Raw genomic sequence first — 57671 nt, forward strand, 5'->3', positions numbered from 1 at the left:
CACAGTCAGGCGTGGAATATCGGCGGTGCCTTTTAACACCAGATCCAACCGGTCTTCATAGGGGAAGCGTGAAGAATCTTCTTTGACTAAAAACAGATGCAACCAGTCGCACTGTGCCGCAGCTTGTTGAATCAGATAACGGTGACCATTCGTGAAGGGATTGGCGTTCATCACAATGCAGCCAATCTTGTTCCCTGGATGACGAAATTTTTTCAGCGATTCGGCATAGCGTTTCAGTCGCGTGGCGCTGTTTTCCATCAGCACCATCACGCCGGGTACGCTGGTCAGCGTGGAAAAACCGCACTGGCGGAACAGCGCCTCGTATTCGGTTTTGGTATAAATAAACAGATGCGTGCTGTGCCGCTCATAGGCGAGGTTTATCAGTTCAGTGGCTAATGTCAGCGCCAGTCCTTCACCGCGAACGGATTCACTGATCGCAACGCATTTAATAATATTTCCGGCAATTCCACCGCACGCGATAAGCTTTTCATCGCGGGTTACGGTAATAAATACTTCGACTGTGGTGTCAACGCTCAAATCATTTTCATGCAGGAATTGGGCGATTTCCGCCATTTTTTTATTTTCTGAACGTTTTACGCGGGTGAAAATATCATTGCCGAACATAATAAATAGTATCCTGAAGGTGCATGTTGTTATCGATTTGCAACGAATGTTGTTCAATGTTGCAAACTGATAACCTTTTATTTTCACTTGGGAGAAAGGGGGGTGATCGAGGTATATCTTTTTCTCCTTTCGCTATACATCCTAAGGAGTATTTCTGCGTGAAATTTTGATTTATTTCACATAGAGTTAGTGGTTTTTTATTTATTTAATGGTTTTAAGTTTTTTAATTAATGTAATTACGAAATGACCTGCAGGTTTAAGTGATTTAATTGATTTAATGAATAAAATTTGCCACGATCATAATTAATATCTATGTATTTTGATTCAACATTTTAATTACATCCGTCAAAGAGGCTCGGGACAACCCGCAAGGAAAACAATGTTGCAGCTTAACGAGAATAAACAGTTTGCATTTTTCCAAAGACTGGCATTTCCGCTGCGTATCTTTTTGCTGATTCTGGTGTTCTCAATATTTGTCATTGCAGCCCTGGCGCAATATTTTACGGCCAGTTTTGAGGACTATTTAACGCTTCATGTACGCGACATGGCAATGAATCAGGCGAAAATTATTGCCTCCAATGACAGTGTCATCTCTGCGGTGAAAACGCGTGACTACAAACGGCTGGCGACCATCGCTAACAAATTACAAAGAGATACCGATTTTGATTATGTGGTGATTGGGGACCGGCACTCGATCCGCCTTTACCATCCTAATCCGGAGAAAATTGGTTATCCTATGCAGTTCACCAAACAGGGCGCGCTGGAGAAAGGGGAGAGCTACTTCATTACCGGGAAAGGGTCAATGGGGATGGCGATGCGCGCCAAAACGCCAATCTTTGATGACGATGGAAAAGTCATCGGCGTGGTGTCGATTGGCTACCTGGTGAGTAAAATCGATAGCTGGCGGGCTGAGTTTTTATTACCGATGGCAGGCGTGTTTGTCGTGCTGTTAGGGATTCTGATGTTGCTGTCGTGGTTCCTGGCAGCGCATATCCGTCGGCAAATGATGGGCATGGAGCCAAAGCAAATCGCACGCGTGGTCCGTCAGCAAGAGGCGCTGTTTAGTTCGGTTTATGAAGGGCTGATTGCGGTGGATCCGCATGGTTACATTACCGCCATCAATCGTAACGCAAGAAAGATGCTGGGGCTGAGCTCTCCCGGACGGCAATGGTTGGGTAAACCCATTGCTGAAGTGGTCAGGCCCGCCGATTTCTTTACCGAACAGATTGATGAAAAACGTCAGGATGTGGTGGCTAACTTTAACGGTCTGAGCGTTATTGCCAATCGGGAAGCTATTCGTTCAGGTGATGATTTGCTGGGGGCCATTATCAGCTTTCGTAGTAAAGACGAAATTTCCACCCTCAATGCGCAACTGACGCAAATAAAACAATACGTCGAGAGCCTTCGTACATTGCGACACGAGCATCTCAATTGGATGTCGACGCTCAATGGTCTGTTGCAGATGAAAGAGTATGATCGCGTGCTGGCGATGGTGCAGGGGGAGTCTCAGGCCCAGCAACAGCTTATTGACAGCCTGCGTGAGGCGTTTGCCGATCGCCAGGTGGCGGGGCTGCTTTTTGGTAAAGTGCAGCGCGCCCGGGAACTGGGGCTAAAAATGATCATTGTCCCCGGTAGCCAGCTTTCGCAACTGCCGCCAGGACTGGATAGCACCGAGTTTGCAGCCATTGTGGGCAATTTACTTGATAACGCCTTCGAAGCCAGCCTGCGTAGCGATGAAGGAAACAAGATCGTTGAATTATTCCTCAGCGATGAAGGCGATGATGTGGTGATTGAAGTCGCCGATCAGGGCTGCGGCGTTCCAGAGTCTCTACGAGACAAAATATTTGAGCAGGGGGTCAGTACGCGTGCTGACGAGCCCGGTGAACATGGCATTGGGTTGTACTTGATTGCCAGCTACGTAACGCGCTGCGGTGGTGTTATCACTCTCGAAGATAATGATCCCTGCGGTACCTTGTTTTCAATCTATATTCCGAAAGTGAAACCTAATGACAGCTCCATTAACCCTATTGATCGTTGAGGACGAAACGCCGCTGGCAGAGATGCATGCGGAATATATTCGTCACATTCCCGGATTCAGTCAGATATTACTGGCGGGAAACCTGGCGCAGGCCCGAATGATGATCGAGCGTTTTAAGCCGGGGCTAATCTTGCTCGATAACTATCTTCCTGACGGCAGAGGGATTAATTTATTGCATGAACTGGTGCAGGCGCATTATCCCGGCGACGTGGTGTTTACCACTGCAGCCAGCGATATGGAAACGGTGTCTGAAGCCGTACGTTGTGGTGTATTTGATTATCTCATTAAGCCCATTGCCTATGAACGGCTGGGGCAAACGCTAACCCGTTTCCGCCAGCGTAAACATATGCTGGAAAGTATTGATAGCGCCAGCCAGAAGCAAATTGATGAGATGTTTAATGCCTATGCTCGCGGTGAACCTAAAGACGAACTGCCGACCGGCATTGATCCCTTGACGCTAAACGCGGTGCGAAAACTGTTTAAAGAGCCTGGTGTGCAACATACGGCAGAAACGGTGGCGCAGGCACTGACCATCAGTCGCACCACTGCCAGGCGTTATCTTGAATATTGCGCCAGCCGCCATCTGATTATTGCTGAAATTGTTCACGGCAAAGTTGGCAGACCGCAACGCATATACCACAGTGGGTGACATGATAAAGCCGGAGGAAACTTGCCTCCGGCATTACTATTTACTTGCCTGTGACCGCTGCTGCCGTTCCTGGCACCATCAGCTCTGTAGCAACGATAACAATCACCAAACCAACAAGCACCGGTACCGAGGTGCGTTTTACGACTTCAAACGGCGAGATCTTCGCCATCCCGGCAACCGCAACGACTACGCCAGAAACGGGCGAAAGGGTACGGCCCAGGTTTGACGCCTGCAGCATCGGGATAGTCAAATACGCCGGGTTAATGCCGGAAGAGTGCGCCAGTTTCGGGATCATCTCAACAAACGCATAAAACGGCGCATTGCCTGAACCGGTCGTGACTGCCGCCAGCATGGTCAGAATCACCAATACCAGCATCAGGATGATACTCGCCGAACCAAACGAGGTAGCGATAGAAATCAGACTTTGAATAAAGCCGATGGTGCTAAGCCCCTGAGCGAATACCCCAGCGGCAACCAGCAGCATCACCACGTTAGCAAACGCATCTGCCATTCCGCGATAAGCCACTTCCAGACCAGAGAAAACTTTCTGGGTATTAAAGCTGCGGAGGAACTCCAGAATGGAGGCAATCAGCATACAAATCACCAGAATAGTGATGATGTGTAATTGCGGACCCCATTTACCGTCAAAAATCAGTACACCGATGATCGGCGTGAACGGCAAAATGGCATAAAACGCAGGAGCAGTGGTGGTGATTTCACTGACATCTAACATTTCATGAGAGATGTGCTCTTTTTTATCCAGATAACGTTGCCAGAAGAAGTGGGCGATCGCCATGCCGATAATTGCAGCAATTGAGATAGGCAGCGTCGTTTTGAAGGCGAAGTCAATCAGCGACATTTCGGAAGCTTGCGCCGCCAGCACCACATCCCCTGAAGTCGGTGCGAGAATAATCGCCGCCGGGGAGGCACAAATGGCAGCAGCTGCGCGACGACTGATACCAACGTTTACCATCACCGGAAATAGGGTTGCCATCAGCAAAACACCCAGACCGGTTGCGGAAGAGACGGCCAGAGACATCAGACAGGCGACAAAATAGGCGGCAATCATCAGCAGGTAAGGGGAGTTAATATACTGCAATGGTTTTGACGCCAGCTTGACCACCATATCATTCGCGCCGATATGGGTCATGTAAGCGGCAAATCCACACAGCATCATAATCATCATGCCGAGGTCGCCGCCGCGGCTCATTAGTAATATTTTAACGTATTCAACGATATCCGTGGCGCTGTAGCCTGTTGAAGCCTGGCTGGACGGTAACACTTTGTGCCCCATAATGGCACTGATAATCAGCAATAACAGGCCACCGACAAATAACACACCAGTGGCGGAATACCCTTTAATGATGTAGCGAGCTACACCCACAATAACCACAACCCCAATAAGGAGTTCAATGAATGTCAGCATAATTTTTCCTGTCTCCAGGCCCCAAAGTAAATAATAAAAAATTCCTAAAGCTTAAGGAAAAAATATGCCCAATAAATTGTCGATGAATGCTGATTAAAATCAAGAAAAACTGCCATTAAGACATTGAACTTGCTGTTTTTATACATAGATAACAAAACGCATATTTAGCGGTTGGCAATTATCACATAATAATGTGTGCAAATTGATGGTGGATTGATGCAAATTTGTTAATTGCAATGGTGTTAGCTGCGGCTGTGCGCTCAAAAAATAATCTAATATGAGCACAGGTTGACGATATATATTATATACTTCGTTAAGATGATTGTTGTATCTCGTTAAAAAATAAAATAATTTTTCCTTGATTGCATTTTGTCATCAAAAAAGACTTGGTTTTTCTTTTTTGACTATTCCCATCGCAGAAAACGACGCATCATCTTTAATCGATGCGCGGAAATATTTAACTTGAACAAGCGGAAATAAATAGAGCAGCTATTCAGATTATTCTTTATGTTGGGTCTATTAAGGTTATGTTAATTGTAGCTTTGCTATGCTAGTAGTAGATTTTTGATAAATGTTTTATGGTCACAAATGAACGTGAGTAAATATGTCGCTATCTTTTCCTTTGTTTTTATTCAGTTAATCAGCGTTGGTAAAGTTTTTGCTAACGCAGATGAGTGGATGACAACGTTTAGAGAAAATATTGCACAAACCTGGCAACAGCCTGAACATTATGATTTATATATTCCTGCCATCACCTGGCATGCACGTTTCGCTTACGACAAAGAAAAAACCGATCGCTATAACGAGCGACCGTGGGGTGGCGGTTTTGGCCTGTCGCGTTGGGATGAAAAAGGAAACTGGCATGGCCTGTATGCCATGGCATTTAAGGACTCGTGGAACAAATGGGAACCGATTGCCGGATACGGATGGGAAAGTACCTGGCGACCGCTGGCGGATGAAAATTTTCATTTAGGTCTGGGATTCACCGCTGGCGTAACGGCACGCGATAACTGGAATTACATCCCTCTCCCGGTTCTACTGCCATTGGCCTCCGTGGGTTATGGCCCAGTGACTTTTCAGATGACCTACATTCCGGGTACCTACAACAATGGCAATGTGTACTTTGCCTGGATGCGCTTTCAGTTTTGAGACAAATGAAGTTTTAGTAACTTCTTTAAAATCAATAGCTAAAATAAGTAACATCAAAAATAACGCGACTTTTATCACTTTTTAGTAAAGTTGCACTGGACAAAGCGTACCACAATTGGTGTACTGGTAACCGACACAGCATTTGTGTCTATTTTTCATGTAAAGGTAATTTTGATGTCTAAGATTAAAGGTAACGTTAAGTGGTTTAATGAGTCCAAAGGATTCGGTTTCATTACTCCGGAAGACGGCAGCAAAGACGTGTTCGTACACTTCTCTGCAATCCAGACTAATGGTTTTAAAACTCTTGCTGAAGGTCAGCGCGTAGAGTTCGAAATCACTAACGGTGCCAAAGGCCCTTCTGCTGCAAACGTAATCGCTCTGTAAGATACGTCAGCAAGAATTCAAAACCCGCTTAATCAGCGGGTTTTTTTTGGTCTTTAGTGTGCGGTTGAGGCCGAAAACAGCCAGAAAGCCAGTGCTGTCATGGCAAAAGACCCCAGAAGGTTGACGAAAACGTTCAGTAATGCCCAGCCAAAGCGACCCTCTTGTAACAAAAATACCACTTCTGCCGAAAATGTTGAGAAGGTTGTTAGACCGCCACAAAATCCGGTGGTGATTAATACTTTCCACACTGGATCAATGTTCGTCATCCTGCTGAACCATGCGAATCCCATTCCTATGATGAATGCCCCAATCAGGTTTGCTGCCAGCGTCCCCAACGGAATCGCCTGATGCAGCGGGTTAAATCGCATACTTAACAGCCATCTCGCCACGCTTCCCGTACCACCGCCAATAAAAACTGCTAAAAGAAGTTGTAACACTGCAAAATCCTGCTATTTGATTTGTATGAGTGATAAGTGTAACGCCGAATAATCGTCGTTGGCGAATTTTACGACTCTGACAGGAGGTGGCAATGCTGGTTGCCGCAGGACAGTTTGCTGTTACATCTGTGTGGGAAAAGAACGCTGAGATTTGTGCCTCGTTGATGGCGCAGGCGGCGGAAAACGACGTATCGCTGTTCGTCCTGCCGGAAGCATTGCTGGCGCGCGATGATCATGATGCAGATCTATCGGTTAAATCAGCACAGCTGCTGGAAGGCGAATTCCTCGGACGTTTACGGCGAGAAAGTAAACGTAACATGATGACGACAATTCTGACGATTCATGTTCCTTCAACGCCGGGGCGCGCATGGAATATGCTGGTGGCGCTACAGGCAGGAAACATCGTCGCCCGTTATGCCAAATTGCATCTCTATGATGCATTTGCCATTCAGGAATCACGCCGTGTTGATGCTGGTAATGAAATCGCTCCGTTACTCGAGGTGGAGGGGATGAAGGTCGGTCTGATGACCTGTTATGACTTACGCTTTCCAGAGCTGGCGCTGGCACAGGCATTACAGGGAGCTGAAATCCTGGTACTTCCTGCCGCCTGGGTTCGCGGGCCGCTCAAAGAGCATCATTGGTCAACGTTGCTTGCCGCTCGTGCGCTGGATACCACCTGTTATATGGTGGCGGCGGGGGAGTGCGGGAACAAAAATATCGGTCAAAGCCGGATTATAGATCCCTTTGGCGTCACCATTGCGGCAGCGTCAGAAATGCCTGCACTCATTATGGCGGAAGTGACGCCCGAACGTGTGCGTCAGGTGCGCGCGCAACTGCCCGTCTTAAACAACCGTCGCTTTGCGCCGCCGCAATTATTATGATGTTTTTTTACTCGGCGCTTGATTCACCTTGTTACAGATTGCTATTGTGTGCGCGCGTCGAATGACCGTTAATATTCTCTGGTTTTTAAGGCGCGTTCTGTTGCCGGTTATATGTCAAGAAGGTATCTATGGGTGAGATTAGTATTACCAAACTGCTAGTAGTTGCGGCGCTGGTCGTTCTGCTGTTTGGGACTAAGAAGTTACGTACGCTGGGCGGAGACCTTGGAGCGGCCATTAAAGGGTTCAAGAAGGCGATGAATGATGACGATGCTGCGGCGAAAAAAGGCGCAGACGTTGATCTTCAGGCTGAAAAGCTCTCTCATAAAGAGTGACGTGGCGAGCAGGACGCTCCCTCAATATCTTGTTCGATACAAAAAACCCGCTTCAAAAAGCGGGTTTTTTATCAGACAGATGTAAGTAATTATTACAGGATTACTTAACTTCCATCCCTTTCGCCTGCAAATCGGCGTGGTAAGAAGAGCGGACAAACGGACCGCATGCAGCATGGGTAAAGCCCATCGCCAGCGCTTCGGCTTTCATTTCGTCGAACTCATCCGGGCTAACGTAACGTTGAACCGGCAGGTGATGGCGGCTTGGCTGCAAATATTGCCCCAGCGTTAACATCGTCACACCATGACGGCGCAGGTCGCGCATTACCTCAATAATTTCTTCATTGGTTTCACCCAGTCCCACCATCAGACCAGACTTGGTCGGGATTTCCGGATGCGCTTCTTTAAAGCGTTCCAGCAGCTTCAGCGACCAGTTGTAATCTGCACCAGGCCGTACCTGACGGTAAATACGCGGTACGTTTTCCAGGTTATGGTTGAACACATCTGGTGGCGTTGCAGTCAGAATATCCAGAGCACGATCCATACGACCACGGAAATCCGGCACCAGAGTTTCAATTTTGATTTGCGGGCTTTTTTCCCGAATGGCAGTAATGCAATCCGCAAAGTGCTGGGCACCGCCATCGCGCAGGTCATCACGGTCAACGGAGGTGATAACCACATAACGCAGCGCCATATCGGCAATGGTCTGCGCCAGTTTCACTGGTTCATTGGCATCAGGAGCTACCGGGCGACCGTGGGCAACATCACAGAACGGACAACGGCGGGTACAAATAGCGCCGAGGATCATAAACGTTGCTGTGCCGTGGTTGAAGCATTCCGCCAGGTTAGGGCAGGAGGCTTCCTCGCAGACAGAATGCAGGCCATTTTTGCGCATTGCGGCTTTGATGCCCTGGATACGTGTAGAGTCCGCTGGAAGCTTGATTTTCATCCATTCCGGCTTGCGCAGCAGGGCTTCGCGCTCTGTTGCCACGTTTTTAACCGGGATAAGGGCCATCTTATCGGCATCGCGGTATTTAACACCGCGTTCCATCACAATGGGTTTACTCATAGCGTGCGTGTTCCAGTTGCGAATTACGAAGGAAAGCGTTTCAATTCAATAGATTGTTGTAATTATCAACTATTTTTGAATTAACGACTGGCAGTATATCATTGAAACGGACCTGAAAGCAGCCAAAGCGGTCGCGAAAATGTAAAATTGTTGTTGGATTGTGCCATTTTATCGTTCTGCGCTGTGATCTGGCTGTAACAATACTTTTTCAAAATGCATTACGGATAACATCTATTACTCCGTGCAGGATGGGATCACGCAGGCTGAATTTGTTGTAGTGGATAGAGAAATCTATTTGCTCCTCATTTAAGGACGGAAAAGGCAGTTTTTCCAGCGGCCAGCAGCGGCTAAACAGGTTATAAAAACGGCTGGGAATAATCGCTAACATGTCACTGTTGGCAACCAGTGCAGCGATTGTCAAAATGTTGTAGCTGGTGAAATTGATTTGCCGGTCCGGAAACATTTCTTGAACTCTCTGCCGCAGACCGCTGAAATTTTGCTCTTCCGGTAACAGAAGTACATGCGCAGCGTTGTCGATAGTCTCTCTGTCATCTTCTAAAGAGAGTAGTGGATTTCCCTCGCGGCAAATTAACACCATATTGTCGGTGAACAGAACATGATGTTGCACCGTACGATTGGTGCAAAACATGTTATCGATGATGAGATCGGTTTGAAACTGACTGAGTTGGTTTTCCGCGTCGCTGATGGGCGGGTTGCGCAGTAAAAGCTGCGGATAGTGAGTTTTAATCGCCCGATAGATGACAGGAAGGACCAGGGCTCCGACCGAGGGAGTGGTCGCAATAGTTATCGTTCGTTGCTTATCATAGCTTCCTTCGATATCCAGCGCGCCAAGAATGGACTCAAGGCCCTGACTGATATACTCATGTAGATGCATCGCAAATGCGGTAGGAGTGACACCCTGGCCTTTGCGAATAAACAATGGGTCAGGGAATATAACGCGCAGTTTCTGAATAGACTGACTGATTGCCGAGGGGGTCAGATTAAGCACTTTCGCTGCATTAACGATCCCTTTATGTACATATACAGCTTCAAAAATAGTCAGAAGGTTAAGATCAATATTTCGTAAGGTTGTAAATATTTGTGGTTTACCTTCTGACGACTTTCTGCTTAAACAGGGTTCAATTTGATTATTACTATCCACGCACTTACTCCAATTTTATTCATGGAAAAATAATATTTAAAAAATTACAATAATCTTATGTCTAATTGGAACGGAACGCTTTTGCTCACCATAATCAACTATTTCAATAGGTTAATCAATGGGGTGAGTTGCGGAGCAAGGCGTGGCACCGCATTTCTGCAAGTGATAAAGAAAATATACAAACGCGAAGGAGATGTAAAGCATTAGCAGGTATTATGAGTAATGACCCAGTGTAAATTGGGCCATTGATGTATGGAATTAAGCGGTAATATATTCGAAGTCCGGATTGTTTAGTAGCGCTAAAATATTTTCCAGTAAACGTGGAGCAATATTATTAGTCGTCGCTTCGGGTTTCCATTGTGATATTTTAGCCATTTCCATTCCGGCATACCCACAAGGATTAATACGTAAAAATGGTGAAAGATCCATATTGACGTTTAATGCCAGACCGTGGAATGAACAACCGCGTCGAATTCGTAAACCCAGTGAGCAAATTTTCTTTTCCCCGACATAGACACCAGGCGCGTCAGCCCGAGGATGCGCTTCTATACCCAGTTCAGCCAGGGTATTCACCACTGTTTGCTCAAGCAAGGTCACCAGTTCACGCACACCGAGTTTACGGCGTTTCAGGTTAAGCAACACATACATCACCTGTTGTCCCGGCCCGTGATAAGTCACCTGCCCACCGCGATCGCTCTGGATCACCGGAATATCACCCGGCATTAAAATGTGCTCCGCTTTTCCTGCCTGACCTTGGGTGAATACCGGATAGTGCTCGACCAGCCAGATTTCATCAAGGGTACTATCATCGCGGGTATCGGTGAATTCATGCATAGCCTGGGAGATTGGCTCGTAAGGCTGAAGACCGAGCTGGCGGACAAGAATTTTATCCTGATACAAAACGGCATCTCCGTGGAGAATGAGTAAAAGTGGGGGAAAAGTATATCACAGCGAGGAGAGGGGAGTTACCCGACCAGGAGCCGGGTAACGGAGAAGCGAGTTACAGAACCATGCGGACAATATCGATTTTGCCCAGTTCTTCATACAGTGTTTCAACCTGCTCGATATGAGTGGCGTTGATAGTGATAGATACCGAGTGGTAGTTGCCTTTGCTGCTTGGTTTTACCGTTGGGGTGTAGTCACCTGGCGCATGGCGCTGTACCACTTCAACCACCTGATCAACCAGCTCAGGTAACGCCTGCCCCATAACTTTGTAAGTAAAAGGAGTAGGGAATTCAAGCAGTTCGTTAAGTTTGGTTTTCATGTCAGCTCCGGCGTAACGTAATTAAATAGCAACTCCCGCCAGAAGGCGGGAGTTTTTTTACTGATGCTTAGTATATGGGGACGGAAATTACACTTTCAAGTGTTCAATTTTTAACCAAACCAGTGATGGAACATTAATTTAATGTAATCAATGATTTTGCCGAAGAAGTTACCTTCCGGGATTTCTTGCAACACAACCAGCGGGCGTTGCTCGATCGTTTTGCCATCAAGCTGGAAGTTGATAGTTCCGACGACCTGATTCTTTTGCAGCGGCGCATGCAATTCACTGCTGTTCAGCACATAGCTGGCTTTCAGATCTTTCATGCGACCACGTGGAATGGTCAGGTACACGTCTTTATCAACCCCTAACGAAGCGCGATCAGAATCACCAAACCAAACCGGTTCAGAGGCGAACTCTTTACCTACTTTCAGTGGGTTAACGGTTTCGAAGAAACGGAAGCCCCAGGTTAGCAGTTTTTTACTTTCGGCTTCACGGCCTTTAAAAGTACGTCCGCCCATCACCGCAGAAATCAAGCGCATCTGGCCTTCAGTCGCAGAAGCAACAAGGTTGTAACCTGCTTTGTCAGTGTGTCCGGTTTTGATGCCGTCGACATTCAGGCTGTTATCCCATAACAGGCCGTTACGGTTCAGCTGGCGAATACCGTTAAACGTAAATTCTTTTTCTTTATAGATCGAGTATTCATTCGGTACGTCACGGATCAATGCCTGGCCGATCAGCGCCATATCTCGCGCGGAGCTGTACTGACCATCAGCATCCAGACCATGTACCGTCTGGAAGTGGGTGTTTTTCAGGCCCAGGGCGTTAACGTAGCTGTTCATCAAGCCAACAAAAGCGTCCTGGCTACCAGCGGCAAAATCGGCCATGGCGACGCAAGCATCGTTACCCGATTGCAGGTTAATACCGCGGATCAGCTGAGAAACCGGAACCTGCATGCCCGGTTTGAGGAACATCAGCGAAGAACCTTTAAACACCGGGTTACCGGTGGCCCATGCGTCGTTGCCGATAGTGACTAAATCAGTTTCTTTAAATTTACCGGCTTTCATTGCCTGGCCGATAACGTAACTGGTCATCATTTTGGTCAGGCTGGCAGGATCGCGGCGGACATCTGCGTTCTGTTCGGCGAGCACTTTGCCGGAGTTATAGTCAATCAGGATGTAGGACTCCGCATCGATCTGCGGTACACCCGGGATCATAGTTTTGATATTCAGGTCATCGGCATGTGCAGCAGAGATAAAGGCTGTGCAAAGAGCTGTGGTGAGCGCCAGGCGCTTCATGATACGAGCGGAAAAAATGGTATTCATGGTCTGAACTACGACATCCGTGATGGAATTAAAAAAAGTGCCCTACTATAGCAAATGCACTACCGGCAGGCATCTGACTTTCCGCGTGACTTTGTTAACGTCATTTACAGAAATTGACACATCAGATGCCTGCTTTACGCTACTGCGCGGTGGTAATAAATGACTGTAATTGGGCTTCGGTTTGCAAACGTTGCTGCAAGGTACTGGCTTCGGCTTTACTGGCGAATGGGCCAAGCTGGATACGCCAGACCGCGCCATTTTGAGTTACGCGACCGGGGACGCCGAACTTCTGTCCCAGTTGCTGTTGGTACTGTTGCGCACGAGCCTGATCGCTAACGGCCCCGACTTGCACCATAAAGTTGCCGCTGGCGCTTTGCGAGGCGGCTTGCGGTGTCACCATTGCAGGCGAGGTTGCAGGCGTTGTCGACGGAGCTGTAACAACGGGCTGTGGTGCAGGTGTCGGTTCGCTGCTTTCCAGTACACCAGGCGCTAAGGTCGTTGGAGCGCCGAGGAAACCGCTACTGGTTACCGGCGCGCCGGTCGGATCTTCGCTTTTTAGCGTCGAGTTACTGACCGGAAGAATGTCACCCTGCGGGCCAGACACTGAACTTGCCCCCGCGCCACCGCTTAAATCGGGAGGTGCAGGCAGGGCGTAAGTCTGTTTGGCGACTGTGGTACAAGCCATACCAGGACCAGAAAGCGAACCATCCTGGGCGACAATAATCGGATCGATACGAACTTTGGTGTTGTTTGACGTGTTAAGACGGTCAGCTGCTGCGCGAGAAAGCGAAATTACGCGGTCGTTGCCGTAGGGGCCGCGATCATTAATGCGCACCACGATCATTCGCCCGTTAGCCAGGTTAGTGATTCTGGCGTAGCTGGGGATCGGAAGCGTTGGATGGGCCGCCGTCAACTGTGTCGGATCGAAAGCTTCGCCAGAGGCCGTCAGGTTACTGCCTGGTTCGGCATCATAGATTGCCGCCAGTCCCGCCTGGCTAAATCGAGACGGATCCTGCACGATTTTGTAGCTTTTACCGTCGCGCTGGTAATCCTGATTTGCCGTCGCGTTCAGTGGTTCGAAACGCGGGTCCGCCCCGCTAATTTCAACTATGGGGCCGTTACATACCGCAGGCTGCGGTACACTTACCGTCTGTTGCTGACCATCATCGCTTGTACATGCCGCGAGCATTCCTGCCGCGATGCAGATCCCGAGCCACTGCTTACGCATTGCGCACCTCTTACACGCTTTTCGACAACATTTTCCTGTGGGTGTGGATTGACATTACAATCCCGAACCCAGCCATCAGCACAATTAGCGCTGATCCTCCATAACTGACCAGTGGGAGCGGAACCCCTACAACCGGCAGAATACCGCTTACCATACCAATATTTACGAAGACATAAACGAATAATATCAGCATTAAGCCGCCAGCCATGACGCGACCAAAGGTGGTTTGCGCTCTGGCGGCTATCCACAGCCCGCGCATGATCAGCAGAATGTAGAGAGCGAGCAGAATCAGAATGCCCACTAATCCCAGCTCTTCCGCCAGTACCGCGAAGATAAAGTCGGTATGGCGTTCGGGTAGAAATTCAAGTTGTGACTGAGTGCCATGCAGCCAGCCTTTGCCGCGTAATCCGCCGGAGCCAATAGCAATTTTAGACTGAATAATGTGATAGCCCGCGCCGAGTGGGTCTGATTCCGGGTCCAGGAGCATCATTACGCGCTGGCGCTGGTAATCATGCATCAGGAAGAACCACAGAATAGGAATGAACGCCGCCACCAGCACTACTGCGACGCCAATCAGACGCCAGCTAAGGCCAGAGAGGAACAGTACAAACAGACCGGAAAGCGCAACGAGGATTGATGTTCCCAGGTCAGGCTGTGCAGCCACCAGCAGCGTGGGCATAAATATCAGCACCAGCGCGATGCCAGTGTTCTTCAACGATGGCGGGCAAACGTCGCGGTTGATAAAGCGCGCAACCATCAGTGGTACGGCTATTTTGGCAATTTCCGACGGCTGAAAACGAACAATACCGAGGTCCAGCCAGCGTTGAGCGCCTTTAGAGATGGCACCGAAAGCATCTACCGCCACCAGCAAAATAATACAGATGATATAGAGATAGGGGGCCCAGCCTTCATAAACGCGTGGAGGAATTTGCGCCATCACCACCATGATGACCAGACCCATCGCGATTTGGCCGATTTTACGCTCCATCATGCCAATATCCTGACCGCTGGCGCTCCAGATAACCAGGGCGCTGTAAACCAGCAATGCCAGTAAGATCAGCAGCATTGTGGGATCGAGATGGACTTTATCCCAGAATGTTTTTTTATTCGGATTATCCGTCATGATTAATGGTCCTCCGCTGCGGCAACCGCTGGATTTTCCGCAGGCAGATCGGTGTTGTTATCACCCAGCATAATGTGGTCGAGGATCTGGCGCATCAGTGTCCCAACCGCCGGACCCGCACCACCGTTCTCCAGAATCATGGCGACAGCCACTTGCGGATTGTTGTATGGCGCAAAGGCGGTCATCAGTTTGTGGTCACGTAAACGCTCGGCAATTTTGTGCGCATTATAGGTTTCGTTCGCTTTCAGACCGAAGACCTGAGCGGTACCGGATTTCGCCGCAATTTTGTACGGTGCGCTGGCAAAGTATTTATGCGCCGTACCGTTAGGGCGGTTAGCAACACCGTACATACCGTCTTTCGCCAGCTCCCAGTAACCGGAATGAATATCGCCGACGGGCGGTTCATGCGGCTGTACCCATGGCACCTGTTTGCCGTCTTCGGCGGTGCTCATCAGCAAATGAGGAACCTTCACGATACCGTCATTAATCAGGATCATCAGTGCCTTACTCATCTGGATTGGGGTCGCTGTCCAGTAACCCTGACCGATACCAACCGGAATGGTGTCACCCTGATACCACGGTTTTTTAAAGCGTTTCTGTTTCCATTCGCGGGTAGGCATGTTGCCGGAACGTTCTTCCGCCAGGTCGATACCGGTGTAATGACCATAACCGAATTTACCCATCCATTCGGAGAGGCGATCGATCCCCATATCGTAGGCCACCTGATAGAAGAAGGTATCCGCAGATTCTTCCAGCGATCTTGTGACATTCAGACGCCCGTGGCCCCATTTTTTCCAGTCACGATAACGTTTTTCCGAACCTGGCAGTTGCCACCAGCCTGGGTCAAACAGCGTCGTATTGCGCGTGATCACCCCGGCGCTCAATGCCGAAACCGCCACATAGGGTTTAACTGTAGACGCGGGAGGATAAACCCCCTGTGTGGCGCGGTTCACCAGCGGTGTATTCGGGTCGTTCAACAAGGCGGAATAATCTTTGCTGGAGATACCGTCAACAAACAGGTTTGGGTCATAACTAGGCGTGGAAACCAGCGCCAGCACCCCACCTGTACGCGGATCGGTGACAACCACAGCTGCGCGGCTACCCGCCAGCAGCGTTTCAATATATTGCTGGAGTTTGAGATCCAGCGTCAGGTAAATATCGTGTCCGGCTTGCGGTGGTACTTCTTTTAACTGGCGGATAACACGCCCACGGTTGTTAACTTCAACCTCTTCATAACCGGTCTGACCGTGCAGCACGTCTTCATAGTAACGCTCAATGCCCAGCTTACCGATATCATGCGTTGCCGCATAGTTGGCCAGTTTGCCGTCATTATTCAGGCGTTCGACGTCTTTATCGTTGATTTTCGACACATAGCCGATGACGTGGGTCAACGCCGAACCGTAAGGATAGTAACGACGTTTATAGCCTTTAACTTCGACACCCGGAAAACGGTACTGATTGACGGCAAAGCGAGCTACTTGTACTTCGGTCAGGTTAGTTTTCACCGGAATAGAGGTGAAACGGTGTGAACGTGCGCGCTCTTTTCGGAATGCAGCAATATCGTCATCGGTCAGATCAACCACGCTGCGCAAAGCGTCCAGCGTTTGCTGCACGTTATCGACTTTCTCTGGCATCATTTCTATCTGGTAGATAGTGCGGTTGAGGGCCAGAGGGATACCATTACGGTCGTAGATAATGCCGCGGCTGGGCGCGATAGGCACCAGCTTAATGCGGTTTTCATTAGAGCGAGTCTGGTAGTCGGTAAAGCGAACAATTTGCAGATTATACAGGTTGGCGATAAGCACGCCGGTCAGCAGCAAAATCCCCAAAAAGGCGACCAGCGCCCGGCGCACAAACAGCGCGGACTCTGCCGTATAGTCGCGAAAAGAGTTCTGTAGTTTCATCCGCTGCGTTTTCTACTCAAAGCTCCCTTATCACTCACGGTGATAAGGATGGTTGGTGGTGATGCTCCACGCCCGGTACAGACTCTCTGCGACCAGCACGCGAACCAGCGGATGGGGGAGGGTAAGCGTCGACAGCGACCAGCTCTGCTCCGCCGCCGCTTTACAGGCAGGCGACAACCCTTCAGGCCCGCCAATCAGTAGACTGACGTCGCGACCATCCAGCTTCCAGCGTTCCAGCTCAGCGGCTAACTGCGGCGTATCCCAGGGCTTGCCTGGAATATCGAGGGTGACAATGCGGTTTTTGCCTGCGGCCGCCAACATCTGCTCACCCTCTTTGTCGAGTATGCGCTTGATGTCCGCATTCTTGCCGCGTTTTCCGGCCGGAATTTCAATCAGCTCGAAGGGCATATCTTTCGGAAAACGACGCAGGTACTCGGTAAAACCGGTTTGTACCCAGTCCGGCATTTTCGTTCCCACGGCGACAAGTTGCAGCTTCACGCATTAACTCCAGAGTTTTTCCAGTTCATACAGGCGACGGCTCTCTTCCTGCATGACATGGACAATCACATCGCCCAAATCCACGACAATCCAGTCGGCGCTGTTTTCACCTTCTACGCCGAGCGGTAACAGGCCCGCTGCGCGAGACTCCTGCACAACGTGGTCAGCAATGGACATAACATGACGGCTGGACGTACCCGTACAGATGATCATGCAGTCGGTGATGCTGGATTTGCCTTGAACGTCTAAGGCGATGATGTCCTGACCTTTGAGGTCATCAATTTTGTCGATAACAAAATCCTGGAGTGCTTTACCCTGCAAGTTTTCCCCCTGGGTGAATCAAATAGATAAAAATGGTCTGTCAGTATACCTGAACCAGAGGCGATTTCGGGACAATTGTCGCCGAATCGGCTTTCGAAAGTGGGCTATCATCCCACCCCGCGCCGCAGATTGCATCGCCATTTTTGTAAAACAATTTCTACAAAGTCGTGTCTGGCGAAAAAAGTCTGGCTGCGGAGAATATCAGCCTGCCCGGGTCTGTCAATGGTCGTTGCGGCTTACCCGTAAAAAAACAGAAAAGTCATGCATTCTCGACCCCGATGGCACGGCTATTGAGGACGCGTAGCGTCGCGAATTTTTGGTTGATATCAATGGTGCTCCAACACCCCTGGTCAACGCGAAAATGCCACATAGCCTCGGCAGGCATGCCAATTAAACGGGCGATTAACAGACTCAGTACACCCTGATGGCTGACGACTAAAATATTCTGATAGTGCTGAAATTCACTAAGCCTTGCGATAAAGCGTTCCACACGTTGCGAAAATGCCTGAAATCCTTCACCGTTCGTGGGGATTGCATGCTGCCAGTCATTGCACCACGCGCTATAGTTTTCGGCATCTTCTTGCATGAGGTCGCGATGATGTCGCATCTCCCAGTCGCCAAAAAACATTTCGTTGAGTTCAGGGATGATTTGCACGGGGAGCTGGCGGTCACTGAGAACCAGTCGCGCGGTATGCTGTGCCCGTTCCAGTTCACTGCATAAAACCAGATCAAAGGAAACACCATGTAGCAGCGTATGCAGATTTTGCGCTTGCTCAATACCGCGTGCGGTCAGGGGTGTGGGCGCATGACCGCTGTACAGACCATCGACATTCGCTTGCGTTTCGCCATGACGAATTAACCACAGTCGCATCATGCCCTCCGTAACGACAGGTATCAGCGATACAAGCCTTGTTGGTTAATGTAAGTCAGTACCGGTTCCGGCAATAAATCCTCACACGATTCACCGTTTTGCAAACGTTCGCGGATGATGGTCGCCGAGATGTTAAACCACGGCGTTTCAGCCAGATAAATTTTACCGGCAGGCTGAAGGTGAAGATCTTCCGGGTTATGTGTCAAATGATCTTCCAGCCATTGCTGGTATTGCGGTTGCGCCATTTCAAGTGGGTAACCTGGACGCCGACAGACGATCAAATGTGCATTGTCGAGTATCGTTTCGTATTCGTACCAGGTCGGAAAGGTCAGCAATGAATCCTGACCAATAATAAACGCCAGCGGCACGTCCGGCCCTTGTTCCTGCCGCCACTCTTTCAGTGTTTGCGCAGTGTAAGAGGGGGCATTGCGCTTTAGCTCGCGTTCATCAAGAGTAAATAATGGCTTGTCGGCAATCGCCAGTTCAAGCATGTGTTTACGCTGCACGCTGTTCGCTTCCGGCTGGGGACGATGCGGAGGAACATTATTAGGGATGATTGTGACCCGCGTCAGACCAATCAAATTCGCCAGCGTTTCCACGGGTTTAAGATGACCATAGTGCACCGGATCAAAGGTGCCGCCAAACAGAGCCTGTAAAGATTTCATATCAACCGTCGATAAATACGTCCGCCAGGGGTTTATGGCACAACAGAAGAGATAACCCTTCCAGCTCTGCCCACACTGACTGACCGTAATCTTGTTTGAGGGTGAGTTCCGTTCGTGTCAGGAGTTGCACGGCCTGACGTAACTGCGGCTGGCTTAAGCGATTTAACGCCTCGCCCATCATGCCCCGGCGGTTCTGCCATACCCGATGCTTATCAAACAACGCACGCAGTGGCGTATGGGCAGACTGGCGTTTCAGGTTAACCAGTAACAACAGTTCACGTTGTAATGTGCGCAACAAAATAACCGGCTCGCTGCCTTCCAGACGCAGTTGCTGAAGAATATGCAACGCGCGCTTACTTTTTCCCATCAACAAAGCATCAACCCAATGAAAAGGGGTGAAATGCGCGGCATCATTCACCGCCTGTTCAACGCGCGGTAATGTCAATTTGCCGTCTGGCCAGAGCAGCGATAAACGCTCCAGTGCCTGAGCCAGCGCCAGCAGGTTACCTTCATAACAGTAGCAGAGCACCTGATTTGCAGCGTCATCCAGTTCTAAGTTGAGCTGTTTTGCGCGCGCAGCAACCCAGCGGGGAAGCTGAGCCTGCTCCGGTGTCTGACAGGTCACCTGCACGCTGCGATTCGCAAGAGCAGTAAACCAGGCGGCATTTTCTTGCGCTTTGCTTAATTTATTACCGCGGACGATCAACAGCAGGTCGTCATGCAGAAGTCCGGTGAGTGTGAGAAGTTGTTCATTGATCGCCGCATTCGGTCCGTTTTCTGGTAACAACAGCAATAGCGTTTGTCGACTGGCAAACAGACTCATAGCCTGGCATAACGAAAAGATCGCATTCCAGTCAGTGTTGGGATCAATGGAAAAAGTGTGGTGTTCTTCGAATCCTTGTGCCGCAGCTACCTGACGAACAGCGTCCTGGCTTTCCTGCAATAACAGAGGATCGTTACCAAGTAAAAGATACGCCGCGCGCAGCCCTTCATTGAGCTGCGCGCGGAGTTGTTCCGGGTACAACCGAATCATCAGTTACCCAGCGTGGTGGAGACGCGTGCAGGCGTTGCCGGAGTATCCGTTGTGGTCGACGTCTGTTCTTCGTCGGAACGAATATCCGCAGCACGGATGCTTGGCAGCTTACGAATCAGCTGTTCGGCAGCACGGTCGTACATCTCTTTTACGATCATGTCTTGTTCGTTATCTTTCGCTAACGCCATTTGCGGGTTATCAAAGAACGAACGGAAGACTTTGGCACTAATCGGGTAGATATCACGGCCGGGGATCAACACGGTCGCATTCACCGTCATGATCATCTGATACTCTGCTGTTTGACCGTTACGGAATACCGATGCGGTATCTTTCGCGATGCTCACTTTACCCAAACGCAGGGATGGAACGTCCTTACGCGTGGTTTCTTTATCAAGCAACTCGACACCATTCAGACGTAACTGGTTACGCACCGCACGGCTTAATGGCCCGTTCGGATCGCCTGAGTCCAGGATCATGACCTTCATAGTGGAAGGAACCTGCGTGGTATCACGCAGATGCCAGCCACACCCGGCGGTGATTAACACCGCCAGAGATAACAACAATGTTGCCAGATATCGCACGCTTCCTCCCGCGCTTAGCCAACGACCAGATTGAGGAGTTTACCTGGTACGTAAATCACTTTACGCACGGTAACGCCATCAAGATATTTTGCTACCAGATGTTCCTGGCCAGCACGTTCGCGAACCTGTTCTTCCGTTGCGTCCACCGGAACGGTGATTTTGGCACGGACTTTACCGTTAACCTGCACCACGACCAGCGTGGAGTCTTCCACCATCGCTTTTTCGTCAGCAACCGGCCACGGCGCGTTGTCGATATCGCCTTCGCCTTTCAGTTCCTGCCACAGCGTGAAGCAGATGTGCGGGGTGAACGGGTTAAGCATACGGACAACGGCCAGCAGCGCTTCCTGCATCAGAGCGCGATCCTGCTCGCCATCGGTTGGTGCTTTCGCCAGTTTGTTCATCAGCTCCATAATCGCCGCAATTGCGGTGTTGAAGGTCTGACGACGGCCGATATCATCGGTCACTTTAGCGATCGTTTTATGCACATCGCGACGCAGCGCTTTCTGATCTTCAGTCAGCGCATCAACGTTCAGTGCCGCAACATCACCTTTTGCTGTGTGCTCGTAAACCAGTTTCCAGACACGTTTCAGGAAGCGGTTAGCCCCTTCCACACCGGATTCCTGCCATTCGAGAGTCATATCAGCCGGAGAAGCAAACATCATAAACAGACGAACGGTGTCCGCGCCGTAACGTTCAACCATCACCTGCGGGTCGATACCGTTGTTCTTCGACTTGGACATTTTGCTCATGCCGGTATAAACCAGTTCATGGCCTGCCGCATCTTTCGCTTTCACGATACGGCCTTTCTCGTCACGTTCAACGATAGCATCAACCGGGGAAACCCAGTTACGTTCGCCGTTTTCGCCAACATAGTAGAAGGCATCTGCCAGCACCATACCCTGACACAGCAACTGTTTCGCTGGTTCGTCAGAGTTCACCATGCCTGCATCACGCATCAGTTTGTGGAAGAAGCGGAAGTAGAGCAGGTGCATAATGGCGTGTTCAATACCACCAATGTAGATATCCACCGGCAGCCAGTAGTTAGCCGCTTCGGAATCCAGCATACCTTCTTTGTACTGCGGGCAAGTGTAGCGCGCATAGTACCAGGAGGACTCCATAAAGGTGTCGAAAGTGTCGGTTTCACGCAGTGCTGGCATACCGTTAACGGTAGTTTTCGCCCACTCCGGATCTGCTTTAATCGGGCTGGTAATGCCGTCCATCACCACATCTTCCGGCAGGATCACCGGCAGCTGGTCGTCCGGGGTCGGCATTACGGTACCGTCTTCCAGCGTCACCATCGGAATCGGCGCGCCCCAGTAACGCTGACGAGAAACACCCCAGTCGCGCAGGCGGTAGTTCACTTTACGCTCGCCAACGCCCATCGCAGTCAGTTTATCGGCGATGGCGTTGAAGGCCGCTTCATGGTCAAGACCGTTGAATTCGCCAGAGTTGAACAGCACGCCTTTTTCAGTCAGGGCTTGCTGAGAAAGATCTGGCTCAGAGCCGTCAGCAGCCAGGATAACTGGTTTGATGTTCAGGCCGTATTTAGAGGCAAACTCGTAGTCGCGCTGGTCGTGACCCGGAACCGCCATAACTGCGCCCGTGCCGTACTCCATCAATACGAAGTTTGCTGCCCAAACGGGAATTTCTTCGCCCGTTAATGGGTGAACAGCTTTAAAGCCAGTATCGACGCCTTTTTTCTCCATCGTCGCCATTTCAGCTTCGGCAACTTTGGTGTTACGGCATTCGTCAATAAAGGCCGCCAGTTCAGGATTATTTTCCGCCGCTTTCTGCGCCAGCGGATGACCCGCAGCTACCGCCAGGTAGGTACAACCCATAAAGGTGTCCGGGCGGGTAGTGTAAACGGTCAGCGTGTTGTCATAGTCGTTAACGTTGAAGGTGATCTCCACGCCTTCGGAACGACCGATCCAGTTACGCTGCATGGTTTTAACGGTGTCTGGCCAGTGATCCAGTTTATCCAGATCGTTAAGCAGCTCGTCAGCGTAAGCAGTGATTTTGATAAACCACTGCGGGATCTCTTTACGTTCAACTTTGGTATCGCAGCGCCAGCAGCAGCCGTCGATAACTTGTTCGTTCGCCAGTACGGTCTGGTCGTTCGGGCACCAGTTGACCGCAGAAGTCTTCTTATATACCAGGCCTTTTTTATACAGCTCGGTGAAGAATTTCTGTTCCCAACGGTAGTATTCCGGCGTACAGGTTGCCAGCTCGCGGCTCCAGTCATAACCAAAGCCCAGCATTTTGAGCTGGTTTTTCATATACGCGATGTTGTCGTACGTCCACGGTGCCGGAGCGGTGTTGTTTTTCACCGCCGCGCCTTCCGCAGGCAGACCAAACGCGTCCCAGCCGATCGGCTGCAGGACGTTTTTGCCCAGCATACGCTGGTAGCGGGCGATCACGTCACCGATGGTGTAGTTACGTACGTGGCCCATGTGTAGTCGACCAGAAGGATAGGGAAGCATAGACAGGCAGTAATACTTCTCTTTGCTCTCGTCTTCGGTTACTTCAAATGTGCGCTTCTCATCCCAATGAAGCTGTACTTTGGATTCTATCTCTTCCGGGCGGTATTGCTCTTGCATGGCAGCCAGTGGTCCTGTTTTCAATACGGCTACAAATGTAGCGTTGAGGTGGTTTTTCAGATCCGCATAGCATAGCCCAAACGTCCGCGTCAAAACAGCCTTTCGCGCACTCGACGTTGAAATGATGCCCGGATTATTCATACATTAATTTACAGAGTTTGTGGGCGTATTAGCAAAGCAAGGAACAAAGAACGTCTATTATTATAGTCAGTTAACGACCCGGGAGATGAAACGATGAACAAGGTTGCTCAATATTACCGTGAACTGGTTGCGTCACTGAGCGAACGCCTGCGCAATGGCGAACGTGATATCGACGCACTGGTGGAACAGGCGCGCGAGCGCGTAATAAAAACAGGGGAGTTAACGCGAACCGAGGTCGATGAGCTGACGCGAGCTGTCAGACGTGACCTGGAAGAGTTCGCCATGAGCTATGAAGAGAGCCTGAAAGAAGAATCTGACAGCGTCTTTATGCGGGTGATTAAAGAAAGCTTGTGGCAGGAGCTGGCAGACATCACCGATAAAACGCAGCTTGAATGGCGCGAAGTTTTCCAGGACCTCAATCATCATGGGGTTTATCACAGCGGAGAAGTGGTCGGGCTGGGAAATCTGGTCTGCGAGAAATGTCACTTCCATCTCCCGATCTACACACCGGAAGTGCTGACGCTATGCCCGAAATGTGGTCATGACCAGTTCCAGAGACGCCCGTTTGAGCCGTAATAGTCTGATTTCGCACAGCAATAAAGAGAATATGGGCCGAATGAAATTCCCCGGCCCTTGTTTTTATCTCTACAGTAAATCTTCAATCTCACGAATTTCTTGACTGACATCTCTGGTTCCGGATGACTGAACTTTACGATACAGGTCGAGAGCCTGTCGGAGATCGACAGGTTTTCCTTCTCCGTAGTGATACATAATGGCCAGGTTATACCAGGCAGTGGCGTCATTGCATTCAGCGGCTTTCGTAAACCATTCAAAGGCAGCCTGATAATCTTTCTCAACGCCTTGTCCGTGTTTATACATATAACCGATGTTGACGTAAGCGCCGACGCTCCCCTGAGCGGCAGCCTTCAGATACCAGTACATCGCTTGCTTATAGTCCTGGTCCACCCCTTCGCCAGCGTTATAATCCCATGCAATTTGAAACTGAGCATGCCGATTACCCTGCTGTGCGCTTTTCAAATACCAGAATGCGGCGAGTGTCTCGTTTTGAGCAACGCCTTTTCCGTCTTCATAAAGATCGGCCAGATTGTTTTGCGCGTCACTATGGCCTTGTAATGCAGCTTGTTTGTACCAGAAAAATGCCAGCGCATAGTCTTTTGCGACTCCGTTGCCATTTCTGTACATCCACCCAAGATTATTTTGCGCATAAGACATTCCGCTCTCCGCGGCTATCTGATACCAGACAACCGCTTCTTTATAATTGGGGTCTTCTCCACGATCCAGTATCCAGCCAAGGGCGTTGGAAGCGAAAGTATGGCCTTGTAGGGCAGCTTTTTTCAGCCAAAAGATGGCATGCTCATTATCTTTATGACGGCTTTTATCCTCAGTATACTTTTGTCCTAAGGAATATTGTGCTTCACAATGACCTTGCTCGGCGGCCAGCTTCAGCCAGTAAAAGGCTTTTTCGTCGTCCGGAGAATCAATTGCGCTATCGCGATTATAATAAAACCCAACAATATATTGAGCCTCGCAATCGCCTTTTTCAGCACGTTCGATAATCTCATCTATTGATAAATTATCGCAGCAACTTGACGTGAAAATCATTATCATTTCCTTATGGTTGCAGATAAAACATATTATATTTTTATGTGTTCCATTTTTGCGTAAGCCTTATTTTATGCGTATTATGTCGCGTCAGAAAAGTATAAATAAACGAGCCTCGCAATGCGGCTAATATTCATTTAATGAATATTTAAGGATAAATTATATGGACATGGAGTCGCAAAAAATATTGTTTGCACTTTCCACTCCGATGGAAATACGCAATGAATGCTGTTTACCTTCGCATTCATCACCCAAAATGTATTTAGGTACATGCTTTTTTGACCTTTCTTCCTCCTGGGGAATTGATGCCCGTGATGACCTGCTGCGCACAATTCACCGAATAATCGATAACGGTCATGCCGCTCGGTTGGCAGGGTTTTATCACCGCTGGTTTCGTTATTCGCCATGTGAATGGCGTGACTATCTTGCTGAACTAAATGAGCAAGGTCAGGCTTATGCGCAATTTGTCGCCAGCACCGCCGAATGCTGTGGTGAGGGAGGAATTAAAGCCTGGGATTATGTCCGGATGGGTTTTTTAAGCCGAATGGGCGTACTTAATAACTGGTTGAGCGAAGAAGAAAGTCTATGGATCCAGTCGCGCATTCATCTACGGGCTCTACGTTATTATCGTAACTGGCGGCAATACTTTGCCGGTTATACCTTTGGTCGGCAATATTGGCAGTCTCCCGAGGATGATAATCTGCAGTTATTACGTGAATTCTTAGCGCGTAAAGAATACGACGATTCCGGCAATGATATGTTTTATCAATTATTTGCCAGTGATGATGCGTATTACCCTACCTTGTCCTGGCAACCACTGGCTGACTACCCCACATGCCCGGAAACGCTTAAGGATATGAGCGACCTATGAAAAATTGCTGGAAGATTCTCGAAATAGAGGAAACGACTGACGTCGATATTATCCGCCGCGCTTATCTGGCGCTGTTACCGTCCTTTCATCCAGAAACCGATCCGCAGGGTTTTAAACAACTTCGTCAGGCGTATGAGAAGGCGCTACGGATTGCGCAGTCGCCTGCTAAATCTGTTTGGCAACCAGAAGAATATGAGGTAGCAGAACATGAAATTCTGCTCGCCTTTCGTGCGTTACTTGCCTCTGATAGCGAACGTTTTCTGCCCTCTGCCTGGCAGCGATTCATTCAGCAATTAAATTATTGCTCGATGGAAGATATTGATGAATTACGCTGGTCGCTGTGCACAATAGCCATGAACACTGCCCATTTATCCTTCGAGTGCGTGGTGTTATTAGCAGAAAGATTGCGGTGGTTGCAGGAGGAAAACGTCGGGGAAATAGACGAAGAAGAACTGGAATCCTTTTTATATGCCATTGCGAAGGGGAATGTTTTTAACTTCCAGACCATTCTGCATCTGCCCGTTGCCGTGCAAAATGACACCATCGATTTTTACCAAATGTTCGCTCGGATTTGGTCATCGCATCCAGAATGGCTGACATTGTATTTAGCGCAACATCGCGCAGTGATCATCCCCGATGATGCAAAACTGCACAGAAATTTACTCCGCTGGTATAGCGCAGGTCGCCTGGGTATCCCCGAACTTCTGGATTACGCCCGGTCGTGGCGGGAAGCTGAACCTGATAATGAAGATGCGCGTTATTATGAATACGCGCAACGCGTCTATTGTGGAGAAGGCGAAAGCTTGCTGGCAGAACTTTGTGACTACTGGCGCGAGTATCCCTCCACCCAGGCGGATGCTTTAATATTGCAATGGTGCCGTCAGCATCGGGTCGATTATTACCCGTTAGTGGTGATGATGATTGAAGCTCGTGAACTGGTTAACGATCAGGGTAAACAGCTACTTTATGTCCCCGGCGACAGCGCCCGTACGCGTTTTCATTTATACGAAATACTCAGCGATGAAAAACTCTCTGCGCTGGGGCGTTCACTGGTCGAGATGGTTTTGCACAAAGGACGTAAGCCGCGGATCTCACTCACGCGTGATACAGAACATCCCTTATGGCCATTATATTTAGTTGCCAAACAATTAGTGCAGGCTAGCCAACCGACAGAAGAATCATTAATGCCGATTGTGAGCCGCCTTGATGCGGAAGATCGTTGTCCACTGGAAGCATTAATTATTCGTCGATTATTAATTCAGGCGGCGAATTTTACCGAGAAGCAAACTGTTGAACCGGAGCCGCAACCGCAGCCAATGCCCGTTGACGATGGTGGGCCAGGCTGTCTGGGCATCATTAAAATTATTTTCTATATTTTTATCTTTGCTGGTTTGATAGGGAAAATACTCCATCTGTTCGGGTGACAGTCGACGTTAATGTGCGGGAAGCCCGGCAAGTAATCTTTCCGCATTTTTGTAATGTTGTTTGGCGGCCAGTTTTAACCATTTTTGAGATTCATAATGGTTAACATTAATACCTGAGCCATTTCTGTAGATCAAACCTAAAGTATATTGAGCATGAGCATACCCTTGTTCAGCTGCTTCCTTATACCAGAGAATTGCTTTACGGGTGTCGGGTTTGACCCCCAGACCTTTGAGGTAGATCCACCCCAGTTTACTTTGCGCGCGTGGATTTTCCTGTTCCGCTGATTGCTCATACCAGTATCTCGCCTGTGTATAATCCAGTGGTTTACCGTCGCTACCATGAAGATAAAATTCTCCAAGGCGATATTGCGACGTTGAGTGACCATGAATCGCGGAAAGCTCCGTGGCTGCCGTGGTGAATGGAAGACTGCCCGGTGATCTTAAATAATCAAAGGCATAATTCACCATGGCTTTATCACGCAACGTCGTTTTCTTGGGTTGGCTAATACAGGTAATTGCTGCAACTATAAAAATTGCGAATATATACATTAATTTTTTATTCATGTGTGAATGCTTCGATTTTCTTTTTATTTTGAAAGCGTCAAGTTTATACTCATCAATAATAAAAAAGTAGTCAGTTAATGCACTTAAGGGATTATTAACAAATGAATAAGGAAGAACAATATCTTCTTTTTGCGCTTTCTGCGCCCATGGAAATACTTAATCAGGGTTGCAAACCCGCGCATGACTCGCCAAAAATGTATACCGGGATAAAAGAATTCGATCTCTCATCATCCTGGGGAATAAATAATCGTGATGATTTAATTCAGACTATTTATCAGATGACTGATGATGGTCATGCCAATGATTTAGCTGGCTTATATCTGACATGGCATCGCTCTTCCCCTGAAGAGTGGAAAGCATTAATTGCTGGTGGCTCGGAGAGAGGGTTGATTTATACCCAATTCGTTGCCCAAACCGCTATGTGCTGTGGAGAAGGGGGAATCAAAGCCTGGGATTATGTTCGAATGGGGTTTCTGTCACGGGTCGGTGTGCTCAACAACTGGCTGACGGAAGAAGAGAGTTTATGGCTGCAATCGCGCGTCTATGTACGAGCTCACCATTACTATCACAGCTGGATGCACTATTTTTCCGCCTATTCGTTAGGACGTCTCTACTGGCAATCTTCTCAGTGCGAAGACAACACTTCGCTACGCGAGGCGCTAACCCTGTACAAATACGATAGCGCCGGGAGTCGGATGTTCGAAGAGCTGGCAGCGGGAAGCGATCGTTTCTATGCCACGCTTCCCTGGCAGCCATTAACTGTCCAGCCTGAATGCCCGGTAACGCTTAAGGATGTGAGCGACCTATGAAAACATGTTGGCAAATCCTCGAAATTGAAAGCACGACGCAAATAGACATTATCCGCCAGGCTTATCTTGCTCGCTTACCGTTATGTCATCCCGAAACCGATCCGCAGGGGTTTAAAGCATTACGCCAGGCCTATGAAGAGGCGCTGCGACTGGCGGTAAATCCTGTCGAGGAAGCAGATGATGAAGAAAAAGATGCCGCCGCTGAACATGAAATACTGCGTGCATTCAGGACATTACTGGATTCAGAAAGTGATCGTTTTCAGCCCTCCGCCTGGCAGAAATTTATTCAGCAATTAAATACCTGGAACATGGAGGATGTCGATCAATTACGCTGGCCGCTGTGTGCAATCGCTATAGAAGCGCGATATCTTTCATTAAATTGTGCTTCTTTGCTGGCAGAGCGTTTGAACTGGCATTCGTTTAATGACAGCGAAGGAATGGATGAGGAAGAAAGGGAGGCTTTTCTTGAGGCCATTCAGGCTGGTGATTGTTTCGATTTCCTTAGCCTTCTGGAATATCCCGTTGCGTTGCAGAACCAGACGGTTGAGTATTACTTCGCGCTGGAACGTTGCTGCCGTTACCATCCTGACTATGTCACTGCGTTTTTGGCGATGGAAGGTCCGTGGTTCATTCCTGATGATGCAAAGTTACATCGCAAACTGTTGCGCTGGTACAGCTCGGTGCAAACAGGTATGGCGGAACTCATTCCTGTAGCCAAACAGTGGCAAGCGGAAGAACCAGAAAGCGAAGATGCCCGGTATTACCAGTGTGCACAACGTTTGTACTGCGGCGAGGGGGAAAGCCTGCTTGCCGATCTCGGCGCGTACTGGGAAAGTTACCCATCTACACAAGCTGATAATTTGTTGTTGCAGTGGAGCAAGCGTCATTGCCCGGATTATTTCGCGTTATTAGTGATGGTTATCGAAGCGCAGAGCATGGTTGATGCGCAAGGTCAACCGCTGAAATATGTTCCTGGTGAGAGCGCCCGGACGCGGCTGTTATGGGCGGAAATTTTACATAGCGGAAAATTATCGCCGTTAGGTCAATCGTTTATTGAGTCGCTATTCTTCAAACGCAAAGCATGGGCGTGGTGGAAATCGAGAGTCGGTAGCGAGACAGAAGAAGATTCACCGTTACTGGATTTGTATCGGGTAGCGGAACAGGTAGTACTTGAAGCGTTTCCGAAACAAGAGATGCTGGCCCGTCTTAATACAAGGCTGGAAGGCGGAGATGCTCATCCATTAGAGGCCATTGTCACCCGGATGCTGTTGACGAAAGTGAAACTCGAGCCGGAGGATGAAGATGTCGATGAGCCAACACCTGAAAACCATGAAGAAAAAAATGATGAGGATGAAAAACCACAGAGCATTACCAGCATTATCAAAATCAGCTTAACGGTGCTGGTGATAGGTTATGCTCTCGGCAAAATCGCGATGTTGTTTAGCTGAGGATGTGTTTTTTGCGCCGATGCCGGATGCAGCGTTTATGCCGCATCCGGCAGCCGTGTTTAAGGGATCTCAATAGCCAAATAATCGCTCGCCCGTCGACGAACTTCATCGACGCGGGCCATATCGTTTGACTGCAACGCCGCATCAAAATCGGTGATCACCCGGCCGATCTCTTCTCGCTCGTCACCCAGCGCCCGCGCCCACAACTCTTCCAGTTTGGCTTTAAAGGTGCGATTGATGAGCATATCGCGCGGATAAATTTTCAATGCGGATAACCGCGTCCGACTCTCTTCAATCTGCTGCGCGCTCAATGTTACCGGGCTGTGGTTAATCACTCTGGACTTAATGCTGCCATCTTCCAGAAGCACGTCAACTTCAAGCAAGCCGTTGATATCATAACTAAAGCGAATATCAATCGACTGATAAGCCCCGGTTTTCTTCAACGGCACATCGAAGGATTCAACCAGAATGTTATTTTTAACTTTGTGGTTTTCTCCCTGATAGACGTTAACCGTAATTGAATCCTGCTCCGGGTGCATGGTCGAGTAAGTTTCTACACGCGACACCGGTACTGTGGTGTTTCGTTCAATAATCGGCGAGAAAATGCCGGAAATGCCCTGGCGGTTAACTTCAACGCCCAACGAGTAAGGGCAAATATCAGTGAGGATTACCTCTTCAATATCTTCACTGCGTAAGCGGCAGGCGGCCTGGATTGCTGCGCCCAGCGCGACAATGGTGCTCGGGTCGTAACTTTGATACGGTAATTTGCCAAACAGACGCACGGCGATTCGCTGCACCAGCGGCATTTGTGACGCGCCGCCAACCAGCACCAGACTGTCGATTTGACTCGGCTTCAGACGCGCATCGCGCAACGCCTGTTCAATCGGCACTCGCAAGCGATTGAGCAGCGGCAACCACAAATCTTCCAGTTTGTTCTCGTAAAATTCGCATTCCCGCGTTTCATCCTGGTACTGCCAGCGAATGTGCATTGGCGATTGATTGCTACATTTTGCCGCTTCCACACAGGCGTACAAGGCTGCCAGTTCACTCTCGTTAAGCGTGGTCCTGGTGACATCCGCGCGCTTTAAAACCTCATCGACCAACATATGGGTAAAATCTTCGCCACCGAGGAAGTTATCGCCAGCGGAGGCGTGAACTTCAATCACCGGCGTGGCGTACTCAAGCACCGTGACGTCAAACGTGCCGCCACCGAGATCAAACACCAGCGAACGGGTATTTTGTTGGGTATGCAGGCCATACGCCATCGCAGCTGCTGTGGGTTCATTAATTAAGCGTACCGCATTTAACCCGGCTAACTCCGCTGCTAAACGGGTATGCTTGCGTTGTTCATCGCTGAAATAAGCCGGAACGGAGATCACCACATCTTTAATCGGACGTTGCAGAAATTCTTCGGCATCTTCTTTTAATGAGCGTAATACCAAAGAGGACAGTTCTGGCGCGTTAAATGTGTCGCTGCCTAACCGCCAGTTGGTATTACTGCCCATTGCACGTTTAAATAACGCTGCCGTTTTATCCGGATGCGAAGTACGCCGTGATACAGCCGGTTTTCCGACTAAAATATGATTATTTTCATCCATGCTAATTATGGATGGTGTTAAATATTCACCGAACTTATTTGGAATTAATTGCGCGGCACCGTCTTTCCAGACGGCAATTAAACTATTGGTAGTACCGAGATCGATACCAATGGCGAGTTCTGCATTATCCATTGCATTTATATCTTGAAAGAAAAAGAGATAAACAGATTAAGACCACCCAGGTAACGCGTGGTGATCTTAATCAATGACGTGTGTTAAGCGTAAAATTTCAGACGATCAGCCAGTAAATCAACAAAGCCCTGACGATCAACATCGACCATTACGGTGGCATTCGGTTTATTGCCAGTCAGATAATAATAATCAACAACCGTCATACCCTGAGTATATTTCCCCTGTGTTTCCACGCCAACCCAGCGCTCAACAGTGGTAAACAACTCCGGTTTCAACAGCCAGGCGATGGTGCATGGGTCATGCAGCGGTGCGCCGACAAAGCCCCATTTTTCGTCTTTATGATATTCGAGGAAGAAATCCAGCAGTTCGGCAACAATGGTTGAAACAGGGTTGCCAATCGCGCGGAAACGCTCAGTGTCTTCAACGTGGATTTGTGCTTTGTGAGTAACATCCAGACCAGCCATCACCACCGGGATCCCTGACTGGAAGACAATTTCTGCCGCTTCCGGGTCAACGTAAATATTAAATTCAGCCGCAGGCGTCCAGTTACCAAGCCCCATTGCGCCGCCCATAATCACGATACGGGCAATTTTGCTATGCAGTTCCGGATGGCTATTGAGCAGCAAGGCAACGTTAGTTTGCGGTCCGGTAGACACAATCGTGACAGGTTCCGCACTTTCACGCAGCGTTTTCGCCATTAGCTCTACCGCCGTACAGTTTTGCGGTGCGAACGCCGGTTCCGGTAATGCCGGGCCGTCGAGACCGCTTTCGCCGTGCACATTGTCCGCGATAATCAACTCACGCATTAACGGTTTTACCGCGCCGCCTGCTACCGGAATATCGGTGCGATTGAGCAAGGTCAGCATACGAAGAACATTGCGTAAGGTTTTTTCTGGTGTCTGGTTTCCGGCGGAAGACGTAATTGCTTTGACATCAAGCTCTGGTGAGGCGAGGGCGAGAACTATTGCGATAGCGTCGTCATGACCTGGGTCGCAATCTAACAGAATTGGCAGTGCCATTGTTGCTCCTTGTTGTGTGCTTCTTTGCGACAAGGGTAACGCCAGGATGTAACAGATACGAGGGGCGAAACGATAAAGCGTGAGATGGCGCGCACTTGGGTATGCGCGCCAGAGTGATTAATGCAGGATTTTCGCGAGGAAGTCTTTTGCGCGGTCCGATTTCGGATCATCGAAGAAAGCGTCTTTCGGCGAGTCTTCGACAATTTTACCCTCATCCATAAAGATCACCCGATTCGCCACTTTGCGGGCAAAGCCCATTTCGTGGGTCACCACCATCATGGTCATTCCTTCGTTCGCCAGTTCCACCATCACGTCCAGCACTTCGTTGATCATCTCCGGATCCAGCGCCGACGTCGGTTCGTCGAACAGCATCGCAATAGGATCCATACACAATGCGCGAGCGATCGCCACACGCTGCTGCTGACCGCCGGAAAGCTGCGCCGGAAATTTATTGGCATGTGCGGAAAGTCCCACGCGCTCCAGCAATTTCAATGCTTTTTCACGAGCCGGCGCTTTATCGCGTTTAAGCACTTTCACCTGCGCCAGGGTCAGGTTTTCGATAATCGACAGATGAGGGAACAGCTCGAAATGCTGGAATACCATCCCGACGCGGGAACGCAGCTTTGCCAGATCGGTTTTCTTGTCATTAACCACGATACCATCGACGGTGATTTCACCTTGCTGCACTGGTTCGAGGCCGTTGACGGTTTTAATCAGCGTTGATTTGCCGGAACCAGACGGGCCGCAAACCACCACCACTTCGCCTTTTTTCACTTCGGTTGAGCAGTCGGTCAGCACCTGAAAGTGACCATACCATTTTGAAACATTTTTCAGGGTAATCATTATGCTGTCCTTCTTTTCAAGTAGCTGACCAACAACGACGCGCTAAGACTAATAACGAAATAAACAAATCCGGCAAACAGGATCATCTCAACCTGCGTACCATCACGCTCACCAATGGTTGAGGCGGTACGGAAGAAATCGGCCAGAGATAACACATACACCAGTGAGGTATCCTGGAACAGTACGATGCCCTGAGTGAGCAGAAGCGGCACCATCGCGCGGAACGCCTGCGGCAGAATAATCAGTTTCATCGACTGCCAGTGAGTCATTCCCAACGCCAGCGCGGCGCTCGACTGACCACGAGAAATACTTTGAATACCAGCACGGATAATCTCTGAATAGTAGGCCGCTTCAAACATCGAAAACGCCACCATCGCCGAAATTAAACGGATATCATTTTTTGGTGATAATCCCAGCACGTTTTGCAGAAAACCCGGCACAATCAGGTAAAACCACAGCAAAACCATAACTAAAGGAATCGAGCGGAATACGTTAACGTAGGCTTTGGCAAACCACGCTACAGGCGCAAAGCTGGACAAGCGCATCACCGCCAGCATGGTGCCCCACAAAATACCGATCACGACTGCCGTGACGGTGATTTTCAGGGTGATCACCAGCCCGTCGAGCAGATATGGCAGGGAAGGGACAATGGAACTCCAGTCAAACTCGTACATTATTTACCCCCCATGTTGCCAGGCAGGCGAACTTTACGTTCAACCAGCGTCATCACCAGCATGATAAAAGCGTTAATCAATACATACGCCAGCGTGATGGCGGTAAACGACTCCCAGGCGTGGGCTGAGTAATCAAGCAATTTACCCGCCTGCGCCGCCATATCCACCAGACCAATAGTCGAGGCGATGGCGGAGTTTTTCACCAGGTTCATCATCTCTGAGGTCATCGGCGGGACGATAACGCGATAAGCATTAGGCAGCAGTACGTATCGATAAGCCTGCGGTAGCGTCAGGCCCATCGCCAGCGCGGCATTCTTTTGCCCACGCGGCAGCGACTGAATAGCGGCGCGTACCTGTTCGCAAACACGGGCGGCGGTAAACAGCCCCAGGCAGAGCATGGATGAAAGGAAAAACTGAATATTGGGATCCAGCTCGGCCTTAAACCACATGCCGATTTTCTCCGGCAGCAGCTCCGGGATCACCAGATACCAGGTAAAGAATTGCACAATCAACGGCACGTTGCGGAACAGTTCGACATACAACGTACCCAGACCGGAGAGAAAACGGTTTGGAACGGTACGTAAAATGCCGAAAAATGAACCGACGAGGAAAGCGATAATCCAGGCGCAGATCGACAAAGCGATCGTCACCTGAAAACCACTCCAGATCCAACCAAGATAGGTGGTGTTGCCGAACGGGGCTTGTTGTAAAAAAATACCCCAGTTCCAGTCTATAGACATAAATCTACTCCAGAAAAAAGAGGGTAGCAGCGTTAACTGCTACCCTCGAAGATTGTTACCCAGCGTATTGCGGTTTTCAGGCCCGATGGGGAACGACCATCAGGCGTATAGTCTGTCCGTGCTACGTAACAATCGAGAGGGCTGGAATTTCCGCCCCTGGTTCTTGTAATTAGTTCAGTGCCTTGTCATTCGGTTCTTTGAACAGTGCTTTCATTTCGTCTGACAGTTCGAAATTCATGTTCAGGTTTTTCGGCGGAATTGGATTTTTGAACCATTTATCAAACCATTTTTCCGCTTCACCGGAGGTCTGCACCTGAGCGATAGTGTCATCCATCAGCTTTTTGAACTGCGGATCGTCTTTACGCAACATGCAACCGTAGGCTTCCTGAGACTGCGGCTTGCCGACGATATCCCAGTTGTCTGGTTTCTTCGCTTTCGCACGTTCACCGGCCAGCAGAGCGTCATCCATCATAAAGGCAACGGCACGACCGCTTTCCAGGGTGCGGAAAGAGTCACCGTGATCTTTGGCGCTGATGATGCGCATATTCATTTTTTGCTCTTCATTCAGTTTGTTGAGCAAAACTTCAGAGGTAGTGCCGGAAGTGACGACTACGGCTTTGTCTTTCAGGTCGGCAAAATCTTTGATATCGCCACCCTTTTTGGTCAGCAGGCGCGTACCGACCACGAAAATAGTGTCAGAGAAAGCCGCCTGTTTTTGGCGTTCGACGTTGTTAGTGGTAGAACCACATTCAAAATCGAAAGTGCCGTTTTGCAGCAGTGGAATACGGTTTTGTGAGGTAATCGGAATCAGTTTCACCTGCAAGTCCGGTTTGTTGAGTTTCTTTTTCACTGCTTCAACAATGGCGTTGGAGTAATCCTGCGAGTAACCCACCACTTTTTGCTGATTGTCGTAATAAGAGAAAGGTACTGAAGATTCACGGTGACCGACGACAATCACACCGTTTTTGGCGATTTTGTCCAGCGTACTGCCTGCTGCCGGGGCGGCGTCATCTGCCTGTGCCAGTCCTGCGGAAAGCGCCAGGGCGAGGATTGCTGTGGCAGGTTTACGTAATTGCATATCCAACTCCTTTATCTTCTGCGTTAAGAACGCATGGATACCCGTTGTGAGTGTTTGTGTTGTTATCGTCTGCAACTTTATTGTGCAGTGTTGTGCCTGTTAGGTAACATTTAGTTTGGCTAAATGTAAAGATATTGCTGTTTTATTGTTTGTTTTTGCGAGATGCGCCGCACCATTCCGAAGCAAAATTCTTAAACCGCACCTTTTTGGTGCTACCGCTGATTTGTGGTGGTGCAACCTGGTTGCGTCGCGGCTGATTTCATCGCTTACACAGTAAATAAAGCAACTTACATGCCAAAAAATACTTAGGGGTGAATTAATTACGATTGTAATTTTAGGCTGAAAAAGTCATATTTCGGACAGAGTTATCTTTTCGGCTTGGGACGTTTGCCGGGATGATAACTGCACACGGGAAAAATGCTTTTTACCTGTCTATTCAAGGAAGAATCACCTTATGTCTGCATCTTCGGTTAAGCCGTTAAATGTTCAATTACCCGCAATAACCCTTATCCTTTTTGCGCTCTGTGTTGGGATATTTTGTTACTTCGCACAATGGATGAGTTATGAAGAAGTCGATCAATCCGCACTCATCCATCTCGGTGCTAACGTTGCTTCTCTCACGTTGTCGGGTGAATCCTGGCGCTTATTGAGCAGTGTCTTTCTGCACAGCAGTGTTTCTCATTTGCTGATGAATATGTTTGCACTCCTGGTGGTGGGGGGAGTGGTGGAACGTATTCTGGGGAAATGGCGACTCCTGATTGTCTGGCTATTCTCTGGCGTCTTTGGTGGGCTAATCAGCGCCTGTTATGCGTTACGCGAAAGTGAGCAGATAGTCATCAGCGTTGGGGCGTCCGGGGCAATTATGGGAATAGCTGGCGCTGCGATAGCAACACAGCTTGCTTCAGGTGCGGGCACACACCATAAAAACCAGCGGCGAGTATTTCCTCTGTTGGGTATGGTGGCGCTGACACTGTTGTACGGTGCCCGGCAAACAGGAATAGATAACGCTTGCCACATTGGCGGCCTGATTGCGGGTGGCGCGTTGGGTTGGCTGAGCGCGTGTTTATCTGGGCAAAACCGACTCGTTACGGAAGGCGGGATTATTGTTGCGGGCAGTCTTCTTCTGACCGGGGCTATCTGGCTTGCGCAGCAGCAGATGGATGAGTCAGTTTTACAGGTCAGGCAAAGCCTGCGTGAAGCGTTTTATCCGCAGGAGATTGAACAAGAGCGACGACAAAAAAAACAACAGTTAGCGGAGGAACGCAACGCCCTCAGGGAAACATTATCCGCTCCGGTAAGTCGTGAACAGGCCAGTGGTGATTTACTCGCTGAGATTGCCGATATCCATGATATGGCGATCAGTCGGGATGGTAATACGTTGTATGCCGCAATTGAAAACACCAACAGCATTGTTGTTTTCGACCTCGGACAAAAGAAAATCCTGCATACCTTTACAGCGCCCATAGCGAAAGAAAAGTCAGTCAAACATTGTGGTGGCTGTAAAGATCAGGGCGTCAGATCGCTGGCATTAAGCCCGGATGAAAAGTTGATTTATGCGACTTCATTTGAAGCGAATGCGTTATCGGTCATTAACGTGGCGACAGGGGAGATTATTCAGTCGATTACCACCGGTGCACATCCTGACAGCCTTATCCTCTCGCGTGATGGCACAAAAGCCTGGGTGATGAATCGCACCAGTAATAGTGTGTCAGCGATTGATCTGGTGACTTATCAGCATGTGGCGGATATCCCGCTGGAGAAATACGACGGGACGGGGACGAGTAATAAACCTGGTGCCTGGGTTATGGCTCTTTCCCCGGATGAAAAAATATTGTTGATACCCGGTATGGTCAGAGGTGACATTGTACGCATCAATACCATCACGCATCAGAAAGAAAGCTATCCGGCTAGTGATGCGCGAGGAACGATATCGGCGATGCGTTTTCGACCTGAAAACGGGGATGTAATTTTTGCCGACAGCCAGGGGATTACACGTATAAGCGTAGGGGATCAACAAGCCAGCATTATGACGCAATGGTGTAGCAGGAGCGTTTATTCCGTTGAGGGTATTAGCCCGGACGGTCAGTATTTAGCGTTGGTGTCATATGGCCTGCAAGGTTATGTCATCCTGCTCAATATTAATGCCGGGCAGATTATTGGCGTTTATCCTGCCAGCTACGTTAATCACCTTCGTTTTTCAGCGGATGGTAGAAAAATATTTGTTATGGCGAAGAACGGGTTGATCCAACTGGACAGGACGCGCTCGCTTGATCCGCAGGCAATTATTCGTCATCCCCAATATGGCAATGTGGCTTGTATCCCTGAACCGTAAGAAAAAGGGGCATGATAACCATGCCCCAAAGCTCAATGAGAAAGTACGTTTTGCTCATGCAGGATACATCAGGCACATCAACGTTTACGTGCTCGCAGACTCATCAGCACAGCGGCAAAACCAAACAGTGCCGTCAGCACCCACAGCGGCCAGTTGCCGGTACGTGCGTATGGTGTGAGTCCGGTGGTCGGCGTCACGTTAGTGGTTAACACCTCGCGGGTGAACTGCGGGATCATCGCCTGAACCTCCCCCTGCGGGCCAATCACCGCCGTAATGCCGTTGTTGGTGCTGCGCAACAGTGGGCGCGCCAGCTCCAGCGCACGCATTCGCGCCATCTGGAAGTGCTGCCATGGACCAATAGACTTACCAAACCACGCATCGTTGGAGATAGTCAGCAGATAGTCGGTATCCGGGCGGAAGTTATCGCGCACTTGCTCGCCGAGAATGATCTCGTAGCAAATAGCCGCAGTAAGCTCAATACCATTTACCGACAGCGGCGGCTGGATATATGGCCCACGGCTGAACGACGACATCGGCAGATCAAAGAACGGTGCTAACGGACGCAGAATCGACTCCAGCGGGACAAACTCGCCAAACGGCACCAGATGGTTTTTGTTATAGCGATCGGCTGATTCGTAGCTGTACGGTGCACCTTTACCCAGTGTGATGATGGTGTTGTAGGTATCGTAGCGGTTCTGCTTATTGAGACGCGCGTCGACAATCCCGGTTACCAGCGAGCTACCTTTATCGCGCAACTCACCGTCCAGTGCTTTGAGGAACGGTTGCTGATTAATTTCCAGATCGGTTATCGCCGACTCCGGCCAGATAATCAACGATGATTTGCCCATCAGCGGAGCCGTTGCGTTGTAGTAAATCTTCAGCGTATTAAGAAGCTGATCTCCATCCCATTTCAGTGATTGCGGAATATCGCCCTGAACCATCGAAACCTGAATGGTTTTCTCCGGTTGTGGGGTAAACCATTGGATGTAACGCAGCGGGAAGGGTAGGGCAAACAGCACGACGGCCACCACCAGCGGACGCCAGTTGCGTTTGACCAACGCCAGTGCCAGCAGGCCACTAACCATCATCAGCAGGAAGTTAATGGCTTCCACGCCCATTATCGGTGCCAGCCCTTTTAACGGGCCATCAATCTGGCTATAGCCGAACTGTAACCACGGGAAGCCTGTCAGTACCCAACCGCGCAGAAACTCGGTCACTTGCCAGAGAGAAGGGGCGGCAATCGCCACGCGCAGCCAGGTGGTTTTCGGCCACAGACGCGACAGCACGCCAGCAAACAGTCCGGTATACAGCGACAAATACGCCGCCAGCAGCACCACCAGGAAGATGTTAACCGGGCCAGGCATCCCGCCAAAGGTCGCGATGCTGACATAGACCCAGTTAATACCGCTGCCAAAGAGGCCAAATCCCCAGCAAAAGCCAATAGCGGCAGACTGGAGTGGGCGACGGTTAAAGGTCAACGCCTGAAGCCCCATCAGCGAAATAATCGCCGCAGGCCAGACATCGTAAGGAGAGAAGGCCAGCGTTCCGCAGGCACCGAATAATAACGCCAGCAGCAGGCGAATGCGCTGGCGTTCAATTAATGAGGCAAAAGCCATGTAGTTATCTATCCAGTTTCGGTTTTATTCATCCAGCTTCGGCTGGGGTGAGTCATCCGGGATTTTGACATGAACCTGAATAATACGCCGACTGTCGGCCATCGCCACTTTGAACTGGTAACCGTCGATGTCGATAGTTTCGCCACGCGCCGGAAGATGCCCAAATGCCTGCATCACCAGACCACCGATAGTGTCAACCTCTTCATCGCTAAAGTGGGTGCCGAACGCTTCGTTGAAGTCTTCAATGGAAGCCAGTGCGCGCACGGTCCAGGTATGACGACTCAGCTGACGGAAGTCGATATCATCTTCTTCGTCATACTCGTCTTCAATCTCACCAACAATTAGTTCCAGGATGTCTTCAATGGTCACCAGACCGGAAACCCCACCGAATTCGTCAATAACGATCGCCATGTGGTAACGCTGAGAGCGAAACTCTTTCAGCATCCGGTCTACGCGCTTACTTTCAGGAACGACAACCGCCTGACGTAACACTTTGTCCATGCTGAAGGCTTCAGCATCGCTGCGCATAAACGGCAGCAAGTCTTTCGCCATCAGAATCCCTTCAATGTGATCTTTGTCTTCGCTAATCACCGGGAAACGTGAGTGGGCGGACTCGATGATGACATCAAGGCATTCGTCCAGCGTCTGGTTGCGTTTCAGGGTAATCATCTGGGAGCGGGGGATCATGATGTCGCGAACGCGTTGGTCTGCGATGTCCATCACCCCTTCGAGCATATCGCGCGTATCTTCGTCGATAAGGTCGTTCTGCCCGGAATCACGGATCAGCGCCAGCAGTTCGTCACGGTTTTTCGGTTCACCGTGGAAAAGTTGGCTGAGTAACAGGGAGAAAAATCCCTTCTTGTTGCTTATCGTGTCACTACTGTGTGAATTGTCGTCGCTCATGGCGTCGTATGGGTTCTCATGTTAGTTAATCAAAACGCCGTCGTTAATCACCAACGGCGGGGACGTCTGCCAGTCAAATGCCTGGCAAATTATTCTTTCTCGGCAATGTACGGATCCTCATAGCCCAGAGCAAGCATAATCTCTGTTTCGAGGGCTTCCATTTCTTCTGCTTCGTCATCTTCGATGTGATCGTAACCTAACAAATGCAGACTGCCGTGCACCACCATATGCGCCCAGTGCGCCTCCAGTGGTTTGCCTTGCTCCTGAGCTTCCTTCTCAACCACCTGACGGCAGATAACCAGATCGCCCAGTAGCGACATTTCCATGCCAGGCGGCACTTCAAACGGGAAGGAGAGCACGTTGGTCGGCTTATCCTTACCGCGATAGGTCAGATTCAGACTGTGGCTTTCGGCGGTATCGACCACGCGAATAGTCACTTCCGATTCTTCCTGAAACTGCGGGATCACCGCATTCAGCCATGTTTGAAACTGGCTCTCTTCCGGTAACCCGGAATTATCTTCACATGCCAGTTGTAAATCGAGGATCACCTGACTCATTTTTGTTCCTGTTCTTCGCGCTTGCGTTCTGCCGCCAGCGCCGCTTTTCGTTTTTGTTCGGCTTCTTCCCAGGCTTCATAGGCGTTAACGATACGTGCCACCACAGGGTGACGAACCACGTCTTCGCTGTGGAAGAAGTTAAAGCTGATCTCTTCGACATCGGCCAGCACTTCGATGGCGTGACGTAAGCCTGATTTAGTATTACGCGGCAGGTCGATCTGTGTGACGTCGCCGGTGATAACCGCTTTTGAGTTAAAACCGATACGGGTCAGGAACATCTTCATCTGTTCGATGGTGGTGTTCTGGCTCTCATCGAGAATGATAAACGCGTCGTTCAGCGTACGACCACGCATATAGGCCAGCGGCGCGACTTCAATAACGTTGCGCTCAATCAGTTTCTCAACTTTCTCAAAGCCCAGCATTTCAAACAGCGCGTCGTACAGCGGGCGCAGATACGGGTCTACTTTCTGGCTTAAATCGCCAGGCAGGAAGCCCAGTTTCTCACCGGCTTCGACCGCCGGACGAGTCAGCAGAATACGGCGAATCTCCTGACGCTCCAGGGCATCAACTGCCGCAGCCACTGCCAGGTAGGTTTTACCCGTACCCGCCGGGCCAACGCCGAAGGTAATGTCATGGTCGAGAATATTGGCGATGTACTGCGCCTGGTTTGGCGTGCGCGGCTTAATTACGCCGCGTTTGGTTTTGATATTGACCGCTTTGCCGTACTCCGGCACGCTCTCCGCACTTTGCTCTAGTACTCGCGCTTCTTTAATCGCAAGGTGGATCTGTTCCGGTTCGATATCCTGAATCTGACCGCGCATCGGGGCTGTATCGACATACAGGCTACGCAGAATGTCTGCCGCAGCGGTGACGCAAATCGGACGGCCGGTCAGTTTAAAGTGGTTATCGCGGCGATTGATCTCGATGCCGAGACGGCGTTCGAGCTGCTTGATGTTGTCATCAAACGGGCCGCACAGGCTCAACAGACGCGCGTTGTCTGCTGGCTCCAGGGTGATTTCGCGAGTGTCTATGTTCAAACCGTTCCTCTTATCTGTATGCCGCCGGAAGCTGAACATTCACCGGCCTATAAGGAAATTATTCACGCCACAGGAAAAAGGCGCAAGCATTGCGATAAAGATGGGGATAAAGAGAGAAAAAACAAGGCCCACCGGAACGGCAGGCCTGAGAATTACGGCTGATAATAACCCACGCCAAGGTCGTTTTCTTTGCGGGTGCGGGCAATCACCGACTCCGGTGTTTCTGCCATGCGCAGACCCATTTCATCTTCAGTTCGCACCACTTTACCGCGCAGAGAGTTCGGGTAGACGTCGGTAATTTCTACATCGACGAATTTACCGATCATATCCGGCGTGCCTTCGAAGTTGACCACGCGGTTATTTTCCGTACGCCCGGAAAGCTCCATGATGCTCTTACGCGATGTACCTTCTACCAGAATACGCTGGGTGGTGCCGAGCATCCGGCGGCTCCACGCCATCGCTTGCTGATTAATGCGCTCTTGCAGAATATACAGACGCTGCTTCTTCTCTTCTTCCGGAACATCATCCACCATATCGGCGGCGGGCGTCCCCGGACGTGCAGAGAAGATAAAGCTGTAGCTCATGTCGAAATTGACGTCGGCAATCAGCTTCATCGTTTTCTCGAAGTCTTCGGTGGTTTCGCCAGGGAAGCCAACAATGAAGTCAGAACTGATCTGAATATCCGGACGCGCCGCACGCAGTTTACGGATGATCGCTTTGTACTCCAGCGCCGTGTGAGTACGGCCCATCAGGTTCAGAATGCGATCGGAACCGCTTTGTACCGGCAGATGCAGGAAGCTCACCAGCTCAGGCGTGTCGCGGTACACTTCGATGATATCGTCGGTGAATTCGATCGGATGGCTGGTGGTAAAGCGAATACGATCGATCCCGTCGATCGCAGCAACCAGACGCAGCAGATCGGCAAACGATCCGGTGGTGCCGTCGTAGTTTTCACCACGCCAGGCGTTCACGTTCTGACCGAGCAGGTTGACTTCACGCACGCCCTGAGCAGCAAGCTGGGCAATCTCAAACAGAATATCGTCAGACGGACGGCTTACCTCTTCACCACGGGTGTAAGGCACCACGCAGTAGGTACAATATTTATTGCAGCCTTCCATGATGGAGACAAACGCGGTCGGCCCTTCGGCGCGCGGTTCCGGTAGACGGTCAAACTTCTCGATTTCCGGGAAGCTGATATCTACAACCGGGCTGCGGTAGCCGCGCACGGAGTTGATCATCTCCGGCAGACGGTGCAGCGTTTGCGGCCCAAAAATAATATCGACATAGTGGGCGCGCTGGCGAATGTGCTCGCCTTCTTGCGATGCCACGCAGCCACCGACGCCGATAATCAGGTCTGGATTCTTCTCTTTTAACAGTTTCCAGCGACCCAACTGATGGAAGACTTTTTCCTGAGCCTTCTCGCGGATTGAGCAGGTGTTCAGCAGCAGCACATCCGCTTCTTCCGCCACGTCGGTCAGTTGATAGCCGTGGGTGGCATCCAGCAGATCGGCCATCTTCGATGAATCGTACTCGTTCATCTGACAGCCCCAGGTTTTAATATGGAGTTTTTTGGTCATCGACTTGCTCTTGCGAAATAGTAGCCAGGAATGCAGGGCGCATAGTGTAATGCTTTGCTGCCGTTGTGACCAGTATGAGCGTTATCAGCCCTTGGGGGTAAAAATCCTGTAAACTTAAAGCATATTGCTAACAGGATGATTGACCATGACAAATCAACCAACGGAAATTGCCATTGTCGGCGGAGGAATGGTCGGCGGCGCACTGGCGCTGGGGCTGGCACAGCACGGATTTTCGGTAACGGTGATCGAGCACGCAGAACCTGCACCGTTTGTCGCTGATAGCCAACCGGACGTGCGGATCTCGGCGATCAGCGCCGCATCGGTATCATTGCTTAAAGGGTTAGGGGTCTGGGATGCAGTACAGGCTATGCGTTGCCATCCTTACCGCAGACTGGAAACGTGGGAGTGGGAAACGGCGCATGTGATGTTTGACGCCGCTGAACTTAAGCTGCCGCTGCTTGGCTATATGGTGGAAAACACCGTCCTGCAACAGGCATTGTGGCAGGCGCTGGAAGCTCATCCGAAAGTAACGTTACGTGTGCCAGGCTCGCTGATTGCATTACATCGAGATAATGATCTTCAGGAGCTGGAACTGAAGGGCGGTGAAGTGATTCGCGCGAAGCTGGTGATTGGTGCTGACGGCGCAAATTCGCAGGTGCGGCAGATGGCGGGAATTGGCGTTCATGCCTGGCAGTATGCGCAGTCGTGTATGTTGATTAGCGTACAGTGTGAGAACGATCCCGGCGACAGCACCTGGCAGCAATTTACCCCGGACGGACCGCGTGCGTTTCTGCCGTTGTTTGATAACTGGGCATCGCTGGTGTGGTATGACTCTCCGGTACGTATTCGCCAGTTGCAGAATATGAATATGGCGCAACTCCAGGCGGAAATCGCGAAGCATTTCCCGTCGCGTCTGGGTTACGTTACACCGCTTGCCGCTGGTGCGTTTCCGCTGACGCGCCGACATGCGTTGCAGTATGTGCAGCCGGGGCTTGCGCTGGTGGGCGATGCCGCGCATACCATCCATCCGCTGGCGGGGCAGGGGGTGAATCTTGGTTATCGTGATGTCGATGCCCTGATTGATGTTCTGGTGAATGCCCGCAGCTACGGTGAAGCGTGGGCCAGTTATCCTGTCCTCAAGCGTTACCAGATGCGGCGCATGGCGGATAACTTCATTATGCAAAGTGGTATGGATCTGTTTTATGCCGGATTCAGTAATAATCTGCCGCCGCTGCGTTTTGTGCGTAATCTCGGGTTAATGGCGGCAGAGCGTGCTGGCGTGTTGAAACGTCAGGCGCTGAAATATGCGTTAGGGTTGTAGCCTTACAACATTGCCGGATGCGTGCCAACCGTAGGTCGGATAAGACGCGGCAGCGTCGCATCCGACATTGAAGGATAAGACGTGTCAACATCGCATTCGACATTGAATGAACGCAGAAAAGCAAAAAGCTCGCCGAAGCGAGCTTTTTTAATGTGGCTGGGGTACGAGGATTCGAACCTCGGAATGCCGGAATCAGAATCCGGTGCCTTACCGCTTGGCGATACCCCAACTGGGCGCACTTACGATGTAAGCGTCTTGAATAAATTGGCTGGGGTACGAGGATTCGAACCTCGGAATGCCGGAATCAGAATCCGGTGCCTTACCGCTTGGCGATACCCCAACAAATTGGTTTTTGAATTTGCCGAACGTATTCGACACATTCAGAATTTGGTGGCTACGACGGGATTCGAACCTGTGACCCCATCATTATGAGTGATGTGCTCTAACCAACTGAGCTACGTAGCCAGATTGTTTCTTCGATGGCTGGGGTACCTGGATTCGAACCAGGGAATGCCGGTATCAAAAACCGGTGCCTTACCGCTTGGCGATACCCCAATAACCGGGCGGTGAACCGCTTACTCGAAGAAGATGGCTGGGGTACCTGGATTCGAACCAGGGAATGCCGGTATCAAAAACCGGTGCCTTACCGCTTGGCGATACCCCATCCGTACAACGCTTTCTGGTGAATGGTGCGGGAGGCGAGACTTGAACTCGCACACCTTGCGGCGCCAGAACCTAAATCTGGTGCGTCTACCAATTTCGCCACTCCCGCAAAAAAGATGGTGGCTACGACGGGATTCGAACCTGTGACCCCATCATTATGAGTGATGTGCTCTAACCAACTGAGCTACGTAGCCATCTTTTTTTTCGCGATACCTTATCGGCGTTGCGGGGCGCATTATGCGTATAGAGCCTTGCAGCGTCAACCTCTTTTTCAAGGAAAATTGCTCGAAAGTGACTGTTTGGTTAGGTTGCGAACAGCGTGGCGCTATATTCGTCAATTATTGTTTACTTTGTGTTTTTTCCCCACCCTACAGCCATTCTTTTGTCGTACAGGATGAAATTCGGAATTCAACAATAGTGGTGGGAAATTAATCTATGAAATACTGGCCTACAGTGATGAGTTGTCAAACAGTGATGTGGCAAACCCGGAACATTTCCTTACTGCATATCAGAATTAACAAGCACCTCAATAACTGAAACAGCCCCGGATTTCACCGGGGCTGTTTCGCATTTCTTACTTATACGCCGACTGGTGAACGCCAACCGCACGACCAGACGGATCGTCCATTTTCTTGAACGCCTCATCCCACTCAATCGCTTTAGCGGAAGAACACGCGACGGAAGGACCGCCAGGCACGCACTCAGCGGCGCTCGGAAGCGGGAACAGTTCTTCAAAGATCTCCCGGTACAGATACGCTTCTTTTGAGGTTGGCGTGTTGTACGGGAAGCGGAAGCGGGCAGTTTCCAGTTGCTGATCAGAAACCTGCTGCGCCGCCACTTCTTTCAGGGTGTCGATCCAACTGTAACCGACGCCATCGGAGAACTGCTCTTTCTGCCGCCAGGCCACGCTTGCGGGCAGGTATGACTCAAAACATTCACGCAGGATGTGTTTTTCCATTTTGCCGTTACCGCACATTTTATCCTGCGGGTTAATGCGCATCGCCACATCAAGGAATTTTTTGTCGAGGAACGGAACGCGTGCTTCCACGCCCCAGGCTGACATCGCTTTGTTGGCGCGCGCGCAGTCATACATATGCAGGGCCAGCAGTTTACGCACCGTCTCTTCATGCAGTTCTTTGGCATTCGGTGCTTTGTGGAAGTAAAGATAACCGCCAAACACTTCATCAGAACCTTCACCGGACAGCACCATTTTAATGCCCATTGCCTTGATCTTACGCGACATTAAATACATCGGTGTTGAAGCGCGAATAGTTGTCACATCATAGGTTTCGATGTGGTAAATCACGTCGCGGATGGCATCCAGACCTTCCTGTACAGTGAAGTGAATTTCGTGATGCACCGTGCCCAGATGGTTTGCCACTTCCTGGGCTGCTTTCAGATCCGGTGAACCCGGCAGACCTACAGCAAAGGAGTGTAATTGCGGCCACCAGGCTTCAGAGCGTTCCTGATCTTCCACGCGACGGGCGGCGTATTTCTTGGTGATCGCGGAAATAATTGAGGAATCCAGACCACCCGAGAGCAGCACACCGTAAGGAACGTCAGACATCAGATGGCTTTTAACGGAATCTTCCAGTGCCTGACGCAGCTCGTTTTTGTCGGTCACGTTATCTTTCACTGCATCAAAGTCGAACCAGTCGCGATGATAATAAGAACGGATTTCGCCGTCCTGACTCCACAAATAGCTCCCCGCCGGGAACTCTTTAATCGTGCGGCAAACTGGCACCAGGGCTTTCATTTCTGAGGCCACATACAGCTGACCGTGCTCGTCATAGCCCATATACAGTGGGATGATCCCCAGATGGTCGCGACCAATCAGATATGCATCTTTTTCGCTGTCGTACAGGGCAAAGGCAAACATGCCCTGCAAGTCGTCGAGAAATTCCGGCCCTTTTTCCTGATACAGCGCGAGGATCACTTCGCAGTCAGATCCGGTCTGGAACTGATAACGATCGCCATATTCGGCGCGCAGTGCCTGGTGGTTGTAGATTTCACCGTTTACCGCCAGCACATGAGTTTTTTGTTGGTTGTAGAGAGGTTGCGCCCCCGCGTTAACGTCAACAATTGACAGACGTTCGTGGGCGAGAATGGCGTTATCGCTGGCATAAATACCGGACCAGTCCGGGCCACGATGACGCATCAGGCGTGACAGCTCGAGTGCTTTCTTACGCAGCTCAACTGCGTCTGTTTTGATATCGAATACGCCAAAAATTGAACACATAACCTTCTCCGTTAACCTGGTATTTGTTGCTTGTTGTGTTTGCTTGTTTAAAAAAATGCCGCAAAGCAGCACTGTGCGCAAGCGATTTGGCGGTGAAAAAATAAAAAACGTAATGGTGATTGTCGATTGGTGAAAAAAGGTCTGGTGTGAGGATATATTTATTGATGAATCGATAATTTTTGACGGGTTTTATTGAATGGGATGATTTTAATGATGGGTAAAAATAAGAAACCACGTCCGCAGACGTGGTTGCTATTCAGATAACGTCGATTTCAGCGACTGACGGGTAAATCCAGCTTGGGCGGAACGGCATACTGTCGATATCGTCGAGCGATGAAACACCAGAAAGCACCAGAATCGTTTCCAGACCTGCCTGGAAGCCCGCCAGAATGTCGGTGCGCAAGTTATCGCCGACAATCACCGTTTCTTCCGAATGCGCCTGCATTTTGTTTAATGCTGCGCGGATGATCCACGGGCTGGGCTTACCAACATAGAACGGTTTGCGCCCGGAGATTTTCTCAATCCCTGCACACAACGCGCCACAAGCGGGATAAAAACCGCGCCCGTGGGTGTCCGGATTGGTGGCGATAAAACGTGCACCGTTAGCGACGAAATAGGCTGCTTTATGCATCATGTCCCAGTTGTAGGAACGCGTTTCGCCAACAATCACGAAATCAGGGTTCACATCGGTAATAGTGAAACCGGCTTTGTACAGTTCATGAATCAGTGCGCCTTCGCCCACCACATATGCTTTCTTGCCTTCCTGGCGACGCAGGAAATCGGCAGTCGCCATCGCAGAGGTATAAAACACGCTGTCAGGTACATCGACACCTGCGGTGGCAAAGCGGTTCGCCAGATCTTGCCCAGTCTGCGAAGGATAGTTGGTCAGCAACACCAGCGGCAGGCCTTTATCCATAATCCCGTGCAAAAATTCCGCTGCACCCGGTACGGCGACGTTATCGTGCATCAGCACGCCGTCGATATCGCAAATTACATTTTTAATGGTCATGGACTACCCAGAATATTGACAACAATAAGCGCCACTATAAAAGCACATTAATTTTCCAGCAAATGCTGGAGCAAAATACCGTTGAGCATGGCGCGTTTTACCAGCGCAAAAGCGCCGATTGCCGAGCGGTGATCCAGCTCAGAACGTACCACCGGCAGATTAGTGCGAAACGCCTTCAGCGCCTGGGTATTAATGCAGCTTTCAATAGCAGGGAGCAGCACTTTATCGGCTTCGGTGATTTCACCGGCAATAACAATTTTTTGCGGATTAAATAAGTTGATAGCAATGGCGATGGTTTTACCCAGATGACGACCGACATACTCAATTACTTCCGACGCCAGACTATCGCCTTTGTTCGCGGCTTTGCAGATAGTTTTGATGGTGCAGTCGTCCAGCGGCACGCGGCTCTGGTAGCCCTGCTTTAACAGATTCAACACCCGTTGTTCAATGGCAGCGTTGGCGGCGATAGTTTCCAGGCAGCCAAAGTTGCCGCAGTGGCAGCGTTCACCCAGCGGTTCGACCTGAATATGGCCAATTTCACCGACGTTGCCGTTGCGGCCAATAAAAATGCGCCCGTTAGAGATGATTCCGGCCCCGGTTCCGCGATGGACACGCACTAAAATGGAGTCTTCGCAATCCTGACTTGCACCGAAGTAGTGCTCCGCCAGCGCCAGACTACGGATATCGTGACCAACGAAACAGGTCACTTTAAAACGTTCTTCCAGAGCTTCTACCAGCCCCCAGTTTTCTACCTGAATATGCGGCATGTAATGAATTTTGCCGCTGTCCGGGTCAACAAGCCCTGGCAGGATCACCGAAATCGCGATCAGCTCGCGCAGTTTGCGCTGGTAGCTATCAATAAACTGAGCAATGGCATTCAACAGGGCATGTTCCAGCGTTTGCTGGGTACGTTCCGGCAGCGGGTAATGTTCTTCTGCCAGCACTTTGCTGCTGAGATCAAACAGGGTGATGGTGGCGTCGTGACGACCAAGCCGTACGCCGATTGCGTGGAAATTGCGGGTTTCGGTGACGATGGAGATAGCGCGGCGGCCCCCGGTGGAGGCCTGCTGATCAACTTCTTTGATCAGCCCGCGTTCGATAAGCTGACGCGTAATTTTGGTTACGCTGGCGGGGGCAAGCTGGCTTTGCTCGGCAATCTGAATCCGCGAGATTGGCCCGTACTGGTCAATCAGGCGATAAACCGCCGCGCTGTTAAGCTGTTTTACGAGATCAACATTACCTATCTGAGCTTGTCCGCCTGGTGTCATACTTTCTCTTATTGAGTTACGACCTCGTTACCGTTAACGATGGTCTTGGTGATTTTAAAATCAGGTGTGAATGCGGTCAGGTTGGCTACTTTACCTGCGGCGAGTGTGCCGAGACGTTTCTCAACGCCAATCGCACGCGCCGGATAGAGCGTCGCCATACGCAGCACTTCATCCAGTGCGATACCGCAATGTTCGACCAGATTACGCACGCCTTCAATCATGGTTAAGGATGAACCGCTTAACGTACCGTTCTCATCCACACAAAGTCCGTTACGGTAGTATATTGTTTTACCCGCAAAAATGAACTGTTCAATGTTGGCACCTGCTGGCGCGGTGGCGTCGGTAACCAGACACAGTTTGTCGCCTTTAAGGCGTTTAGCGTTACGAATGTTGGCGTAATCAACATGCAGGCCATCAGCGATAATACCGCAATAAATGTCAGCTTCGTCGAGGATCGCGCCCGCCAGGCCCGGTTCACGACCGGTAATATACGGCATCGCGTTGTACAGATGGGTGGCAAAGGTAATCCCCGCGCGGAAACCGGCTTTTGCTTCTTTCAACGTCGCGTTGGAGTGACCGGCAGAAACCACAATCCCGGCATTTGCCAGTTTGCTGATGACTTCCGCAGGAACCATTTCCGGTGCCAGGGTCACTTTGGTAATGACGTCGGCGTTTTCACACAGGAAATCGACCAGCGCGGCATCAGGCTTACGCACAAAATTCGGATTATGGGTGCCTTTTTTTACCAGATTCAGCCACGGACCTTCCAGATGCAGACCTAACGCCTGATTCGGATGTTTTGCCAGGTACTCGCGCATAACGCGCACGCCCTGTTTCATCAGCTCATCGCTGGTGGTGATAAGCGTCGGCAGATAGTTAGTACAGCCTGATTTCTCATTGGCTTTCTGCATGATTTCCAGCGTTTCCACGCTGACCGCTTCAGCGGTGTCGTTAAACTGTACGCCGCCGCAGCCGTTTAACTGCACATCGATAAAACCGGGGGAGAGAATGGCCCCTTTCAGTGAACGTTGTTCGATCTCTGGCGGCAGTTCCGCTACCGGACAGACGCTTTTAATCAGGCCATCAGCGATAACAACCGCGTGGTCATCAAGAAATTCGTGGCCGGTAAAGATCCGGCCCTGGGTTAATGCATACATTCTGACCCCCGATTTTAAAAATATTGCCCTGAGCAAGGAGCCAGGGCAGGGATAACAATTACAGACCTTTGATATTTTCTGCTTCTAATTCATTGAAATATCTTAAAGTCTTAACTTTCAGCTCCATGGTGGAAGGTTCATCGCACACCATGATCGCTTTTGGATGCAGTTGCAGACAGCTGATGGTCCACATGTGGTTCACGCAACCTTCAACTGCAGCCTGCAGTGCCAGTGCTTTCTGGCTACCCAGCACCAGAATCATCACTTCTTCGGCATCCAGCAATGTACCAACACCGACAGTCAGGGCATATTTTGGCACCTGATTGACATCGTTATCAAAGAAACGAGAGTTCGCGACGCGAGTGTCATGAGTCAAGGTTTTGATACGAGTACGAGAAGCCAGTGAAGACGCCGGTTCGTTAAATGCAATATGACCGTCGTTACCTACACCGCCCATAAACAGATGAATTTTTCCGTAAGAACGGATTTTTTCTTCATACTGGCGGCATTCGGCGTCGATATCCGGGGCGTTGCCGTTGAGAAGGTTGATGTTTTCTGCTGGAATATCAACGTGATCGAAGAAATTACGGTGCATAAAGCTGTAGTAGCTTTCCGGATGCTCTTTCGGCAGACCGACATATTCGTCCATGTTGAAGGTGACAACGTGCTTAAAGCTGACCTGGCCTGCTTTATGCATTTCGACTAACGCTTTATAGGTGGTCATCGGCGTGCCGCCAGTCGGCAGGCCCAGAACAAACGGACGATCGGCAGTCGGTTTGAACGCATTGATACGATTGACGATATGGCGAGCAGCCCATTTGCCGACCTGTTCAGCGGTAGTCAGGGGGATCAGTCTCATTATTCACCTCAATAAGTAAAATGTAAGCCGTTGGCGGATTAGGCATCTTTAAGCGTAACCTGGATTTGCGCAGACAGGCGTCAATCCGACCTGATTTTTTGAATGATAAAATAAGTTTTCTGCTTTAGCCAGTAAAAGGGAGTGATGATAACGATATTTGGTGACAAAACTCACAAAAGACACGCGTTTAATTTGCGATACGAATTAAATTTTCACACACTCTGTAGCAGATGATCTAACAATCTGATTACAGAACATCGGCAGTACAATTTGCAGCAAAATAAAAATACGGCTTTAAACGAGCCAAATAGGGTTCTCGTAGGGGGAATAAGATGAATATTTTAGGTTTTTTCCAGCGACTCGGTAGGGCGTTACAGCTCCCTATCGCGGTGCTGCCGGTGGCGGCACTGTTGCTGCGATTCGGTCAGCCAGATTTACTTAACGTTGCGTTTATTGCCCAGGCGGGCGGTGCGATTTTTGATAACCTCGCATTAATCTTCGCCATCGGTGTGGCATCCAGCTGGTCGAAAGACAGCGCAGGTGCGGCGGCGCTGGCGGGTGCGGTAGGTTACTTTGTGTTAACCAAAGCGATGGTGACCATCAACCCAGAAATTAACATGGGTGTACTGGCGGGTATCATTACCGGTCTGGTTGGTGGCGCAGCCTATAACCGTTGGTCCGATATTAAACTGCCGGACTTCCTGAGTTTCTTCGGCGGCAAACGCTTTGTGCCGATTGCCACCGGCTTCTTCTGCCTGGTGCTGGCGGCCATTTTTGGTTACGTCTGGCCGCCGGTACAGCACGCTATCCATGCAGGAGGCGAGTGGATCGTTTCTGCGGGCGCGCTGGGTTCCGGTATCTTTGGTTTCATCAACCGTCTGCTGATCCCAACCGGTCTGCATCAGGTGCTGAACACCATCGCCTGGTTCCAGATTGGTGAATTCACCAACGCGGCGGGTACGGTTTTCCACGGTGATATCAACCGCTTCTATGCCGGTGACGGCACCGCGGGGATGTTCATGTCCGGCTTCTTCCCGATTATGATGTTCGGTCTGCCGGGTGCGGCGCTGGCGATGTACTTCGCAGCACCGAAAGAGCGTCGTCCGATGGTTGGCGGGATGCTGCTTTCTGTTGCTGTTACTGCGTTCCTGACCGGTGTGACTGAGCCGCTGGAATTCCTGTTCATGTTCCTTGCACCGCTGCTGTACCTCCTGCACGCACTGCTGACCGGTATCAGCCTGTTTGTGGCAACACTGCTGGGTATCCATGCTGGCTTCTCTTTCTCTGCGGGGGCTATCGACTACGCGTTGATGTATAACCTGCCGGCCGCCAGCCAGAACGTCTGGATGCTGCTGGTTATGGGTGTTGTCTTCTTCGCTATCTACTTCGTGGTGTTCAGTTTGGTTATCCGCATGTTCAACCTGAAAACGCCGGGTCGTGAAGATAAAGAAGACGAGATCGTTACTGAAGAAGCCAACAGCAACACTGAAGAAGGCCTCAATCAACTGGCGACCAACTATATTGCTGCGGTTGGCGGCACTGACAACCTGAAAGCAATTGACGCCTGTATCACCCGTCTGCGCCTGACCGTGGCTGACTCTGCCCGCGTCAACGATACGATGTGTAAACGTCTGGGTGCTTCTGGTGTAGTGAAACTGAACAAACAGACTATTCAGGTGATTGTTGGCGCGAAAGCAGAATCCATCGGCGATGCGATGAAGAAAGTCGTTGCCCGTGGTCCGGTAGCCGCTGCGTCAGCTGAAGCAACTCCGGCAACTGCCGCGCCTGTAGCAAAACCGCAGGCTGTACCAAACGCGGTATCTATCGCGGAGCTGGTATCGCCGATTACCGGTGATGTCGTGGCACTGGATCAGGTTCCTGACGAAGCATTCGCCAGCAAAGCGGTGGGTGACGGTGTGGCGGTGAAACCGACAGATAAAATCGTCGTATCACCAGCCGCAGGGACAATCGTGAAAATCTTCAACACCAACCACGCGTTCTGCCTGGAAACCGAAAAAGGCGCGGAGATCGTCGTCCATATGGGTATCGACACCGTAGCGCTGGAAGGTAAAGGCTTTAAACGTCTGGTGGAAGAGGGTGCGCAGGTAAGCGCAGGGCAACCGATTCTGGAAATGGATCTGGATTACCTGAACGCTAACGCCCGCTCGATGATTAGCCCGGTGGTTTGCAGCAATATCGACGATTTCAGTGGCTTGATCATTAAAGCTCAGGGCCATGTTGTGGCGGGTCAAACACCGCTGTATGAAATCAAAAAGTAATCTGCTTTATGCCTGATGCGACGCTTGAGCGTCGCATCCAACAATGACAAGCGGTGGAGATCTTCTTTGCCGCTTTTTTTTTCATCAATCATCCCCATAATCCTTGTTAGATTATCAATTTTAAAAAACTAACAGTTGTCAGCCTGTCCCGCTTATAAGATCATACGCCGTTATACGTTGTTTACGCTTTGAGGAATCCACGATGAGTGAGGCAGAAGCCCGCCCGACTAACTTTATCCGTCAGATCATCGATGAAGATCTGGCCAGTGGTAAGCACACCACAGTACACACCCGTTTCCCGCCGGAGCCGAATGGCTATCTGCATATTGGCCATGCGAAATCTATCTGCCTGAACTTCGGGATCGCCCAGGACTATAAAGGCCAGTGCAACCTGCGTTTCGACGACACTAACCCGGTAAAAGAAGATATCGAGTATGTTGAGTCGATCAAAAACGACGTAGAGTGGTTAGGTTTTCACTGGTCTGGTAACGTCCGTTACTCCTCCGATTATTTTGATCAGCTCCACGCCTATGCGATCGAACTGATCAATAAAGGCCTGGCGTACGTTGATGAACTGACGCCGGAACAGATCCGCGAATACCGCGGCACCCTGACGCAACCGGGTAAAAACAGCCCGTACCGCGACCGCAGCGTTGAAGAGAACCTGGCGCTGTTCGAAAAAATGCGTGCCGGTGATTTTGAAGAAGGTAAAGCCTGCCTGCGTGCGAAAATCGACATGGCTTCACCGTTTATCGTGATGCGCGATCCGGTGCTGTACCGTATTAAATTTGCTGAACACCACCAGACTGGCAACAAGTGGTGCATCTACCCGATGTACGACTTCACCCACTGCATCAGCGATGCCCTGGAAGGTATTACGCACTCTCTGTGTACGCTTGAGTTCCAGGACAACCGTCGCCTGTACGACTGGGTGCTGGACAACATCACCATTCCTGTTCACCCGCGCCAGTACGAATTCTCGCGCCTGAATCTGGAATACACTGTGATGTCCAAGCGTAAGCTGAACCTGCTGGTGGCCGACAAGCACGTTGAAGGCTGGGATGACCCGCGTATGCCGACCATTTCCGGTCTGCGTCGTCGTGGTTACACTGCTGCTTCTATTCGTGAGTTCTGCAAACGCATCGGCGTGACCAAGCAGGACAACACCATTGAGATGGCATCGCTGGAATCCTGCATCCGTGAAGATCTCAACGAAAATGCGCCGCGCGCAATGGCGGTTATCGATCCGGTGAAACTGGTTATCGAAAACTATCAGGGCGAAGGCGAAATGGTTACCATGCCGAACCATCCGAACAAACCGGAAATGGGTAGCCGCCAGGTGCCGTTTAGCGGTGAGATTTGGATCGATCGCGCCGATTTCCGCGAAGAAGCTAACAAGCAGTACAAACGTCTGGTGCTGGGTAAAGAAGTGCGTCTGCGTAATGCTTACGTCATTAAGGCAGAACGCGTGGAGAAAGATGCCGAAGGCAATATCACCACCATCTTCTGTACTTATGACGCCGACACCTTAAGCAAAGATCCGGCAGATGGTCGTAAAGTCAAAGGTGTTATTCACTGGGTGAGCGCGGCACATGCGCTGCCGGTTGAAATCCGTCTGTACGACCGTCTGTTCAGCGTGCCGAACCCTGGTGCTGCGGATGATTTCCTGTCGGTGATTAACCCGGAATCGCTGGTGATCAAACAGGGCTTTGCTGAACCGTCGCTGAAAGATGCGGTTGCGGGTAAAGCATTCCAGTTTGAGCGTGAAGGTTACTTCTGCCTCGACAGCCGCCATTCCACAGCGGAAAAACCGGTATTTAACCGCACCGTTGGGCTGCGTGATACCTGGGCGAAAGTAGGCGAGTAATTTTAAGTTCTACCAGGCCGGGTGAGGCATTTACGTCGCATCCGGCAAGAAATAGCAAACAATCCCAAACGCCGCACTCTGCGGCGTTTTTTCTGCTTTTCTTCGCGAATTAATTCCGCTTCGCAATTTATCCATAAAATAAATTTAAAATCACAAACCATAATTAAATAAAATGTAACCGCTTTCATCTTGCTGGAAATTCACGCTTTTATTCTTCTGCAAGCCTTTCAACCGCAAACTTAAGCCTTGTAACAAAAATCATCAAAATATGTGCGGTTGCTCATGTTCTTACATTCTGGTTACAGAAAGAGATTGATAATTCGCGTCGCGAAAAATAGTCTGTTCCTGTAGTCAGCGAGACTTTTCTCAACGCTACTTTTTTAATTTTTATTTTTTCGCTGTTCACCTTTGGTGCAGCAATTTATACGTCAAAGAGGATTAACCCATGCGTACGTTTAGTGGCAAACG

Annotated in this window: 53 protein-coding genes and 7 tRNA genes (2 of these 60 cut by a window edge); 16 read left to right on the forward strand and 44 right to left on the reverse strand. The window is 50.2% G+C overall.

Translation table 11 applies throughout. The features are described 5' to 3' along the window. Positions 1 to 624, reverse strand: partial view of a [citrate (pro-3S)-lyase] ligase gene (citC, locus tag FTE26_RS10625; protein ID WP_000467705.1) — the 5' portion only. Its footprint begins 435 nt before the window's first position; only the first 624 of its 1059 coding nucleotides appear in the window; it begins with the start codon at positions 622 to 624; its stop codon lies beyond the left edge, outside the window. Between the two features lie 379 nt (positions 625 to 1003). Between citC and dpiB the strand changes: the two genes are divergently transcribed. Both dpiB and dpiA read left to right on the forward strand, forming a co-directional pair. Further along, positions 1004 to 2662: a sensor histidine kinase DpiB gene (gene dpiB / locus FTE26_RS10630; protein ID WP_000939766.1), complete on the forward strand. Its 1659-nt coding sequence runs from the start codon at positions 1004 to 1006 to the stop codon at positions 2660 to 2662. After that, positions 2631 to 3311 carry a two-component response regulator DpiA gene (gene dpiA / locus FTE26_RS10635; RefSeq protein ID WP_000126500.1) on the forward strand — a complete coding sequence of 227 codons (681 nt, stop codon included), beginning with the start codon at positions 2631 to 2633 and terminating at the stop codon, positions 3309 to 3311. Before dpiB ends, dpiA begins: the two co-directional genes overlap by 32 nt. 40 nt (positions 3312 to 3351) lie before the next feature. On the opposite strand, the gene dcuC is transcribed toward dpiA, so the two are convergent. Beyond that, entirely contained in the window at positions 3352 to 4737 is a 1386-nt protein-coding gene (gene dcuC, locus FTE26_RS10640) for an anaerobic C4-dicarboxylate transporter DcuC (RefSeq protein WP_000955072.1), read from the reverse strand. 588 nt (positions 4738 to 5325) lie between these two features. Here dcuC and pagP point away from each other — a divergent pair. Further along, complete coding sequence (gene pagP, locus FTE26_RS10645; RefSeq protein ID WP_001103094.1) at positions 5326 to 5886, forward strand: lipid IV(A) palmitoyltransferase PagP; 561 nt, start codon at positions 5326 to 5328, stop codon at positions 5884 to 5886. A gap of 174 nt (positions 5887 to 6060) precedes the next feature. Beyond that, positions 6061 to 6270: a transcription antiterminator/RNA stability regulator CspE gene (cspE, locus tag FTE26_RS10650; RefSeq protein WP_000034825.1), complete on the forward strand. Its 210-nt coding sequence runs from the start codon at positions 6061 to 6063 to the stop codon at positions 6268 to 6270. A gap of 53 nt (positions 6271 to 6323) precedes the next feature. Here the strand turns inward: cspE and crcB are convergent, their stop codons facing one another. Continuing rightward, the gene (crcB, locus tag FTE26_RS10655) at positions 6324 to 6707 is read right to left on the reverse strand and encodes a fluoride efflux transporter CrcB (protein WP_000939738.1); all 384 of its coding nucleotides are present in this window, start codon (positions 6705 to 6707) and stop codon (positions 6324 to 6326) included. Positions 6708 to 6799: 92 nt separating this feature from the next. On the opposite strand from crcB, the gene FTE26_RS10660 reads away from it, so the two are divergent. After that, complete coding sequence (locus FTE26_RS10660) at positions 6800 to 7588, forward strand: deaminated glutathione amidase (RefSeq protein ID WP_000959109.1); 789 nt, start codon at positions 6800 to 6802, stop codon at positions 7586 to 7588. A 128-nt stretch (positions 7589 to 7716) separates the two neighbouring features. Further along, positions 7717 to 7920, forward strand: coding sequence for a twin-arginine translocase subunit TatE (gene tatE, locus FTE26_RS10665; protein ID WP_000503931.1), 204 nt, complete (start codon positions 7717 to 7719; stop codon positions 7918 to 7920). A 100-nt stretch (positions 7921 to 8020) separates the two neighbouring features. Here the strand turns inward: tatE and lipA are convergent, their stop codons facing one another. The 15 genes from lipA to leuS all read right to left on the reverse strand — a co-directional run bounded on the left by lipA (position 8021) and on the right by leuS (position 23555). After that, positions 8021 to 8986, reverse strand: a complete 966-nt coding sequence (gene lipA, locus FTE26_RS10670) for a lipoyl synthase (protein WP_000042632.1) — start codon at positions 8984 to 8986, stop codon at positions 8021 to 8023. A 208-nt stretch (positions 8987 to 9194) separates the two neighbouring features. Further along, complete coding sequence (locus tag FTE26_RS10675; RefSeq protein ID WP_000378026.1) at positions 9195 to 10148, reverse strand: YbeF family transcriptional regulator; 954 nt, start codon at positions 10146 to 10148, stop codon at positions 9195 to 9197. 258 nt (positions 10149 to 10406) lie between these two features. Continuing rightward, complete coding sequence (gene lipB / locus FTE26_RS10680; protein WP_000284027.1) at positions 10407 to 11048, reverse strand: lipoyl(octanoyl) transferase LipB; 642 nt, start codon at positions 11046 to 11048, stop codon at positions 10407 to 10409. A gap of 100 nt (positions 11049 to 11148) precedes the next feature. Next, a complete protein-coding gene (ybeD, locus tag FTE26_RS10685; RefSeq protein WP_000850550.1) occupies positions 11149 to 11412 on the reverse strand; it encodes a DUF493 family protein YbeD in 264 nt (87 codons plus the stop codon). Between the two features lie 110 nt (positions 11413 to 11522). Further along, positions 11523 to 12734, reverse strand: a complete 1212-nt coding sequence (dacA, locus tag FTE26_RS10690; RefSeq protein WP_001092082.1) for a D-alanyl-D-alanine carboxypeptidase DacA — start codon at positions 12732 to 12734, stop codon at positions 11523 to 11525. Positions 12735 to 12873: 139 nt separating this feature from the next. Then, the gene (gene rlpA / locus FTE26_RS10695; RefSeq protein ID WP_001231415.1) at positions 12874 to 13962 is read right to left on the reverse strand and encodes an endolytic peptidoglycan transglycosylase RlpA; all 1089 of its coding nucleotides are present in this window, start codon (positions 13960 to 13962) and stop codon (positions 12874 to 12876) included. A 10-nt stretch (positions 13963 to 13972) separates the two neighbouring features. After that, on the reverse strand, positions 13973 to 15085 hold the full coding sequence (gene mrdB, locus FTE26_RS10700; RefSeq protein WP_000131719.1) for a peptidoglycan glycosyltransferase MrdB: 1113 nt from the start codon (positions 15083 to 15085) through the stop codon (positions 13973 to 13975). 2 nt (positions 15086 to 15087) lie between these two features. After that, entirely contained in the window at positions 15088 to 16989 is a 1902-nt protein-coding gene (mrdA, locus tag FTE26_RS10705; protein WP_000776191.1) for a peptidoglycan DD-transpeptidase MrdA, read from the reverse strand. Positions 16990 to 17019: 30 nt separating this feature from the next. After that, positions 17020 to 17487 (reverse strand): 23S rRNA (pseudouridine(1915)-N(3))-methyltransferase RlmH, encoded by a 468-nt coding sequence (rlmH, locus tag FTE26_RS10710; protein ID WP_000776105.1) that lies wholly within the window; start codon positions 17485 to 17487, stop codon positions 17020 to 17022. 3 nt (positions 17488 to 17490) lie between these two features. After that, positions 17491 to 17808, reverse strand: coding sequence for a ribosome silencing factor (gene rsfS, locus FTE26_RS10715; RefSeq protein ID WP_001161664.1), 318 nt, complete (start codon positions 17806 to 17808; stop codon positions 17491 to 17493). A 259-nt stretch (positions 17809 to 18067) separates the two neighbouring features. Next, positions 18068 to 18679 (reverse strand): adenosylcobalamin/alpha-ribazole phosphatase, encoded by a 612-nt coding sequence (locus FTE26_RS10720; protein WP_001241899.1) that lies wholly within the window; start codon positions 18677 to 18679, stop codon positions 18068 to 18070. Between the two features lie 23 nt (positions 18680 to 18702). Further along, positions 18703 to 19344, reverse strand: coding sequence for a nicotinate-nucleotide adenylyltransferase (gene nadD, locus FTE26_RS10725; protein ID WP_000838889.1), 642 nt, complete (start codon positions 19342 to 19344; stop codon positions 18703 to 18705). Between the two features lies 1 nt (position 19345). Further along, on the reverse strand, positions 19346 to 20377 hold the full coding sequence (gene holA / locus FTE26_RS10730) for a DNA polymerase III subunit delta (protein WP_000620532.1): 1032 nt from the start codon (positions 20375 to 20377) through the stop codon (positions 19346 to 19348). Beyond that, positions 20377 to 20958 (reverse strand): LPS assembly lipoprotein LptE, encoded by a 582-nt coding sequence (gene lptE / locus FTE26_RS10735; RefSeq protein ID WP_001269673.1) that lies wholly within the window; start codon positions 20956 to 20958, stop codon positions 20377 to 20379. The genes holA and lptE overlap by 1 nt, the downstream gene beginning before the upstream one ends. A 14-nt stretch (positions 20959 to 20972) precedes the next feature. Then, complete coding sequence (leuS, locus tag FTE26_RS10740) at positions 20973 to 23555, reverse strand: leucine--tRNA ligase (RefSeq protein ID WP_001297565.1); 2583 nt, start codon at positions 23553 to 23555, stop codon at positions 20973 to 20975. A 234-nt stretch (positions 23556 to 23789) separates the two neighbouring features. Between leuS and FTE26_RS10745 the strand changes: the two genes are divergently transcribed. After that, complete coding sequence (locus FTE26_RS10745) at positions 23790 to 24272, forward strand: zinc ribbon-containing protein (RefSeq protein ID WP_001044880.1); 483 nt, start codon at positions 23790 to 23792, stop codon at positions 24270 to 24272. A 69-nt stretch (positions 24273 to 24341) separates the two neighbouring features. On the opposite strand, the gene ybeQ is transcribed toward FTE26_RS10745, so the two are convergent. After that, positions 24342 to 25319, reverse strand: coding sequence for a Sel1 family TPR-like repeat protein YbeQ (gene ybeQ / locus FTE26_RS10750; RefSeq protein WP_000578161.1), 978 nt, complete (start codon positions 25317 to 25319; stop codon positions 24342 to 24344). A gap of 163 nt (positions 25320 to 25482) precedes the next feature. Here ybeQ and FTE26_RS10755 point away from each other — a divergent pair, with 163 nt between their 5' ends. Then, entirely contained in the window at positions 25483 to 26190 is a 708-nt protein-coding gene (locus tag FTE26_RS10755) for a DUF1266 domain-containing protein (RefSeq protein WP_000367012.1), read from the forward strand. Then, positions 26187 to 27614: a J domain-containing protein gene (locus FTE26_RS10760; protein ID WP_000786622.1), complete on the forward strand. Its 1428-nt coding sequence runs from the start codon at positions 26187 to 26189 to the stop codon at positions 27612 to 27614. Before FTE26_RS10755 ends, FTE26_RS10760 begins: the two co-directional genes overlap by 4 nt. Positions 27615 to 27623: 9 nt before the next feature. Here FTE26_RS10760 and FTE26_RS10765 read toward each other — a convergent pair whose 3' ends face one another. Further along, on the reverse strand, positions 27624 to 28178 hold the full coding sequence (locus FTE26_RS10765) for a tetratricopeptide repeat protein (protein ID WP_001035666.1): 555 nt from the start codon (positions 28176 to 28178) through the stop codon (positions 27624 to 27626). A 101-nt stretch (positions 28179 to 28279) separates the two neighbouring features. On the opposite strand from FTE26_RS10765, the gene FTE26_RS10770 reads away from it, so the two are divergent. Further along, positions 28280 to 28987: a DUF1266 domain-containing protein gene (locus FTE26_RS10770; RefSeq protein WP_001030930.1), complete on the forward strand. Its 708-nt coding sequence runs from the start codon at positions 28280 to 28282 to the stop codon at positions 28985 to 28987. Next, positions 28984 to 30435 (forward strand): co-chaperone DjlC, encoded by a 1452-nt coding sequence (djlC, locus tag FTE26_RS10775; RefSeq protein WP_001297568.1) that lies wholly within the window; start codon positions 28984 to 28986, stop codon positions 30433 to 30435. Before FTE26_RS10770 ends, djlC begins: the two co-directional genes overlap by 4 nt. Positions 30436 to 30494: 59 nt before the next feature. Here djlC and hscC read toward each other — a convergent pair whose 3' ends face one another. The 6 genes from hscC to gltI all read right to left on the reverse strand — a co-directional run bounded on the left by hscC (position 30495) and on the right by gltI (position 36519). Beyond that, positions 30495 to 32165 (reverse strand): molecular chaperone HscC, encoded by a 1671-nt coding sequence (hscC, locus tag FTE26_RS10780; protein ID WP_000367899.1) that lies wholly within the window; start codon positions 32163 to 32165, stop codon positions 30495 to 30497. Positions 32166 to 32248: 83 nt separating this feature from the next. Then, positions 32249 to 33184, reverse strand: coding sequence for a pyrimidine-specific ribonucleoside hydrolase RihA (rihA, locus tag FTE26_RS10785; protein ID WP_001207503.1), 936 nt, complete (start codon positions 33182 to 33184; stop codon positions 32249 to 32251). Between the two features lie 117 nt (positions 33185 to 33301). Further along, positions 33302 to 34027, reverse strand: a complete 726-nt coding sequence (gltL, locus tag FTE26_RS10790; RefSeq protein ID WP_000631384.1) for a glutamate/aspartate ABC transporter ATP-binding protein GltL — start codon at positions 34025 to 34027, stop codon at positions 33302 to 33304. Next, entirely contained in the window at positions 34027 to 34701 is a 675-nt protein-coding gene (gene gltK / locus FTE26_RS10795; RefSeq protein ID WP_000272824.1) for a glutamate/aspartate ABC transporter permease GltK, read from the reverse strand. The genes gltL and gltK overlap by 1 nt, the downstream gene beginning before the upstream one ends. Beyond that, positions 34701 to 35441 carry a glutamate/aspartate ABC transporter permease GltJ gene (gene gltJ, locus FTE26_RS10800; RefSeq protein WP_000020941.1) on the reverse strand — a complete coding sequence of 247 codons (741 nt, stop codon included), beginning with the start codon at positions 35439 to 35441 and terminating at the stop codon, positions 34701 to 34703. The genes gltK and gltJ overlap by 1 nt, the downstream gene beginning before the upstream one ends. A gap of 169 nt (positions 35442 to 35610) precedes the next feature. Continuing rightward, entirely contained in the window at positions 35611 to 36519 is a 909-nt protein-coding gene (gltI, locus tag FTE26_RS10805) for a glutamate/aspartate ABC transporter substrate-binding protein GltI (protein ID WP_001297566.1), read from the reverse strand. Positions 36520 to 36973: 454 nt separating this feature from the next. On the opposite strand from gltI, the gene FTE26_RS10810 reads away from it, so the two are divergent. After that, complete coding sequence (locus FTE26_RS10810) at positions 36974 to 38851, forward strand: rhomboid family intramembrane serine protease (protein ID WP_001276738.1); 1878 nt, start codon at positions 36974 to 36976, stop codon at positions 38849 to 38851. 77 nt (positions 38852 to 38928) lie between these two features. On the opposite strand, the gene lnt is transcribed toward FTE26_RS10810, so the two are convergent. The 5 genes from lnt to miaB form a co-directional block, all read right to left on the reverse strand. Beyond that, complete coding sequence (gene lnt / locus FTE26_RS10815) at positions 38929 to 40467, reverse strand: apolipoprotein N-acyltransferase (protein ID WP_000853052.1); 1539 nt, start codon at positions 40465 to 40467, stop codon at positions 38929 to 38931. Positions 40468 to 40491: 24 nt separating this feature from the next. Beyond that, a complete protein-coding gene (gene corC / locus FTE26_RS10820; protein ID WP_001278605.1) occupies positions 40492 to 41370 on the reverse strand; it encodes a CNNM family magnesium/cobalt transport protein CorC in 879 nt (292 codons plus the stop codon). Between the two features lie 89 nt (positions 41371 to 41459). Then, positions 41460 to 41927 carry an rRNA maturation RNase YbeY gene (gene ybeY / locus FTE26_RS10825; RefSeq protein WP_000084469.1) on the reverse strand — a complete coding sequence of 156 codons (468 nt, stop codon included), beginning with the start codon at positions 41925 to 41927 and terminating at the stop codon, positions 41460 to 41462. Next, complete coding sequence (locus FTE26_RS10830; protein ID WP_001018040.1) at positions 41924 to 42964, reverse strand: PhoH family protein; 1041 nt, start codon at positions 42962 to 42964, stop codon at positions 41924 to 41926. Before FTE26_RS10830 ends, ybeY begins: the two co-directional genes overlap by 4 nt. Positions 42965 to 43116: 152 nt before the next feature. Further along, a complete protein-coding gene (gene miaB / locus FTE26_RS10835) occupies positions 43117 to 44541 on the reverse strand; it encodes a tRNA (N6-isopentenyl adenosine(37)-C2)-methylthiotransferase MiaB (RefSeq protein WP_000162751.1) in 1425 nt (474 codons plus the stop codon). A gap of 145 nt (positions 44542 to 44686) precedes the next feature. On the opposite strand from miaB, the gene ubiF reads away from it, so the two are divergent. Beyond that, the gene (ubiF, locus tag FTE26_RS10840) at positions 44687 to 45862 is read left to right on the forward strand and encodes a 3-demethoxyubiquinol 3-hydroxylase (RefSeq protein ID WP_000184573.1); all 1176 of its coding nucleotides are present in this window, start codon (positions 44687 to 44689) and stop codon (positions 45860 to 45862) included. A gap of 153 nt (positions 45863 to 46015) precedes the next feature. On the opposite strand, the gene FTE26_RS10845 is transcribed toward ubiF, so the two are convergent. From FTE26_RS10845 to nagB, 12 genes are all read right to left on the reverse strand, one after another. Beyond that, positions 46016 to 46090: transfer RNA gene (locus tag FTE26_RS10845), tRNA-Gln, on the reverse strand. Positions 46091 to 46127: 37 nt separating this feature from the next. Then, a tRNA-Gln gene (locus FTE26_RS10850) sits at positions 46128 to 46202 on the reverse strand. A 48-nt stretch (positions 46203 to 46250) separates the two neighbouring features. Further along, positions 46251 to 46327, reverse strand: a tRNA-Met gene (locus FTE26_RS10855). Between the two features lie 15 nt (positions 46328 to 46342). Beyond that, a tRNA-Gln gene (locus tag FTE26_RS10860) sits at positions 46343 to 46417 on the reverse strand. Positions 46418 to 46451: 34 nt separating this feature from the next. Further along, positions 46452 to 46526, reverse strand: a tRNA-Gln gene (locus tag FTE26_RS10865). 23 nt (positions 46527 to 46549) lie between these two features. Then, positions 46550 to 46634, reverse strand: a tRNA-Leu gene (locus tag FTE26_RS10870). Positions 46635 to 46642: 8 nt separating this feature from the next. Beyond that, positions 46643 to 46719: transfer RNA gene (locus FTE26_RS10875), tRNA-Met, on the reverse strand. A 380-nt stretch (positions 46720 to 47099) separates the two neighbouring features. Then, positions 47100 to 48764, reverse strand: a complete 1665-nt coding sequence (gene asnB, locus FTE26_RS10880; protein ID WP_000337066.1) for an asparagine synthase B — start codon at positions 48762 to 48764, stop codon at positions 47100 to 47102. Between the two features lie 256 nt (positions 48765 to 49020). Further along, positions 49021 to 49773 (reverse strand): ribonucleotide monophosphatase NagD, encoded by a 753-nt coding sequence (gene nagD, locus FTE26_RS10885; RefSeq protein WP_000153129.1) that lies wholly within the window; start codon positions 49771 to 49773, stop codon positions 49021 to 49023. A gap of 47 nt (positions 49774 to 49820) precedes the next feature. Then, positions 49821 to 51041, reverse strand: a complete 1221-nt coding sequence (gene nagC, locus FTE26_RS10890; RefSeq protein ID WP_000187594.1) for a DNA-binding transcriptional regulator NagC — start codon at positions 51039 to 51041, stop codon at positions 49821 to 49823. Positions 51042 to 51049: 8 nt separating this feature from the next. Beyond that, positions 51050 to 52198 (reverse strand): N-acetylglucosamine-6-phosphate deacetylase, encoded by a 1149-nt coding sequence (gene nagA / locus FTE26_RS10895; RefSeq protein WP_000271143.1) that lies wholly within the window; start codon positions 52196 to 52198, stop codon positions 51050 to 51052. 58 nt (positions 52199 to 52256) lie between these two features. Then, a complete protein-coding gene (gene nagB / locus FTE26_RS10900) occupies positions 52257 to 53057 on the reverse strand; it encodes a glucosamine-6-phosphate deaminase (RefSeq protein ID WP_001237072.1) in 801 nt (266 codons plus the stop codon). A gap of 332 nt (positions 53058 to 53389) precedes the next feature. Between nagB and nagE the strand changes: the two genes are divergently transcribed. Further along, positions 53390 to 55336: a PTS N-acetyl glucosamine transporter subunit IIABC gene (nagE, locus tag FTE26_RS10905; RefSeq protein WP_001023104.1), complete on the forward strand. Its 1947-nt coding sequence runs from the start codon at positions 53390 to 53392 to the stop codon at positions 55334 to 55336. On the opposite strand, the gene FTE26_RS10910 is transcribed toward nagE, so the two are convergent. Next, a complete protein-coding gene (locus tag FTE26_RS10910; RefSeq protein WP_000564618.1) occupies positions 55306 to 55428 on the reverse strand; it encodes a hypothetical protein in 123 nt (40 codons plus the stop codon). The two genes, nagE and FTE26_RS10910, sit on opposite strands and share 31 nt — an antisense overlap. A 110-nt stretch (positions 55429 to 55538) precedes the next feature. On the opposite strand from FTE26_RS10910, the gene glnS reads away from it, so the two are divergent. Both glnS and chiP read left to right on the forward strand, forming a co-directional pair. Next, positions 55539 to 57203 carry a glutamine--tRNA ligase gene (gene glnS, locus FTE26_RS10915; RefSeq protein ID WP_001287149.1) on the forward strand — a complete coding sequence of 555 codons (1665 nt, stop codon included), beginning with the start codon at positions 55539 to 55541 and terminating at the stop codon, positions 57201 to 57203. A 445-nt stretch (positions 57204 to 57648) separates the two neighbouring features. Next, positions 57649 to 57671, forward strand: the 5' portion of a protein-coding gene (gene chiP, locus FTE26_RS10920; RefSeq protein ID WP_001258839.1) for a chitoporin ChiP. It continues 1384 nt past the right edge of the window; 23 of the gene's 1407 nt are visible here — the first part of the coding sequence; its start codon is at positions 57649 to 57651; its stop codon lies off the right edge, out of view.

This window comes from Escherichia sp. S10b, assembly GCF_028421345.1.
Lineage (GTDB): Bacteria > Pseudomonadota > Gammaproteobacteria > Enterobacterales > Enterobacteriaceae > ECMA0423.

Coding starts and splice junctions, on each gene's coding strand:
- dpiB (WP_000939766.1), top strand. CDS start 1,004: ATGTTGCAGCTTAACGAGAATAAACAGTTTGCATTTTTCCAAAGACTG.
- dpiA (WP_000126500.1), top strand. CDS start 2,631: ATGACAGCTCCATTAACCCTATTGATCGTTGAGGACGAAACGCCGCTG.
- dcuC (WP_000955072.1), bottom strand. CDS start 4,737: ATGCTGACATTCATTGAACTCCTTATTGGGGTTGTGGTTATTGTGGGT.
- pagP (WP_001103094.1), top strand. CDS start 5,326: ATGAACGTGAGTAAATATGTCGCTATCTTTTCCTTTGTTTTTATTCAG.
- cspE (WP_000034825.1), top strand. CDS start 6,061: ATGTCTAAGATTAAAGGTAACGTTAAGTGGTTTAATGAGTCCAAAGGA.
- FTE26_RS10660 (WP_000959109.1), top strand. CDS start 6,800: ATGCTGGTTGCCGCAGGACAGTTTGCTGTTACATCTGTGTGGGAAAAG.
- tatE (WP_000503931.1), top strand. CDS start 7,717: ATGGGTGAGATTAGTATTACCAAACTGCTAGTAGTTGCGGCGCTGGTC.
- lipA (WP_000042632.1), bottom strand. CDS start 8,986: ATGAGTAAACCCATTGTGATGGAACGCGGTGTTAAATACCGCGATGCC.
- ybeD (WP_000850550.1), bottom strand. CDS start 11,412: ATGAAAACCAAACTTAACGAACTGCTTGAATTCCCTACTCCTTTTACT.
- dacA (WP_001092082.1), bottom strand. CDS start 12,734: ATGAATACCATTTTTTCCGCTCGTATCATGAAGCGCCTGGCGCTCACC.
- rlpA (WP_001231415.1), bottom strand. CDS start 13,962: ATGCGTAAGCAGTGGCTCGGGATCTGCATCGCGGCAGGAATGCTCGCG.
- mrdB (WP_000131719.1), bottom strand. CDS start 15,085: ATGACGGATAATCCGAATAAAAAAACATTCTGGGATAAAGTCCATCTC.
- mrdA (WP_000776191.1), bottom strand. CDS start 16,989: ATGAAACTACAGAACTCTTTTCGCGACTATACGGCAGAGTCCGCGCTG.
- FTE26_RS10720 (WP_001241899.1), bottom strand. CDS start 18,679: ATGCGACTGTGGTTAATTCGTCATGGCGAAACGCAAGCGAATGTCGAT.
- nadD (WP_000838889.1), bottom strand. CDS start 19,344: ATGAAATCTTTACAGGCTCTGTTTGGCGGCACCTTTGATCCGGTGCAC.
- holA (WP_000620532.1), bottom strand. CDS start 20,377: ATGATTCGGTTGTACCCGGAACAACTCCGCGCGCAGCTCAATGAAGGG.
- leuS (WP_001297565.1), bottom strand. CDS start 23,555: ATGCAAGAGCAATACCGCCCGGAAGAGATAGAATCCAAAGTACAGCTT.
- FTE26_RS10745 (WP_001044880.1), top strand. CDS start 23,790: ATGAACAAGGTTGCTCAATATTACCGTGAACTGGTTGCGTCACTGAGC.
- ybeQ (WP_000578161.1), bottom strand. CDS start 25,319: ATGATTTTCACGTCAAGTTGCTGCGATAATTTATCAATAGATGAGATT.
- FTE26_RS10755 (WP_000367012.1), top strand. CDS start 25,483: ATGGACATGGAGTCGCAAAAAATATTGTTTGCACTTTCCACTCCGATG.
- FTE26_RS10760 (WP_000786622.1), top strand. CDS start 26,187: ATGAAAAATTGCTGGAAGATTCTCGAAATAGAGGAAACGACTGACGTC.
- FTE26_RS10765 (WP_001035666.1), bottom strand. CDS start 28,178: ATGAATAAAAAATTAATGTATATATTCGCAATTTTTATAGTTGCAGCA.
- FTE26_RS10770 (WP_001030930.1), top strand. CDS start 28,280: ATGAATAAGGAAGAACAATATCTTCTTTTTGCGCTTTCTGCGCCCATG.
- djlC (WP_001297568.1), top strand. CDS start 28,984: ATGAAAACATGTTGGCAAATCCTCGAAATTGAAAGCACGACGCAAATA.
- hscC (WP_000367899.1), bottom strand. CDS start 32,165: ATGGATAATGCAGAACTCGCCATTGGTATCGATCTCGGTACTACCAAT.
- rihA (WP_001207503.1), bottom strand. CDS start 33,184: ATGGCACTGCCAATTCTGTTAGATTGCGACCCAGGTCATGACGACGCT.
- gltL (WP_000631384.1), bottom strand. CDS start 34,027: ATGATTACCCTGAAAAATGTTTCAAAATGGTATGGTCACTTTCAGGTG.
- gltK (WP_000272824.1), bottom strand. CDS start 34,701: ATGTACGAGTTTGACTGGAGTTCCATTGTCCCTTCCCTGCCATATCTG.
- gltJ (WP_000020941.1), bottom strand. CDS start 35,441: ATGTCTATAGACTGGAACTGGGGTATTTTTTTACAACAAGCCCCGTTC.
- gltI (WP_001297566.1), bottom strand. CDS start 36,519: ATGCAATTACGTAAACCTGCCACAGCAATCCTCGCCCTGGCGCTTTCC.
- FTE26_RS10810 (WP_001276738.1), top strand. CDS start 36,974: ATGTCTGCATCTTCGGTTAAGCCGTTAAATGTTCAATTACCCGCAATA.
- lnt (WP_000853052.1), bottom strand. CDS start 40,467: ATGGCTTTTGCCTCATTAATTGAACGCCAGCGCATTCGCCTGCTGCTG.
- corC (WP_001278605.1), bottom strand. CDS start 41,370: ATGAGCGACGACAATTCACACAGTAGTGACACGATAAGCAACAAGAAG.
- ybeY (WP_000084469.1), bottom strand. CDS start 41,927: ATGAGTCAGGTGATCCTCGATTTACAACTGGCATGTGAAGATAATTCC.
- miaB (WP_000162751.1), bottom strand. CDS start 44,541: ATGACCAAAAAACTCCATATTAAAACCTGGGGCTGTCAGATGAACGAG.
- ubiF (WP_000184573.1), top strand. CDS start 44,687: ATGACAAATCAACCAACGGAAATTGCCATTGTCGGCGGAGGAATGGTC.
- asnB (WP_000337066.1), bottom strand. CDS start 48,764: ATGTGTTCAATTTTTGGCGTATTCGATATCAAAACAGACGCAGTTGAG.
- nagD (WP_000153129.1), bottom strand. CDS start 49,773: ATGACCATTAAAAATGTAATTTGCGATATCGACGGCGTGCTGATGCAC.
- nagC (WP_000187594.1), bottom strand. CDS start 51,041: ATGACACCAGGCGGACAAGCTCAGATAGGTAATGTTGATCTCGTAAAA.
- nagA (WP_000271143.1), bottom strand. CDS start 52,198: ATGTATGCATTAACCCAGGGCCGGATCTTTACCGGCCACGAATTTCTT.
- nagB (WP_001237072.1), bottom strand. CDS start 53,057: ATGAGACTGATCCCCCTGACTACCGCTGAACAGGTCGGCAAATGGGCT.
- nagE (WP_001023104.1), top strand. CDS start 53,390: ATGAATATTTTAGGTTTTTTCCAGCGACTCGGTAGGGCGTTACAGCTC.
- FTE26_RS10910 (WP_000564618.1), bottom strand. CDS start 55,428: ATGATTGATGAAAAAAAAAGCGGCAAAGAAGATCTCCACCGCTTGTCA.
- glnS (WP_001287149.1), top strand. CDS start 55,539: ATGAGTGAGGCAGAAGCCCGCCCGACTAACTTTATCCGTCAGATCATC.